General features: G+C 72.2%; 52 protein-coding genes. 23 read left to right on the forward strand and 29 right to left on the reverse strand.

What is annotated here, in order from left to right; genetic code table 11:
* From FXF51_RS54835 to zwf, 5 genes are all read right to left on the reverse strand, one after another.
* A partial coding sequence (locus FXF51_RS54835) for an ATP-binding protein (RefSeq protein ID WP_148442839.1) occupies positions 1-661 on the reverse strand: 661 nt, incomplete at its 3' end.
* A gap of 51 nt (positions 662-712) precedes the next feature.
* Complete coding sequence (eda, locus tag FXF51_RS54840) at positions 713-1,324, reverse strand: bifunctional 4-hydroxy-2-oxoglutarate aldolase/2-dehydro-3-deoxy-phosphogluconate aldolase (protein WP_148442840.1); 612 nt, start codon at positions 1,322-1,324, stop codon at positions 713-715.
* Positions 1,325-1,408: 84 nt separating this feature from the next.
* Positions 1,409-2,374, reverse strand: a complete 966-nt coding sequence (glk, locus tag FXF51_RS54845; protein ID WP_262380517.1) for a glucokinase — start codon at positions 2,372-2,374, stop codon at positions 1,409-1,411.
* 162 nt (positions 2,375-2,536) lie between these two features.
* Positions 2,537-4,468 carry a phosphogluconate dehydratase gene (gene edd, locus FXF51_RS54850; RefSeq protein WP_187415093.1) on the reverse strand — a complete coding sequence of 644 codons (1,932 nt, stop codon included), beginning with the start codon at positions 4,466-4,468 and terminating at the stop codon, positions 2,537-2,539.
* A complete protein-coding gene (gene zwf / locus FXF51_RS54855; RefSeq protein ID WP_262380518.1) occupies positions 4,465-5,937 on the reverse strand; it encodes a glucose-6-phosphate dehydrogenase in 1,473 nt (490 codons plus the stop codon). Before zwf ends, edd begins: the two co-directional genes overlap by 4 nt.
* 143 nt (positions 5,938-6,080) lie before the next feature.
* Between zwf and FXF51_RS54860 the strand changes: the two genes are divergently transcribed.
* Positions 6,081-7,289 carry an ROK family transcriptional regulator gene (locus FXF51_RS54860; RefSeq protein WP_148442842.1) on the forward strand — a complete coding sequence of 403 codons (1,209 nt, stop codon included), beginning with the start codon at positions 6,081-6,083 and terminating at the stop codon, positions 7,287-7,289.
* Positions 7,290-7,328: 39 nt separating this feature from the next.
* Here the strand turns inward: FXF51_RS54860 and FXF51_RS54865 are convergent, their stop codons facing one another.
* Positions 7,329-8,903, reverse strand: a complete 1,575-nt coding sequence (locus FXF51_RS54865) for an ABC-F family ATP-binding cassette domain-containing protein (protein ID WP_148442843.1) — start codon at positions 8,901-8,903, stop codon at positions 7,329-7,331.
* Positions 8,904-9,001: 98 nt separating this feature from the next.
* Here FXF51_RS54865 and FXF51_RS54870 point away from each other — a divergent pair, with 98 nt between their 5' ends.
* Positions 9,002-9,778 carry a TetR/AcrR family transcriptional regulator gene (locus FXF51_RS54870; protein WP_262380519.1) on the forward strand — a complete coding sequence of 259 codons (777 nt, stop codon included), beginning with the start codon at positions 9,002-9,004 and terminating at the stop codon, positions 9,776-9,778.
* Between the two features lie 33 nt (positions 9,779-9,811).
* Here the strand turns inward: FXF51_RS54870 and FXF51_RS54875 are convergent, their stop codons facing one another.
* From FXF51_RS54875 to FXF51_RS54885, 3 genes are all read right to left on the reverse strand, one after another.
* Positions 9,812-10,303, reverse strand: coding sequence for a glycosyltransferase (locus FXF51_RS54875; protein ID WP_262380520.1), 492 nt, complete (start codon positions 10,301-10,303; stop codon positions 9,812-9,814).
* A gap of 139 nt (positions 10,304-10,442) precedes the next feature.
* Positions 10,443-10,997, reverse strand: coding sequence for a hypothetical protein (locus FXF51_RS54880; protein WP_148442844.1), 555 nt, complete (start codon positions 10,995-10,997; stop codon positions 10,443-10,445).
* Positions 10,998-11,091: 94 nt separating this feature from the next.
* Complete coding sequence (locus FXF51_RS54885; protein ID WP_148442845.1) at positions 11,092-11,793, reverse strand: DUF2470 domain-containing protein; 702 nt, start codon at positions 11,791-11,793, stop codon at positions 11,092-11,094.
* A 78-nt stretch (positions 11,794-11,871) separates the two neighbouring features.
* Between FXF51_RS54885 and rpsD the strand changes: the two genes are divergently transcribed.
* A complete protein-coding gene (gene rpsD / locus FXF51_RS54890; RefSeq protein WP_148442881.1) occupies positions 11,872-12,486 on the forward strand; it encodes a 30S ribosomal protein S4 in 615 nt (204 codons plus the stop codon).
* 28 nt (positions 12,487-12,514) lie between these two features.
* On the opposite strand, the gene FXF51_RS54895 is transcribed toward rpsD, so the two are convergent.
* Positions 12,515-13,378 carry an ion transporter gene (locus FXF51_RS54895; RefSeq protein WP_148442846.1) on the reverse strand — a complete coding sequence of 288 codons (864 nt, stop codon included), beginning with the start codon at positions 13,376-13,378 and terminating at the stop codon, positions 12,515-12,517.
* Between the two features lie 110 nt (positions 13,379-13,488).
* Here FXF51_RS54895 and FXF51_RS54900 point away from each other — a divergent pair, with 110 nt between their 5' ends.
* A complete protein-coding gene (locus tag FXF51_RS54900) occupies positions 13,489-13,803 on the forward strand; it encodes a DUF4190 domain-containing protein (RefSeq protein WP_148442847.1) in 315 nt (104 codons plus the stop codon).
* A gap of 19 nt (positions 13,804-13,822) precedes the next feature.
* On the opposite strand, the gene FXF51_RS54905 is transcribed toward FXF51_RS54900, so the two are convergent.
* Positions 13,823-15,181, reverse strand: coding sequence for a S8 family peptidase (locus FXF51_RS54905; protein ID WP_148442848.1), 1,359 nt, complete (start codon positions 15,179-15,181; stop codon positions 13,823-13,825).
* A 276-nt stretch (positions 15,182-15,457) separates the two neighbouring features.
* Here FXF51_RS54905 and FXF51_RS54910 point away from each other — a divergent pair, with 276 nt between their 5' ends.
* The 3 genes from FXF51_RS54910 (at position 15,458) to FXF51_RS54920 (ending at position 20,245) form a co-directional block, all read left to right on the forward strand.
* Complete coding sequence (locus tag FXF51_RS54910; RefSeq protein WP_262380521.1) at positions 15,458-17,407, forward strand: spermidine synthase; 1,950 nt, start codon at positions 15,458-15,460, stop codon at positions 17,405-17,407.
* Positions 17,408-17,646: 239 nt separating this feature from the next.
* Positions 17,647-18,987: a hypothetical protein gene (locus FXF51_RS54915; RefSeq protein WP_148442850.1), complete on the forward strand. Its 1,341-nt coding sequence runs from the start codon at positions 17,647-17,649 to the stop codon at positions 18,985-18,987.
* A 52-nt stretch (positions 18,988-19,039) separates the two neighbouring features.
* Positions 19,040-20,245, forward strand: coding sequence for a cytochrome P450 family protein (locus FXF51_RS54920; protein WP_222871906.1), 1,206 nt, complete (start codon positions 19,040-19,042; stop codon positions 20,243-20,245).
* Positions 20,246-20,418: 173 nt separating this feature from the next.
* Here FXF51_RS54920 and FXF51_RS54925 read toward each other — a convergent pair whose 3' ends face one another.
* Both FXF51_RS54925 and FXF51_RS54930 read right to left on the reverse strand, forming a co-directional pair.
* Positions 20,419-21,819 (reverse strand): LCP family protein, encoded by a 1,401-nt coding sequence (locus tag FXF51_RS54925; protein WP_262380522.1) that lies wholly within the window; start codon positions 21,817-21,819, stop codon positions 20,419-20,421.
* Between the two features lie 719 nt (positions 21,820-22,538).
* Positions 22,539-23,561: a neutral zinc metallopeptidase gene (locus FXF51_RS54930; protein ID WP_262380523.1), complete on the reverse strand. Its 1,023-nt coding sequence runs from the start codon at positions 23,559-23,561 to the stop codon at positions 22,539-22,541.
* A gap of 700 nt (positions 23,562-24,261) precedes the next feature.
* Here FXF51_RS54930 and FXF51_RS54935 point away from each other — a divergent pair.
* Positions 24,262-25,131, forward strand: coding sequence for a LysR family transcriptional regulator (locus tag FXF51_RS54935; RefSeq protein WP_148442852.1), 870 nt, complete (start codon positions 24,262-24,264; stop codon positions 25,129-25,131).
* Positions 25,132-25,251: 120 nt separating this feature from the next.
* On the opposite strand, the gene FXF51_RS54940 is transcribed toward FXF51_RS54935, so the two are convergent.
* The 3 genes from FXF51_RS54940 to FXF51_RS54950 all read right to left on the reverse strand — a co-directional run bounded on the left by FXF51_RS54940 (position 25,252) and on the right by FXF51_RS54950 (position 28,646).
* The gene (locus FXF51_RS54940; RefSeq protein WP_148442853.1) at positions 25,252-26,403 is read right to left on the reverse strand and encodes a ScyD/ScyE family protein; all 1,152 of its coding nucleotides are present in this window, start codon (positions 26,401-26,403) and stop codon (positions 25,252-25,254) included.
* Positions 26,404-26,632: 229 nt separating this feature from the next.
* Positions 26,633-27,979, reverse strand: a complete 1,347-nt coding sequence (locus tag FXF51_RS54945) for a sensor histidine kinase (protein WP_148442854.1) — start codon at positions 27,977-27,979, stop codon at positions 26,633-26,635.
* On the reverse strand, positions 27,972-28,646 hold the full coding sequence (locus FXF51_RS54950) for a response regulator transcription factor (protein WP_148442855.1): 675 nt from the start codon (positions 28,644-28,646) through the stop codon (positions 27,972-27,974). The genes FXF51_RS54945 and FXF51_RS54950 overlap by 8 nt, the downstream gene beginning before the upstream one ends.
* 127 nt (positions 28,647-28,773) lie before the next feature.
* On the opposite strand from FXF51_RS54950, the gene FXF51_RS54955 reads away from it, so the two are divergent.
* Genes FXF51_RS54955 through FXF51_RS54965 form a run of 3 tightly spaced genes read left to right on the forward strand, consistent with a single transcriptional unit; the run spans position 28,774 to position 31,896 of the window.
* On the forward strand, positions 28,774-29,931 hold the full coding sequence (locus tag FXF51_RS54955; RefSeq protein WP_148442856.1) for a LolA family protein: 1,158 nt from the start codon (positions 28,774-28,776) through the stop codon (positions 29,929-29,931).
* Entirely contained in the window at positions 29,928-30,908 is a 981-nt protein-coding gene (locus tag FXF51_RS54960; protein ID WP_148442857.1) for an ATP-binding cassette domain-containing protein, read from the forward strand. Before FXF51_RS54955 ends, FXF51_RS54960 begins: the two co-directional genes overlap by 4 nt.
* A complete protein-coding gene (locus FXF51_RS54965; RefSeq protein WP_148442858.1) occupies positions 30,895-31,896 on the forward strand; it encodes an ABC transporter permease subunit in 1,002 nt (333 codons plus the stop codon). The genes FXF51_RS54960 and FXF51_RS54965 overlap by 14 nt, the downstream gene beginning before the upstream one ends.
* A gap of 61 nt (positions 31,897-31,957) precedes the next feature.
* Here FXF51_RS54965 and FXF51_RS54970 read toward each other — a convergent pair whose 3' ends face one another.
* On the reverse strand, positions 31,958-32,710 hold the full coding sequence (locus tag FXF51_RS54970) for a YcnI family protein (RefSeq protein ID WP_148442859.1): 753 nt from the start codon (positions 32,708-32,710) through the stop codon (positions 31,958-31,960).
* Positions 32,711-32,760: 50 nt separating this feature from the next.
* On the reverse strand, positions 32,761-33,300 hold the full coding sequence (locus tag FXF51_RS54975) for an MFS transporter (RefSeq protein WP_148442860.1): 540 nt from the start codon (positions 33,298-33,300) through the stop codon (positions 32,761-32,763).
* Between the two features lie 120 nt (positions 33,301-33,420).
* On the opposite strand from FXF51_RS54975, the gene FXF51_RS54980 reads away from it, so the two are divergent.
* The 3 genes from FXF51_RS54980 (at position 33,421) to FXF51_RS54990 (ending at position 35,630) form a co-directional block, all read left to right on the forward strand.
* The gene (locus tag FXF51_RS54980; protein WP_262380524.1) at positions 33,421-33,903 is read left to right on the forward strand and encodes a hypothetical protein; all 483 of its coding nucleotides are present in this window, start codon (positions 33,421-33,423) and stop codon (positions 33,901-33,903) included.
* 142 nt (positions 33,904-34,045) lie between these two features.
* Positions 34,046-34,660 (forward strand): RNA polymerase sigma factor, encoded by a 615-nt coding sequence (locus tag FXF51_RS54985; RefSeq protein WP_222871907.1) that lies wholly within the window; start codon positions 34,046-34,048, stop codon positions 34,658-34,660.
* On the forward strand, positions 34,653-35,630 hold the full coding sequence (locus tag FXF51_RS54990; protein WP_148442861.1) for a CU044_5270 family protein: 978 nt from the start codon (positions 34,653-34,655) through the stop codon (positions 35,628-35,630). The genes FXF51_RS54985 and FXF51_RS54990 overlap by 8 nt, the downstream gene beginning before the upstream one ends.
* 45 nt (positions 35,631-35,675) lie before the next feature.
* On the opposite strand, the gene FXF51_RS54995 is transcribed toward FXF51_RS54990, so the two are convergent.
* From FXF51_RS54995 to FXF51_RS55005, 3 genes are read right to left on the reverse strand one after another with little or no spacing between them, the layout of a single operon-like run.
* Positions 35,676-36,422 (reverse strand): ATP-binding cassette domain-containing protein, encoded by a 747-nt coding sequence (locus FXF51_RS54995; protein ID WP_148442862.1) that lies wholly within the window; start codon positions 36,420-36,422, stop codon positions 35,676-35,678.
* A 3-nt stretch (positions 36,423-36,425) separates the two neighbouring features.
* Positions 36,426-37,214: an ABC transporter permease gene (locus tag FXF51_RS55000; protein WP_148442863.1), complete on the reverse strand. Its 789-nt coding sequence runs from the start codon at positions 37,212-37,214 to the stop codon at positions 36,426-36,428.
* Positions 37,207-38,016 (reverse strand): ABC transporter permease, encoded by an 810-nt coding sequence (locus tag FXF51_RS55005; RefSeq protein WP_148442864.1) that lies wholly within the window; start codon positions 38,014-38,016, stop codon positions 37,207-37,209. The genes FXF51_RS55000 and FXF51_RS55005 overlap by 8 nt, the downstream gene beginning before the upstream one ends.
* Before the next feature lie 202 nt (positions 38,017-38,218).
* Between FXF51_RS55005 and FXF51_RS55010 the strand changes: the two genes are divergently transcribed.
* From FXF51_RS55010 to FXF51_RS55020, 3 genes are all read left to right on the forward strand, one after another.
* Positions 38,219-39,196, forward strand: coding sequence for an alpha/beta hydrolase (locus FXF51_RS55010; protein ID WP_187415095.1), 978 nt, complete (start codon positions 38,219-38,221; stop codon positions 39,194-39,196).
* Positions 39,197-39,286: 90 nt separating this feature from the next.
* Positions 39,287-40,123, forward strand: coding sequence for a siderophore-interacting protein (locus tag FXF51_RS55015; protein ID WP_148442865.1), 837 nt, complete (start codon positions 39,287-39,289; stop codon positions 40,121-40,123).
* 152 nt (positions 40,124-40,275) lie between these two features.
* Positions 40,276-41,832 carry a protein kinase domain-containing protein gene (locus FXF51_RS55020; protein WP_262380525.1) on the forward strand — a complete coding sequence of 519 codons (1,557 nt, stop codon included), beginning with the start codon at positions 40,276-40,278 and terminating at the stop codon, positions 41,830-41,832.
* A 71-nt stretch (positions 41,833-41,903) separates the two neighbouring features.
* On the opposite strand, the gene FXF51_RS61520 is transcribed toward FXF51_RS55020, so the two are convergent.
* Positions 41,904-42,068 (reverse strand): hypothetical protein, encoded by a 165-nt coding sequence (locus FXF51_RS61520; RefSeq protein WP_187415097.1) that lies wholly within the window; start codon positions 42,066-42,068, stop codon positions 41,904-41,906.
* Between the two features lie 192 nt (positions 42,069-42,260).
* A complete protein-coding gene (gene aceA, locus FXF51_RS55025) occupies positions 42,261-43,547 on the reverse strand; it encodes an isocitrate lyase (protein ID WP_148442867.1) in 1,287 nt (428 codons plus the stop codon).
* 257 nt (positions 43,548-43,804) lie between these two features.
* Between aceA and FXF51_RS55030 the strand changes: the two genes are divergently transcribed.
* The gene (locus FXF51_RS55030) at positions 43,805-45,277 is read left to right on the forward strand and encodes a helix-turn-helix transcriptional regulator (protein ID WP_262380526.1); all 1,473 of its coding nucleotides are present in this window, start codon (positions 43,805-43,807) and stop codon (positions 45,275-45,277) included.
* A 7-nt stretch (positions 45,278-45,284) separates the two neighbouring features.
* Here the strand turns inward: FXF51_RS55030 and FXF51_RS55035 are convergent, their stop codons facing one another.
* On the reverse strand, positions 45,285-46,169 hold the full coding sequence (locus FXF51_RS55035) for a diacylglycerol/lipid kinase family protein (protein ID WP_148442868.1): 885 nt from the start codon (positions 46,167-46,169) through the stop codon (positions 45,285-45,287).
* A gap of 77 nt (positions 46,170-46,246) precedes the next feature.
* Between FXF51_RS55035 and FXF51_RS55040 the strand changes: the two genes are divergently transcribed.
* Genes FXF51_RS55040 through FXF51_RS55050 form a run of 3 tightly spaced genes read left to right on the forward strand, consistent with a single transcriptional unit; the run spans position 46,247 to position 49,052 of the window.
* Positions 46,247-46,954 (forward strand): DUF2271 domain-containing protein, encoded by a 708-nt coding sequence (locus FXF51_RS55040; RefSeq protein ID WP_148442869.1) that lies wholly within the window; start codon positions 46,247-46,249, stop codon positions 46,952-46,954.
* The gene (locus tag FXF51_RS55045) at positions 46,951-47,829 is read left to right on the forward strand and encodes an FAD:protein FMN transferase (RefSeq protein ID WP_148442870.1); all 879 of its coding nucleotides are present in this window, start codon (positions 46,951-46,953) and stop codon (positions 47,827-47,829) included. The genes FXF51_RS55040 and FXF51_RS55045 overlap by 4 nt, the downstream gene beginning before the upstream one ends.
* A complete protein-coding gene (locus tag FXF51_RS55050; RefSeq protein ID WP_187415098.1) occupies positions 47,826-49,052 on the forward strand; it encodes a ferric reductase-like transmembrane domain-containing protein in 1,227 nt (408 codons plus the stop codon). Before FXF51_RS55045 ends, FXF51_RS55050 begins: the two co-directional genes overlap by 4 nt.
* Here FXF51_RS55050 and FXF51_RS55055 read toward each other — a convergent pair.
* Positions 48,947-49,816: an AfsR/SARP family transcriptional regulator gene (locus FXF51_RS55055; RefSeq protein ID WP_148442872.1), complete on the reverse strand. Its 870-nt coding sequence runs from the start codon at positions 49,814-49,816 to the stop codon at positions 48,947-48,949. The two genes, FXF51_RS55050 and FXF51_RS55055, sit on opposite strands and share 106 nt — an antisense overlap.
* A 218-nt stretch (positions 49,817-50,034) precedes the next feature.
* On the opposite strand from FXF51_RS55055, the gene FXF51_RS55060 reads away from it, so the two are divergent.
* Together FXF51_RS55060 and FXF51_RS55065 are read left to right on the forward strand one after the other, a co-directional pair.
* Positions 50,035-51,630, forward strand: a complete 1,596-nt coding sequence (locus FXF51_RS55060; RefSeq protein ID WP_187415099.1) for an FAD-dependent monooxygenase — start codon at positions 50,035-50,037, stop codon at positions 51,628-51,630.
* On the forward strand, positions 51,617-52,594 hold the full coding sequence (locus tag FXF51_RS55065) for a cyclase family protein (protein WP_148442874.1): 978 nt from the start codon (positions 51,617-51,619) through the stop codon (positions 52,592-52,594). Before FXF51_RS55060 ends, FXF51_RS55065 begins: the two co-directional genes overlap by 14 nt.
* Before the next feature lie 94 nt (positions 52,595-52,688).
* Here FXF51_RS55065 and FXF51_RS55070 read toward each other — a convergent pair whose 3' ends face one another.
* Genes FXF51_RS55070 through FXF51_RS55085 form a run of 4 tightly spaced genes read right to left on the reverse strand, consistent with a single transcriptional unit; the run spans position 52,689 to position 55,424 of the window.
* Positions 52,689-53,060, reverse strand: a complete 372-nt coding sequence (locus FXF51_RS55070; protein WP_148442875.1) for a hypothetical protein — start codon at positions 53,058-53,060, stop codon at positions 52,689-52,691.
* Positions 53,060-54,382 carry a hypothetical protein gene (locus FXF51_RS55075; protein ID WP_148442876.1) on the reverse strand — a complete coding sequence of 441 codons (1,323 nt, stop codon included), beginning with the start codon at positions 54,380-54,382 and terminating at the stop codon, positions 53,060-53,062. The genes FXF51_RS55070 and FXF51_RS55075 overlap by 1 nt, the downstream gene beginning before the upstream one ends.
* Positions 54,382-54,885: an acyl-CoA thioesterase gene (locus FXF51_RS55080; RefSeq protein ID WP_262380527.1), complete on the reverse strand. Its 504-nt coding sequence runs from the start codon at positions 54,883-54,885 to the stop codon at positions 54,382-54,384. The genes FXF51_RS55075 and FXF51_RS55080 overlap by 1 nt, the downstream gene beginning before the upstream one ends.
* Positions 54,858-55,424, reverse strand: coding sequence for an MFS transporter (locus FXF51_RS55085; RefSeq protein WP_148442877.1), 567 nt, complete (start codon positions 55,422-55,424; stop codon positions 54,858-54,860). Before FXF51_RS55085 ends, FXF51_RS55080 begins: the two co-directional genes overlap by 28 nt.
* Positions 55,425-55,589: the final 165 nt, after the last annotated feature.

Raw genomic sequence — 55,589 nt, forward strand, 5'->3', positions numbered from 1 at the left:
CGGTGAAGTCGCCCAGGCGCAGCGACTCGGCGATGATGTTGAACGGGCTGGCCACGTTGATCCCGTCGGAGGTGCCTCCCGAGGCGACCTTGTAGTCACGCACGTCGCGCAGCCCGCACAACACTATCGACGCCGGGAACGGATAAGCCTTGTGTCGCTTGTTGTGCCCGTCGCGGAGCTGGCCAAGGATGCTGGCCAGGCTGTTGCCCTGCAGGGCGTCGATCTCGTCGATGAACAGCACCACCCGGCGCGGGCAGCGTCGGGACCACTCCCGGAGCGCCGCACAGAAACGGCTGCCCGGTGTGACCTGCGGCCAGGAACGCGGCGGCAGCAGCTTCTTCGGCCATCCCGACAGATCGGCGGCCTCGCGGAGGGAATCCAGCAGAAGCGACTCTGCGGCGACGTAGTCGTCGCCGGCCGCCTTGGCGCGTTCGCAGGAGAACATCAGGGCGGCGGTGTCGCCCTCGGCGGTCAGCTCGGCGGCCAGGGTGTCCAGCGTGGTCGTCTTGCCGGTCTGCCGGGGCGCGTGCAGCACGAAGTAGCGGTCCATTTCGACGAGCGCACGCGCCTCGGGGAGCCGCTGCGTCGGTGGCAGCATGTAGTGCCGCCGCGGGTCGCAGGGACCGGTGGTGTTGAAGTATTTCGCGCGGGGTGGCGGCATGACTGCATTCTGTCATCATCCATGCCTGGCCACCCCGTGCTCGCAGAAGCGCTATCTGAGAGCTGCCGCCTCAGCCGCCAGCTTCTCCACGCGCGCCCAGTCCCCGGACGCCAGCGCGTCGGCGGGGGTCAGCCAGCTCCCCCCGACGCACCCCACGTTCGGCAGCGCCAGGTAGTCGCGGGCGGTCTCCGGCTTGATGCCGCCGGTCGGGCAGAAGCGCACGTCGGGCAGCGGCCCCGACAGCGACTTGAGGTACGGGATGCCGCCCGCCGCCTCGGCCGGGAAGAACTTCAGCTCCTTGATCCCCCGCTCCACCAGCGCCATGACCTCCGTCACGGTGGCCGCGCCCGGCAGGTAAGGCACCCCGCTGGAGTCCAGCGCCTCCACCAGCGACAGGGTGGTGCCGGGCGAGACGAGGAACTTCGCGCCCGCCGACACGGACGCCGCGATGTCGTCGGTGGTCCGGATCGTCCCCGCGCCCACCGTCGCCTCGGGCACCTCCTCGGCGATCCTGGCGATGGCCTCGCGGGCGGCGGGCGTGCGCAGGGTCACCTCGATGACCGGCAGTCCGCCGGCCACCAGGGCGCGGGCCATCGGGACGGCGGTCCCGGCGTCCTCGATCACCACGACGGGGATCACTGGAGCGAGATCGAGCAGGCTCATGGGGTTTCTCTCTCCTCGTCGGCCTCTCACGGCCGTCGGCTTGTCTCGTACAACTGAGTCACCTGCCCACCAGACGGGCTTCAGTCAGCCCACCAGTTCCCTGCGGGCGTGCTGGCTCAGCCACGCGGCGGCGCCCGTCATGCCGGGCTGGGCCGCGACGATCAGCACGGTGCCGATCTCCGACAGGTAGGCGGCCATGTCGGGGTTGTCCTCGAAGCGCGTACGGAAGGCGCTGGCCCGCACGCGTTCCACGATGCGGGGCAGCACCCCGCCGGCCAGGTAGACCCCGCCACGGGCGCCGAGGGTGAGCGCGACGTTGCCGGCGAAGGTGCCGAGCATGCCGCAGAACATCTCGACCGTCTCGGCGCACAGCGAGTCGTCCACCCTGGCCACGATGTCGGAGGCGGTCAGGTCGGGTGCGCTGACGCCGTTCACCACGGCCAGCGCCTTGTGCAGGCGGACCAGGCCGGGGCCGGACAGCAGGTGCTCGGCCACCACGTGCGGCAGGCCGTGCGACTGGAGGGCGCGGACGACCTCGACCTCGCGCGGCTCGAACACCGGCACCGTGGCGTGCCCGCCCTCGCCGGGGATCGCGGTCCAGCCGTCGCCGGCGGGCACCAGGCCGCCCACGCCGAGGCCGGTCCCGGGGCCGAGCACGGCCTTGACGCCGTGGCCTGGCGCGGGCCCGCCGAGGGACACCAGCTCGTCGCCGTTCAGGTGCGGCAGCGACACGGCCAGCGCCTCGAAGTCGTTGAGCAGCCGCGCGTACGGCACGTCGAGGTCGCGGATGGAGCCTGACCAGTGGGAGTTCGTGAGCCGGTAGTGGTCGCCGTCGATCGGGCCCGCCAGCGCCAGGCAGGCCGCCCCCGGTCGCACTCCGCCCGCGTGCTCCGCGAGATAGGCGGCTACGGCTTCGGGGAGGGTCGCGTAGTCGGCGCCGGGCAGGACCGCGACGTTCGACGGGCGCGCCCCCAACGAGGTGACCAGGCCGAAACGGGCGTTGGTTCCCCCGATGTCGGCGACGAGCCACGGAAGGTCAAAGGCACTCACGGATACCTCCGGCATTCGGGGCGGCGTCAAGATCGCTCGCCATGCACCGAAGGATCCCACGGTCGTTCACGCTCCCCCGGAGGGGGTGGTGCGGACGTACGGGCTCAGGAGCGTTCAGCGCGCGCCAAACGGACATGGAGCACCGTACCGGCAAATACCCGGTCACCGCACCAGCGCGCCGACCGGCGCGCCCGTCTCAAGGTGGGAGTTGCCCGCCTCGGCGGGAAAGCCCAGGCCGGGGCCGTGGTGCGGCGACTCGGCGCCGCTGACCCCGAAGATGCCCGCGCCCTGCTCGGCGTGACCCGCCATCCGGCGGAAGGCGGCGAACAGCTCGCGTCCCGTGCCCACCCACTGCGCGTCGCTCAGCGGCCGGCCCTCGGGCGTGCGGCGGGTCAGCTCCTCGGCCGGCACCAGCAGCTCCAGGGTGCCCGCCGCCGAGTCCAGCCTGATCACGTCACCCTCGCGGACCAGCGCGATCGGGCCGCCGTCGGCCGCCTCGGGCGACAGGTGGATGGCCGCCGGGACCTTGCCCGACGCGCCCGACATGCGGCCGTCGGTGACGATCGCCACCCGCTGCCCCCTGTCGAGCAGCACCGCCAGCGGCGAGGTCAGCTTGTGCAGCTCCGGCATGCCGTTCGCGCTCGGGCCCTGGTAGCGGATGACCGCCACGAAGTCCTGCCCGTCCAGCTCGCCCGCCTCGAACGCCTTCAGCAGGTCGAGCTGGTCGTGGAAGACCTTGGCCGGCGCCTCGATCACCAGGTGCTCCGGCTTGACCGCCGAGACCTTGCTGACGGCGCGGCCCAGGTTGCCCTCCACCATGTGGATGCCGCCGTCGGCCGAGAACGGGTCCGCGGCCGGGCGCAGCACGTCCAGGTCCTTGCTGCCGCCGGTGACCGGCGCCCAGACCAGCTCGCCGTCCACCAGCTCCGGTGCCTCCCGGTAGCGGTCGAGGCCGGGGCCCGCCACGGTCATGACGTCCGCGTGCAGCAGGCCCTCGTCCAGCAGGTCGCCGATGAGCACCTGCATGCCGCCGGCGTCGCGGAAGTGGTTCACGTCCGCCTGGCCGTTCGGGTAGATCTTGGTCAGCGACGGCACGACCTCGGACAGGCAGGCCAGGTCGTCCCAGGTCAGCACGATGCCCGCGGCGGCGGCCATGGCGACCAGGTGCAGCGTGTGGTTCGTGGAGCCGCCGGTGGCCAGCAGGGCGACGCAGGCGTTCACGAGGGACTTCTCGTCGACCAGCTCACCGATCGGCGTGTACTCGGCGCCGTGCGCGGTGATCTCCACCGCCCTGCGGCCGGCGGCCTGCGTGAGGGCGTGGCGCAGCTCGGTGTGCGGGTTGACGAACGTCGAGCCCGGCAGGTGCAGGCCCATGACCTCCATCAGCGCCTGGTTGGAGTTCGCGGTGCCGTAGAAGGTGCAGGTGCCGGGGGAGTGGTACGACTTGGCCTCGGCGTCGAGCAGCTCGTCCCTGCCGACCTTGCCCTCGGCGAAGAGCTGCCGGGTGCGGGCCTTGACCTTGTTCGGCAGGCCCGAGGCCATCGGGCCGGCGGGCACGAAGATCGCGGGCAGGTGCCCGAAGTGCAGCGCCCCGATGAACAGGCCCGGCACGATCTTGTCGCACACGCCCAGCAGCAGCGTGGAGTCGAACATGTCGTGCGACAGCGCGATCGCGGTGGACATCGCGATCACGTCGCGGCTGTAGAGCGACAGCTCCATGCCGGCCCGGCCCTGCGTGATGCCGTCGCACATGGCCGGCACGCCGCCCGCCACCTGTGCCACGCCGCCCGCCTTGCGGACGGCCTGCTTCAGCTCCGGCGGGTACGTCTCGTACGGCTGGTGCGCGGACAGCATGTCGTTGTAGCTGGTCACGATGGCCACGCCCGGCTTGGCCGAGCCGCGCAGCGCCGGCTTGTCCTCCGCCGGGGCGCCGGCGAAGCCGTGCGCGAGGTTCGCGCAGCCCAGGTGCGCGCGCGCCGGGCCCTTCTCCCTGGCGGCCTCGCCCTCGCGGCGGATCCGCTCCAGGTACGCGGTACGGCTGGCGGCGCTGCGCTCGGCGATCCGGTCGGTGATCTCCTGGATGACGTTGTTCACAGTTCCTCCTCGTGCCAGGCACGACCGCTGCGGCCGAGCAGTTCGTGGGCTCCGGTGGGGCCGGTGGTTCCTGCGGGGTAGGGCTCGGGCAGCGCCGGGTCGGCCTGCCAGGCTTCGAGGATCGGGTCGATCCACCGCCAGGCCGCCTCGACCTCGTCGCGACGCATGAACAGCGTCGGGTTCCCGGCCAGCACGTCCATCAGCAGCCGCTCGTACGCCTCCGGCACCCGCGCCGTGAACGTCTTGCCGAAGCTCAGCGACAGCGGCACCGGCTTGAGCGTCGTCTCGCCCGCGCCCGGCTCCTTGGCCATGATGTGCAGCTCGATGCCCTCCTCCGGCTGCAGCCGCAGCACCAGGCGGTTGGGGGCGCCGCCGGGGAAGATGGAGTGCGGCACGTCCTTGAACTGCACCACGATCTCCGAGCGCCGGTACGGCATGCGCTTGCCGGTGCGCAGGTAGAACGGCACCCCGGCCCACCGCCAGTTCTTGATCTCGGCGCGGATCGCGGTGAACGTCTCCACCCGGCGCGAGGCCTCGTTCGGCGGCGTGGAGGCCGGCTCGTCGAGGTAGCCCACCATGTCGCCGGCCTCGGTGTACTGGCCGCGCACGGTGAAACGTTCCACCTCGCCGCCGACGATCGGCCGCAGCGCCTGCAGCACCTTGACCTTCTCGTCGCGGATGGCCTCGCGGTCGTTGCGGGCCGGCGGCTCCATCGCGGTCAGCGTCAGGAGCTGCAGCAGGTGGTTCTGCACCATGTCACGCAGCGCGCCCGCGTGGTCGTAGTAGCCGCGCCTGCCCGGCGTGCCGACCGTCTCGGCGGCGGTGATCTGGACGTGGTCGATCCACAGGGAGTTCCAGATCGGCTCAAGGAAGGCGTTGGCGAAGCGCAGGACCAGCAGGTTCTGCACCGTCTCCTTGCCCAGGTAGTGGTCGATGCGGAAGATCTGGCGCTCGTCGAAGATGGCGCCGACCTCGTCGTTGATCCGCTGCGCGCTGACGAGGTCGTGGCCCAGCGGCTTCTCCAGCACCACGCGCGAGCGCGGCGTCACCAGGCCGGCCTGCTCCAGCTCCCGGCAGAACGGGCCGAACGTCCTGGGCGGGCTGGCCAGGTAGAACACCCGGTCGCGCGTCTCGTACCCGGTCAGCAGCTCGGCCAGCGCGCCCCAGCCCGCGGCGTCCTCGCGGCCGACGTCCACCGACACGTGGTGCAGCCGGGTCAGGAAGCGCCGCCACTGGCCCTCGTCCTCCACCGGGAGGTGGCTGCGTACCTCGGCGTCCACCTTGCCGCGGAAGTCGTCGTCGGTCAGCCCGCCCCGGGACATGGCGATGACGCGGGTCTCCGGGGAGAGCCTGCCCTCCATGTCGCTGTGGAACAGCGCCGGGATGAGCTTGCGCATGGACAGGTCGCCGGTGCCGCCGAAGACGACGAGATCGGCGGTGTGGGGAAGGGGACCGGTGGCGGTGGACACGGTAAGGGGCTCCGATGATCTACCAAAGCAGGGACAGAACGGACACTAGCCAGAGTTTGGGTCGTGCACAAGCGGAGTTTTGGCATTCGAGATAAAAAAGTCTCGACTTTTCATTACAGAACCGCGTGTGGTTCACTTAGCCGATGCCCCGACGTACCGCTGCCGCCCTTGCCACCAGTGGCGAGGTGCTCCGCCTCATCCGCACCGGTGAGGCCGTGACGCGGGCCGACCTCGGCCGGGTGACCGGCCTGTCGCGCCCCGCGGTGCAGCTACGCGTCGGCGAGCTGCTCGAACGCGGCCTCGTCGTCGAACGCACCGACGCCCCCTCCACCGGCGGGCGGCCCCCCGTCCGGCTCGAGTTCAACGCCGCCGGCGGCGTCGTCCTCGTCGCCGCGCTCGGCGCCTCCCGCACCCGCGTCGCCGTCTGCGACCTCGCCGGGCGCGAACTCGCGGGGCGCGAGTTCGCGATGGACGTCGAACAGGGCCCCGACACCGTGCTGCCCCTCCTCATGGACACCTGGGACGACCTGCTCGGCGACCGGCCGCGCGCCATGATCCAAGGCGTCGGGATGGGCGTGCCCGCCACCGTCGAGTACGCGGAAGGGCGCACGGAGAGCGCCCGCGTCATGGCGTCCTGGACCGGGGTCGTGATCCCGCCCATCATCCGCGAGCGCTTCCCCGTACCCGTCCTCGTCGACAACGACGTCAACGTGCTGGCCATCGGCGAGCACCGCGGCGCCTACCCCGACCTCGACGACCTCATGTTCGTCAAGATCTCCACCCGCATCGGCGCCGGAGTCATCGCCGGTGGCGGCATCCTGCGCGGCGCCCTCGGCGCCGCCGGCGAGATCGGGCACATCCCCGTGCTCGACGGTGGCGGCGTGCTGTGCCGGTGCGGCAACCACGACTGCGTCGACTCCGTCGCCAGCGGCACCGCGCTGCTGCGGGAGCTCCGGGGGCGTGGCAAGGAGGTCAGGACCATCGCTGACGTGACCGCGCTCGTGAGAGCCGGTGACGCCGAGACCATGGCCACCGTGCGTGAGGCGGGGCGGCGGATCGGCGAGGTGCTCGCCGGGGCCGTCAACATCCTCAACCCGTCGGTGGTGGTGCTCGGAGGGGACATGGCTGAGGCCTTCGGGCCGCTCGTGTCCAGCATCCGCGAGGTCGTGTATCGCCGGTCCACGGCCCTGGCGACCCGCCGCCTGCGCATCGAGCCGAGCCGGCTGGGGGCGGGGGCGGGGATCAGCGGGTGCGCGGTGATGGTGCTGGATCATGTGCTGTCGCCTGAGGCCGTGGATGAGAGCATGACGCTCACGGCCTTGCGGCGGGTGCCTGTCACCGAAGCGGGCTAGACGCCTCGCTCGCCTTGCCTCACAGGACCGGTGCCGGGCTCAGATGTCCCACCGTGGCGTGTCGCTCTCCCGCACCACCCCGTCCGCCCCGAAGATCAGGTACCGATCCAGGTCATCGGCGAACCACCGGTCATGGGTCACGGCCAGCACCGTTCCCTCGTACCCTCCGAGCCCCGCCTGCAAGGCCTCCGCACTGGCCAGATCCAGGTTGTCGGTCGGCTCGTCGAGCAGCAGCAACGTCGCCCCTGACAGCTCCAGCAGCAAGATCTGCAGCCGCGCCTGCTGCCCGCCCGACAACGTCTCGAACGGCTGCCCGCCCGCCGGCGCCAGCTCGTACCGGGCCAGCGCCGCCATCGCCTCGTTACGGGTCATCGCGTGCTCGTGCATGACCACCTCAGCCGCCGGGCGTCCATGCAGGTCAGGGCGTAGGTGGGTCTGGGCGAAGTGGCCGGGGGAGACCCGGGCGCCGAGCCGGGCGACGCCGGTGTGCGCGATCGGCTCGCCCGCCAGCAACCGCAGGAAGTGGGACTTGCCCGTGCCGTTCATGCCGAGCACGCCGACGCGCTCGCCGTACCAGATCTCGGTCGAGAACGGCCGCAGCAGCCCGCTCAGCTCCAGCTCCTCGCACACGACCGCCCTCTTGCCGGTACGGCCGCCGCGCAGCAGCATCCGCACGTTCTGCTCCTTGGGGGCACGCTGCGGCGGCCCCGCGCGTTCGAACCGGTCCAGCCGCGTCACCGCCGACTGGTACGCCCCCGCCAGCGCGTCGTTGCCGGCCGAGCGCTGCCGCAGCACGTGCACGAGGCGCCGCAGCCGGGCCCGCTCCTCCTCCCAGCGCTGCCGCAACTCCTCCAGCCGCTCCCTGCGCCGCCGGCGCGCCTCGGCGTACCCGGCGAACCCGCCGCCGTGCACCCACACGCCCCGCCCCTCCACGGTGACGATCCGGCCGGCGGCCTCGGACAGCAGGCGGCGGTCGTGCGAGACGAGCAGCACCGTCTTCGCCGAACTCCTGATCGCCCGCTCCAGCCACTGCTTGCCCCGCACGTCCAGGTAGTTGTCGGGCTCGTCGAGCAGCAGCACCTCGTCGGGCCCGCGCAGCAGCGCCTCCAGCATGAGCCGCTTCTGCTCCCCGCCGGACAGCGTGGCCACGCTCCGATCCTTGATCTCCTCGTACGGGAGGCCGAGCGCCTCGGTGGCGCACACGTCCCACACCACCTCCAGCTCGTAGCCGCCCGCGTCGGCGTAGTCGGCGATGGCCTGGGCGTAGCCGAGCTGGCGCTCCTCGTCGTCGCGCGCCGCGATCGCCGCCTCCGCCCGCTCCAGCGCCACCCACGCCTGCCTGATCGGACGCGGTGCCACGCTCAGCAGCAGATCCCGTACGGTGCCCTCGCCGAGGAACTGCCGCATGACGCCGACCCCTCCGGTGGCCGCGATCCGCCCCTCGTCGGGTGCCGCCTCGCCCGCGATCAGCCGCAGCAGCGTGGTCTTGCCCGCCCCGTTCGGCCCGACCAGGGCCGCCTTGGCGCCGTCGCCGACCTTGAACGACACCTCCAGCAGCAGGGGCCGGCCATCGGGCAGCAGGTACGTCACTCCGCTCACATCGACATGCCCCACCTGAACCCTCCCCTTACCGGAACGACGATCCGGATTATCGACCAACGTTCCACTTACTAGACCATTGATCCGGTTCTCGTACAACGTATTATCCCCGGGTGGACAACGTGTGGTCGCGGAACCAGAAGCCTTCGAGGCAGACGCTGACGCTGGAGCGGATCGTGGCGGAGGCGGTGGCGCTGCTGGACGAGGAGGGCGTGGGGCGGCTGACCATGCGCCGCCTCGCCGAGCGCCTCGACACCGGGTCGACCACCCTCTACTGGCACGTCAAGACCAAGGACGACGTGCTCGACCTGGCCATGGACGAGGTCTTCCGCGAGGTGCGACTGGACGACCTCGCTGGGCTCGCCGGACTGGCCGGGTGGAAGGGCGCAGGCTCAGGGGCTGCTGGGTGGGAGGGTGCGGGCTCAGGGGCTGCTGGGTGGGAGGGTGCGGGCTCAGGGGCTGCTGGGTGGGAGGGTGCGGGCTCAAGGCCTGCTGGGTGGGAGGGCGATTGGCGGGCGCCGGTGCGGGGGTTGATGCGGCGTTGGCGGGCGGCGTTGTTGCGGCATCCCTGGTCGGCGACGCTGCTCGACCGCCCGCTCATGGGCCCCCACGCGCTGCGACGCACCGAGTTCCTGTACGAGACGCTGACGGCCGCCGGGTTCGCCGTGCCGAAGACGGCCGCGTACAGCCTGTCGAACTACGTGATGGGGTCGGTGATCATGCAGGTGACCTGGGAGCGGAGCGGCGGCACCGACACCGGCGTGTACCTGCGCGAGCGCGCCGACCGTTACCCGGCGCTGGCCGAGCACGGGCTGGAGCACGACTGGGACGCCACGTTCGACGAGGGGCTCGACTACCTCCTGGAGGGGATGGCGCGCTCCCGGGCATGACAGGGCAGGCCCCGCCGCCCCCAGCGGGCCGGCTCAGGTGGAGAACGTGCCCTCGCGGCGGATCGTCTGCCACGGCAGCCGTACGCCGAGCGCCGCCGTGGCCAGCGACTGGATGACCACCAGGTGCATGAGCTGCCGGTAGACGAACTGCTGCAACGGCAGCACCCACAGCACGCTCGCCCGTTCGCGGTCGAGCCGCAGCGCGTACCAGCCGGTCAGGGCCTGCACGACCACGAAGCCGGCCCAGACCGCCACCACCGGCAGCGGGTCGCCCATCAGGACGCTGTAGACGGCCATCATGTCCACCACCGGCGCCAAGAGGGGCAGCAGCACCTGGAACAAGACCAGGTAGCCCGGCCCGCACCGCCCGAACGTGCCCCGTTCCGCCACCGCCCGGCGATGCTTCCACATGGCCTGGAGGGTGCCGTAGCACCACCGGTAGCGCTGCCGCCAGAGCTGGCGCAGTGACGACGGCGCCTCGGTCCAGGCCAGCGCCTTCTCCTCGTGGACGACCCGCCGGCCCACCCGTGCGGCACCAGCGCGAACGACATCAGCAGGACGGCGACCACCACCAGGAACCAGTGGCCGCGCGGCTCGGCCTGCTGGGTGCGGTGGGTGACGGGGGAGACGGGTTCGACGGGCCAGACGTGGGTGTCGGCCCGGCTCACCTCTTGGGGCCCTGCGTCTTGTCCTGGCCCGCGCCCTGGGGTTCCTTGGTCTGGCCTGGTGGCGTGTGCGCGGCCTCGCCATCGGTCGGCGGGGTGGTGGACTCGGCCGGGGTCGTGCCAGGCGCCTTAGTGGTGGCGGGAGTGGTGGCGGGAGGCGCTGTGGGGCGGCTCGCGCCCGAGGGGCTGACGCCGCTCGCGGGCGTCCGGCCCGCGGTCGTGGTCCGCGCCGGCGTGGCGGGCGCCGAGCCGCGCGCCCTGGGGGTGGCCGCGCGGGTGGGGGGACGGGTGCTCGGGGGCCGGGTCGCCGTGGGTTCGCCGGAGCTTCGCTCGGAGTCCGGCGCCGTGGCGGGGGCGGAGGGGCTGGAGCCGCCCGATCCGAGCCGGTCGGAGTTGTCGAGGCGGGTGCCGCTGAACGCGCCGCCGATCAGGACCGCCGCGCAGGCCAGCATCAAGGTGCCACCGAGGACACCGACGATCATCAGCACCCGCCTGCGCCGGCCACTCTGGTCGACGAACACCGCCGTCTCGGTCGCCCGATGCGCTCCAGTCACGGGTCAGAAGCGTAGGGACTGCGGCACACTCCTCGGGGCGATGTGGCGATTCATCCGACAAAATCGGGTTGTCGCTGGATGGGATGTCGAGGTGTCAGCACGTGCACAGCAGCCCGCGCAGCGCCGTCTCCAGGCACACGCTCGAACGCGCGGGCGTCGGCCAGGGAAAACGCACCAGCGACTCGTCCACCCGCACCGTGGCCCCGAACCGGTCCAGCTCCCACAGCCACACGTCCGCCGCCGGCTCGCCGAGCTGCTGGGTCACGCCGGCGGCGAGCTGGGCCCGGTGCGAGGAGTTGACGTGGGCGAGCACCCGCTCCGCCGTCTCGGTGAGCGGATCGGGCGCCGCCTCCAGGTAGTCGTCGGCGTCCAGCACGCCCGACTCCTGCCCGGTCAGATAGACCACCTGGCCCACGTCCAGCCGCAGCAGCCGGGGCGCGTCCGGCTGCCCGAAGCGCTCCAGCGCGTCGAACAGGCTCTCGTCCGCGGTGTGCGCGGCCACCGCCACGGCGGCGGTGCGGGCCTCCTCCTCCGGTACGGCCTCCGCCCAGCCCTGGACCTCGATCAGCCCGCGCGGGTGCGTCATCGTGCCCAGTTGCCGCATCGCCGTCAGGTTCACCGCCACGACCGCGTCCGCGCGCAGCCCGTGCAGGGTCTCGCCGGGCCGGACGAGCAGGATGGGGCGGCCGCGCTCGTCCACGCCGCCGCGGGCGGGCGAGGGGGCGCCGTCAACGGAGAGCTTGGCGACGTTGGCCGTCGCGGCGAGGGTCCGGACCCGTTCGGGAATCGGCAGCATGGCGGCCTCCTTGAGAGCGTCAACAGTGATAGGTTAGCCTTGCCTAAGTAAGGATTACCTAATCACATCGAGGTGAACGTGCGCTACACCGGCCCGAAGGTGCGACTGTCGCGTCGCGCGGGCGTCCCGCTGACCAGGAAAGCCGTGCGCTACTTCGAACAGCGCCCCTACCCGCCGGGCGAGCACGGCCGCAAGACGAACCGTCGCAACACCGGCGACTACGGCCTGCGCCTGATGGAGAAGCAGAAGCTGCGCTGGTACTACGACGTGTCGGAGCGGCAGCTGCGCCGCTACTGGGACCTCGCCGTGCGCAAGTCGGGCGCCTCCGGTGCCGAACTGGTCACGATCCTGGAGAGCCGCCTGGCCTCGCTCGTGCTGCGCGCCGGCCTCGCGCCGTCGATCTACGCGGCGCGGCAGTACATCAACCACGGGCACATCGCCGTGGACGGCCGCAAGGTGGACATCCCCAGCTACCTGGTCAAGCCGGGGCAGGTCATCTCGGTGCGGGAGCGGTCGCGCCAGATGCAGCCGTTCGTGGCCGCCTCCGAGGGCGTCTACGCCGACGACCGGCCCGCCGGGTACCTGTCGGTGGAGCTGCAGGAGCTGCGCTTCACACTGGTCGGCCGGCCGCAGCGCGAGCAGATCGCGATCCCGGTGGACGAGCAGCTCGTGGTGGAGTTCTACTCCCGCTGACCCGCCGGCCAAGGCCCGGGGGAAGCGGTCACGCGGACCGTGACCGCTTCCCCCGGGCCTTCTTCATGGGCGGGGACGCGGGCGCCGTCTCGCGCAGCGCCCGCAGCTCGGCGACCTCCTTGCGCAGCTCGGTCAGCTCGTCGAGGATCTGCTGCGTGTGCGCCCTGGTGTCCTCCATGATGTGCGACGTGCTGTCCTCCAGCGCCGCCCGCTCCTCGGCGCTCTCCTCGTCCATCGCGCTCACCACGACCGCCAGGAAGAGGTTGAGCACGACGAACGTGCACACGAGGATGAAGATGGTGAAGAAGATCCACGCCGACGGGTGCCGGCTCATCACCTCCCTGGCGATGTTGCCCCAGTCGTCGCCCGTCATCGTCTGGTAGAGCGTGAACAGCGAGGTCTGCAGGCTGCCGAAGCGGTGCGGCGCGGTCTGCCCGTACAGCTTGGTGGCCATGACGGCGGCCACGTACAGGACCAGCGACAGCAGCACCACGATCGAGCTCATCCCCGGCATCGCGCGCAGCAGCGCCGAGACGACGCGGCGCAGGCTCGGCACCACCGACAGCAGCCGCAGCACGCGCAGGATGCGCAGCGCGCGCAGCACCGACAGGCCGCCGTTGGTGGAGGCGAAGGCGATGGCGACGATGGCGGTGTCGAAGACGTTCCACGGGTCGCGGAAGAAGGCCGCCCGCTCGACGTACAGCTTGGCGATCAGCTCGGCGGTGAAGATGTAGAGCGCCACGTGGTCGACCACCGTCAGGACGGCTCCGTACTCGGCGACGACGGCGGGGAAGGTCTCCAGGCCGAGGGTGGCCGCGTTGATCAGGATGACGCCGATGATGAACCGCTGGAAGTGGCGGTGAGCGAGTAGGACGCGGGTGCGTTCACGCACGGGGGCAGGCTCCTCGGAGGCGGATTGGGGCCGTACCATGATGACGCATGATGATCAAGTAGGAGACTGTGGTATAAAAGCCCACCTGTCGCTGTCAACGGTGAGGGGCCATGTCCTATCCCAACTACGGCCCGGGCAACTACGGGCCGCCGCCGCAGAGCCACCCGAACGGCACCGTCATCCTCGTGCTGGGCATCGTGAGCCTGGTGGCCTGCATGTTGACCGGCCCCTTCGCCTGGTCGATGGGCAACAAGGCGCTGCGCGAGATCGACGAGAGCGGCTACTACTACGAGAACCGCGGGATGGTCCAGGCCGGTCGCATCTGCGGCATCATCGGCACCGTCCTGCTGATCATCACCTTCTGCTTCGTCGCCCTCGGCGTGACGGTCGGCATCATCGGCGCCGTCACGGAGGGCTCGTCCTGAAAAAGGGCCGCCGTGAGCGTCAGCGCGCGTGCTTGGAGCGCTTCTGGAGCGCGGCGATGACGCCGGCCGGGTCCACCGTCCCGTAGCCGTAGTCGTAGTCGAACCCGACCTCGCTGCGGTCCTCCGCCGTCCTGCGCAGCAGGGCCCTGAGCTGGGCGGGTGACAGCTTGCCTGCCGGCCAGCGGGTGCGCACCGCCGCCACGAGCCCGGCCGCGACCGGCGCCGCCGCCGACGTGCCGGAGTCGGGCTCGCTCGCGCCGAACGCCCTGGAGCCCAGGAAGTGCGTGTACGCGCACACGTCCGGCTTGCGCGCGGTCAGCCGCCCGGGCCCCTGCGAGGAGTAGCCCACCCGCTCGCCGTTGACGTCGATGCCGCCGACCGACAGCACCTTCGGATGCGAGTTGGCGCCCACGATGGGCCTGCCGGGGTAGGCGCAGCGGCCGTCCGGGCACTCCCGCCCGCAGTTGCCCGCCGCGAACAGCACGTCGGCGCCCGTACGGTCGAGCGCGGCCACCATCAGGTTGAACGGGTGCGCCGCGTTGTCGGAGTAGTTGCCCGGATGCCCGACGGGAAAGTCCCACTCGGGGGAGAACGAGCCCCACGAGTTGTTCACCACCAGCGAGCGCGACTCGGCGGGCTGGGCGTCGAGCACGTTGCGCAGGTGCGCGAAGGCCGCGACCGCGTCCGACAGCAGCCCGTCCAGCGCCGAGCCGCCCGGCCGGGTGGACAGCAGCACGGGGATGTCGATCAGCGTGGCCTGCGGGGCGGTGATGAGCGTGTCGAACGCGCACATGGTGCCGTGGTCGACCTCGAACTCGCCCGGCCTGCCCGTCACGCCCGACGGGCTCCAGCACCGCTCGGCGTCCACGGTGACGCCCCTGCCGAGCTGCCTGGCGGTGTGCGCGGCGTTGATCCCGGTGTCCAGCACGGCGACCGTCACGCCGTCGCCGTCGAGCCCCTGCGCGTGCAGCCCCGGCACGTTCAGCAGCCGCTCCACGTCGTGCCAGTCGCCCGTCGGCGGGTCGCCCCCGCACACCGGCGTGGACTCGATGACCGGGTCGGCGAAGACGCCCACCACGTCCGGCCTGAGCGCGGGCAGCAGCGCGACCCTGGCCGTCAGCTCGTCGTCCGAGATCGTGCCCCGGACCAGCACCGACGCGTCCTCGGGGGCGAGGGAGAAGTCCAGCGGCTGGCTGAGCGAGAGCGGGTCACCGTCGGCCGCGGGCAGCGGCCTGGGCACGGCCACGGGCGTGAACGCGGGATCGAGCTCGACGCCCGGCAGGCCGTCGGCGACGTCGGCCGTGGTGGCGGTCTGGCCGGGGTCCGTGACCGCCGCGACCAGATCGGGGGAGGGACGGAGCTGGATCAGGATCCGCATGTGTCACCACCGAGACGTTTGTGGAGGGAAACGAACCTCCCAACATTCCTTCATCCGCTCCGGCTCGTCCAGTGGATCTGAGGTGTTTTGACCTGCGGAAACTCCCTAATCGGGGCGAAGCGGACGACATTTGTTCTGGGACGTCAGACTTCCTTGTTTTCGGTCCGTTCACTACGGTGAGGCGTTATGACGCTCCAGGCGCAAAAGCCGGTCGATGGCGGAGAAAAGGCTCACTGGTTGGCGGTACGGCCGAGGCTGATCCTCGCCAGTGCCTTCATGCTCTTCCTTGAGCTGGCACTGATCCGGTGGACCGGGTCCAACATCGTCCATCTCAGTTATTTCACCAATTTCGTGCTGCTCGGCTCCTTCCTCGGCATCGGGCTCGGTTTCCTGCGCGTGGGGCGCTCGCAACGGCAGCCGTACTACTCGCCCATCGTGCTGGCCGTCCTGACCATCGTCGTGCTGACCTTCCCGGTCACCGTCGACCGCAACACCGAGGGCGTCCTGTACTGGACGAGCCTGTCCACCAGCGGGCCGCCCGCCTGGGCGATCCTGCCGGTGATCTTCTGCGCCGCCGCCGTGGTGCTGATGGGCCCCGCCGAGCTGGTCGGGCGGTGCTTCCCCGAGCTGCCGCGCCTGGAGGCCTACCGCTACGACCTGATCGGCAGCCTGACCGGCATCGCCGCGTTCACCGCGCTGTCGTTCCTCAGCGCGCCGCCCGTGTTCTGGGGCCTCATCGCGGCCATCTGCTACGGCCTGCTGCTCATGCCCAGCCCGCGCGTGCTCTACGTGGGGCTCGTGACCGTGCCCTCCCTGGTCGTGGTCGGGCTGCTGCTGGCCGAGACGCTCACCGCCGGGGCGATCTGGTCGCCGTACTACAAGGTCACCACCAAGCAGCTCGTGCAGCTCGGCGTGCCCGTCACCGACATCGCCGTCAACGGCATCCCGCACCAGCAGGCCGTGCCCGCCTACGCCCGCCTGCAGTGGGAGGCCCAGTACGGCCTGCCGTACGAGCGCGCGAGCAGGCAGCCCAGGGACGTGCTCATCGTCGGCGCGGGCAGCGGCACCGACGTGGCGATCGCGCTGTCCAAGGGCGCCACCCGCGTGGACGCCGTCGAGATCGACCCCAAGCTGCGCGAGCTGGGCGGCTCGGCGCACCCCGACAAGCCCTACGCCGACCCGCGCGTCACCACCCACGTCACCGACGGCCGCGCCTTCCTGGAGCGCACCGGCGACAAGTACGACCTGATCCTCTTCGCCCTGCCCGACTCGCTCACCCTCGTCTCCGGCGCCAGCTCGCTGCGCCTGGAGAGCTACCTGTTCACCGAGGAGGCCATGCGGGCGGCGCGCGCCCACCTCAAGCCGGGCGGCACGTTCTCGATGTACAACTACTACCGCGAGAGCTGGCTGGTCGACCGCCTGGCCTCCACCATGCAGCGCGCCTTCGGGCACAAGCCCTGCGTGGACGTCGTCAGCACCGCCGGTCAGCAGGCCGTGATCACCGCCGGCCTGGCCGCCGCCGACCAGCGCTGCGCCGCCGAGTGGCCGGGCGCCGCCCCGGGCACGCCCGAGCCCGCCGGCGACGACCGGCCCTTCCTCTACCTGAAGGAAGGCACCATCCCGCCGATCTACGTCATCACGCTCGGCCTGATCCTCATCGTCAGCCTGCTGGCCGTGCGCGTCGTGGCGGGCCCCTACCGGCGGATGCGCCCGTACGCGGACCTGTTCCTGCTCGGCGTGGGCTTCATGCTGCTGGAGACCAAGAGCGTGACCGGGTTCGCGCTGCTGTTCGGCACCACGTGGGTGGTCAACGCGATCGTCTTCGCGGGCGTGCTCGTCGCGGTGCTCGCCGCCGTCGAGGTGACCCGCCGCTTCCGCACCCCGCCGCTGCCGATCATGTACGGCGTGCTTTTCGCGGGCCTCCTGCTGGCCTGGCTGGTGCCCAATGAATGGCTGCTGTCGCTCCCGCTCCCGTTGCGCGCGGTGGCCGCGGTGACGGTGGCGTTCCTGCCGATCTTCGCCGCGAACGTGGTCTTCGCCAAACGTTTCGCCGACACGGCCGACGCCACCACCTCTTTCGGCGCGAACCTGCTGGGCGCCATGGTGGGCGGCTGCCTGGAGTACGTCGCCCTGGTGATCGGCTACAAGGGCCTGCTCGTGGTGGCGGCCCTGCTGTACGTCGGCGCCCTGGCCCTGCTGCCCAGGAAGAACTCCGCCCTGGTGTGACCCCTCCGGAAATGCCGCCGGGCATTTCCGGAATGGTCTTCGTATTTCCTTGACCGATGGTCAGGTGAACGGTTTCCTTCACGGCTTGATTTGTCGGTGACCGCGAGGTGAGCTAGAGATACCAGCCATGCCTTGATCGCGATGATCGTTTGTCTGTGAAAAGCGATAATTCATCTTCTCGAAAGGGAGGTAAGGGATCGGGGGTGACGTCCGGTAAACCCACGAGCAAAGGTGTAATCATGGCGACACAAGGGGCAGCAAGGATAGATGTCGAGCTCGCCCTGCGGCAGGAGTCCGACCCGGTGCCCGCCGGTCGTGCCGAGCAGATCGCCGCGGTGCTCCCGAAAGGGGTGCTGTTCGCGCCGCCGGCGCAGCCGCCCGCCGGGCAGGCACGGGTGCCGCAGGCGGAGTGGCTCCTCACCTCCGCGTGGCCCTACCAGGGCCGCACCGCCACCGGCAGCGCCGCCGTCCACTACGCGGCAGGCCACGACCGCCTCATCCGGCCGATGATCCTCGCCGACGGCTTCGGCTACGGGCCCAGCGACGTGCCTGGCCTGTGGCACCACCTCAACACGCCCTACCCGCCCCACCAGCAGCGCCTCCTGGACCAGCTCCTCTCCCAGGGCATCGACGTCGTCCTGCTCGGCTTCGGCGCCCGGCACACGCACATCCAGGCCAACGCGGGCGTGGCGGCCACCTGCATCCGCCGCGCCATCAGCGAGCGGTCAGGCAACGCCCCGCTGATCGTCGGCGGCCTCGGCATGGGCGGGCTCGTCACCCGCTACGCGCTGGCCGAGATGGAGAACCGCCGCGAGGACCACCAGACCGCGACCTACCTGTCCTACGACACGCCGCACAACGGCGCGTGGATCCCCCTGATACTCCAGCAGCTCGCCCACTTCGCCCAGGCCTTCTCCCCGGCGGAACCCGGACAGGCGGCCCTGATCGCCAGCCCCGCCGCCCAGCAGCTCCTGTGGGCGTGGGTCGGCAGCGCCCGCTACTCGGGGCCCGTCGCCACCTCCAGCCCGCTGCGCACCGAGTTCCTGGAGGACCTGCGGCGCGTCGGCTGGTTCCCGGTCCGGCCGCGCAAGCTCGGCGTGGCCAACGGGGCCGCCGACGGCACCGGCAGGAACGTGCCACCCGACCACCTCGTCTTCGAGTGGAGCGAGCTGGGCGGCCTCGTCGGCGCCACCGTCCGCACCCAGCCGGAGCGCGGCCTCAACAGGCACGTCGGCGGCATGCGCGCGGTGCCGATGTGGGCGGGCAAGAGCTACACCAGCGACGTCCCGCCGTTCGACGGCGTGCCCGGCGGCACGCTGCCCCTGTACGGCACGCTCGCCGACAAACTGGGCGCGCCCATCGCCGGCCGGTACAGATCGGCCTGCTTCGTCCCCTCGGTGAGCGCCGTCGCCCTCCAGTACGACCCGCTCGACTGGCCGATCGACCTCTACACCGACATCACGTCCCTGTCGCCCGAGCAGAGCCAGCTCGACGACTACCACTGCGACTCGCACAACTCCGAGCACGGCCAGGTGACCGGCGTCCTCGCCGACTGGATCCTGGGACAGCTCGGCAAGTAGCGGCGACGCGGCGGGTCCCGGCCGCCCGCCGCCCGTCCTCCCCGGAGCGTCCATGCTGAACGAGATGCTGCCGGAATACGAAGGGCTGCTGTCCGACCCCTACCCGGCCTACGCCGACCTGCGGGCGTCCGGCGCTCTCCGGCGGGTGACCATGCGCAACGGCCTGTACGGCCGGCTCGTCACCCGCTACGACGACGCCCGCGCCGCGCTCGCCGACCCACGGCTGAGCAAAGACCCGCGCCACGCGCCCGCCGACTGGCGGGCGGCGGGGCGCGGGCGTCCGCTGGAGGACCGGTCGGGGCTGGGCACCCACCTGCTCACCACCGACCCGCCCGAGCACACCCGGCTGCGCCGCGTGGTGTCCGGGTTCTTCACGCCGCGCCGGCTGGCGCTGCTGCGGCCCGGCATCGAGGCGTCCGCCCGCGCGCTCGCCGCCGGGCTGCGGTCCGGCGCCGACCTGGTACGCGACTTCGCCTCGCCGCTGCAGTCCGGGGTGATCTGCGACGTGCTCGGGGTGCCGCCGGCCGATCGCGGGGACTTCCAGCGGTGGACGGCCGCCGTGGTGTCGTCGCAGCCCGACGCCCCCGACGCCAGGCCCGCCGCGCTGCGGGAGCTGGGCGCGTACGTGCGCGGGCTGGTCGAGGGCAAACGGCGGGCCCCCGGGGACGACGTGATCAGCGCCATGACCGCGGCGGCCGAGGACGGCGACCGGCTCGGCGAGGACGAGCTGCTCGCGATGATCTTCCTGCTGCTCGTGGCCGGGTACGAGACCACCGTCGGGCTCGTCGGGCTGGGCACGTACACGCTGCTGCGCCACCCGGAGGCGCTGGCACTGCTGCGCGCCCAGCCCGGGCTCATCGAGCCCGCCGTGGAGGAGCTCCTGCGGCACGACAGCCCCGTGGAGCTGGCCACCTGGCGCTTCACCCTGGAGCCTGTGGAGATCGGCGGGGAGTGGTTGCCCGCCGGGGAGCCCGTCCTGGTGGCGCTCGCCGCCGCCAACCGGGACCCGGACCGCTTTCCCCGGCCCGACGTGCCCGACCTCACCCGGCAGGACAACGGGCACCTCAGCTTCGGGCACGGGCCGCACTACTGCCTGGGGGCGCTGCTGGCCCGCCTCGTCGGGCGGGCGGCGCTGGCGGAGGTCGTCCGGCTGCCTGGGCTGGCGCCGGCCGTGCCCGTTGAGCGGTTGCGGTGGCGCGCCAGCCTCACGGTGCGGGGGCCGCTCGAACTGCCCGTGACGTTCGGCCGGCACCACTAGCACCGCCTGCCTCGGCCGGCGCCGGTAGTTCGGGCTGGCTCTGGCCGGCGGGGCGGGCCAGGGGAGCCGGTCAGGAGGTGCGGCGGCAGGCGTCGCGCCGGGCAGGGCGTGCGGCGGCAGGCGTCGCGCCGGGCAGGGCGTGCGGCGGCAGGCGTCGCGCCGGGCAGGGCGGGTCAGAGGCCGCAGAGCTCGTCGAGGGACTGGGCGCCGGACTTCTGGCTGTTGCGGGTCGGCGTCTGCGTGGGGGTGGCCGTGCGGGGCTTGGCGGGCGTGGAGGCGGTCACGCTGGGCGAGGCGCTCACGTTGGCCGTCTGGGCGCGGCGGGCGGGCCTGAGCGAGTCGTTGACGGCCTTCTTCGTGGCCGTACGGATCTTGGCCCAGTCGGGGCGGCCCGAGTAGAACTCCGGCGGCACGAACTGGAGGCTGGTGATCTTGGCGTCCTTGACCTTGACCGCCAGCTCCACCAGCGGCTGCAGCAGGCTCTCCGGGATGTTCGTCTGCGCCAGCCGCTTGGCCGCGCCCGCGATCCTCTCGAACCTGCTCAGGATCACCGTCGGGGTCGCCTGCTGGGCGAACGCGCCGATGACGCAGCGCTGGCGGGACATCCGGGAGAAGTCGTCGCTGCCGACGCGCGAACGGCCGTACCACAGGGCCTGCTCGCCCGTCAGCTTCCGGTAGCCCGCCTTGATGGTGCCGGCGGTGCCGTAGAGGCCGCCCCACTTGACGTCCTGCTCCACCTTGATCTTGAGGCCGCCGATGGCGTCCACCAGGTCGGCGAAGCCGTACATGTTCATCAGCATGTAGTAGTCGATGTGCAGGCCGAGCGTGTAGCCGATGGCGTCCATCAGCGCGCGCGGGCCCTTGTTCCTGCCGCCCATGAGCTGAGGGTTGTCGTTGGCGTACTGCCAGACCTCGTTCAGCAGGCCGCCGTTCGGCAGCTCGGCCATGAACCCGTTCGGGAACTGCTTGTGCAGCGGTGAGGAGGACGGGAAGCGCACGTGCTGCAGGTTGCGCGGCAGGCTGAACAGGACCGTGGTGCCGGTCTTGAGGTCCACGCTGGCCACGTTCATGCTGTCGGTGCGGACGCCGGTCCTGTTGCCGGCCGCGTCGCCGCCGATCAGGAGGAAGTTGACGCGGTCCTTCCCGTTCCAGGGGTCCTCGGGGTTGTGCGTCACCTGGGGGTCCTCGGGGTCGGGCGCCGAGGGGAAGATCGACTTGATCGCGTCGCGGGCGGTCACGACGTAGTTGGCGGTCAACGCGAACGGCGACATGACCGCCACGCACAGCACGCCGACCACGATGCCGGTGAAGATCTGGCCCTGCTGGTTCAGCTTGTTCGGGCCCAGCGCCACGTACGAGGTCGTCAGGACCGCGAACCACGCCAGCGCCAGCACCGAGGCGATCACCACCACCAGCATCATGTTGCTGCTGTTGGCCAGCCAGGACGCGTTCGCCAGGTTCCCCGCCACGCTCAGGCCCAGGGCCAGGGCGACCAGCAGGAGCACCGCGTACACGCTGATCAGCACCAGGCCGGTACGGCGGTGCCCGGCCCGCAGATGCGCGGCGCCGGGCACGACGGCGGACAGGGCCGTCCAGCCGAGGACGGCGCCGGGGGTCAGCGGCTTGGCGAAACGCGGGGCTTTCGAACCGGGGCGGCCTTTGCCGGGTTTGCCGGGCTTGCCTGGTCCACCGGAACCGCCGGAGTTGCCGGGGCGGCCTGGCCCACCGGAACCGCCGGAGTTGCCGGGTCGGCCGGAGTCGCGGGGGCCGCCGGAGTTGCCGGGGCGTCGGGAGTCGCGGGTGCCGCTGTTGTCGCTGGAGCGGGGGGACTCGCCGGGCGCGCCTGAGGCGTTCGGTGCGTCGCCCGGGGCGTCGGCAGGGCGACCGGCGACGAGCTTCCCGGGGGCAGGGACCTCGGACGCCGATGCTCCGCTCGCGCGGGAGGCCGGAGCGCCGGCCGCGCGGGGCCCGGACGCGCCGGAACCGGGAGCGTCAGGACCCGGAGCCCGGGACGGGGCGCCAGGGCCCGGGGCGCCAGGGCCCGGGGCGCCAGGGCCCGGGGCGGGCTGGGCGCTCGCGCCGGAATTCGTCCGCGATCGTCGCGTGGGGCGCCGTTTCCTGCCTTCCGGCGCGGGATCTACCCCATCGCGATTACTCACACCTGGCTCCTTACACGCCTACCAGGCAAAACCCTCGTTTTGCCCCCCGATCGGCACAAGATTGCCAGGATTCTAGTCCCCATACCTGGACATCAGAGACATGTGCCCAACCTGAGATGAACGCCACTGGTCCATCAGGAGACCGTAGAAGACGGCGCCATCCACGTATTGCACTGGTATGCCTTGTCTCTCTCCCACCCCTGCCGGAACCACCGCCCGCTGTTCACCGGCTTGCCGTGGTCGCGCGGATATCCCGGATGGTCGCCCACCTGACTGAAGAACCAGAACAGCCGGCTGCGGTTGGCCGTGTTCACCGGGTACGACGAGGCGACCGACCGCATCCACATGGCCCCGAAGCAGTTGGCCTGCAGCTCCAGTCGCCGGCTGAGCGCGAGCTTGCCGCTCTGGCTGCTGGAGTCGAGCGTCGCCGACCACCAGGAGTTCATCAGCCCCGTGAGGTTCTGGACGTGGTGACCGTACTCGTGGGCCATCATGCCGATGATGCCGCCGTGCCAGGAGATGATCTGGCCGTAGCCGGCGGCGTTGCCGCGACCCCTGGCCATGGCCGAGGTGGAGGCGTAGATGGTGTTGTTCTGCGGGCAGTAGTACGGCACGGTGCTGCCCGCCGACGGGTAGTCGCCGCAGGCGCCACGGCCGCCCTGGGCCGCGATGGCGTACCTGGGCGGGCTGAACTTGAAGCCCTGCTTCTCCAGCACCGGCTTCCAGGCCCGGTCCATGCACGCGCCGGTCTTGATGATCAGCGACTTGAGCTGGCTGTGGCTGAAGATGCTGGCGTTGCCGGCCCGGCAGTTCAGCCTCGGCAGCGTGCCCGCCCGGTAGACGCTGTTGTTCTTCAGGCTCGTGTTGACCGTCACCTGCGCGGGCGGCGTGACGGTGGTCGACGGCTCGTCGTCGTCCTCGGACGGCGTCGGCTGCGGCTCCTGGCTGCGCGTCGGAGCGGGCTCGTCGTCATCGTCGCTGGGCCGGGCCGACGGGTCGTAGGACGGCTCGTCGGACGGGTCGTAGGTCGGGACCGCGACCGGCGTGGAGGTCTCGGAAGTGGACGAGGCGGAGATCATCACCGCGCCGATGACGATCAGCACGAACAGCGCCGCCAGCGACCCGAACACGGCGCCGAGCACGCCGAGCGCGCCCATCCCCGACTTCCTGGGCTGTGGCGGCCGGTGCCACTGCTGCGGCGGCATGGGCGGGGGTGGCGGCGGCGGGGGAGGGGGCGCGGGCTGCCGATACGGTTGCTGACCGTAGGGCGGCTGACCCTGCGGAGGCTGCCCGTAAGGCTGCTGCCCGTGCTGGGGCTGCCCGTGCTGGGGCTGCCCGTGCTGGGGCTGCCCGTGCTGGGGCTGCCCGTAGGGAGGCTGAGGGTACGGGGGCTGAGGGTACGGGGGCTGAGGGTACGGGGGCTGCGGGTACGGCTGCCCCTGCGGGTGGGTCGGCTGCTGCTGGTACGGGTTCCTCTGCGGCGGCGCGGGCGGCGGGGGCGGCGGCGGGTACGCCCCGCCCTGCGGCTGCGGCTGCCGGTGTCCCGGCGGGGGTTGCGGCTGCCGGTGCCCGGGCGGCGGCCAGGGCAACGAGGGGGGCCGCTGGGGCTGCCCTGGCCCCTGTGGCGGGGGTGGATACTGCCCGTTCCCTGTCACCGTGTCTCCCCGTTCACCCCGTCGTCCGAAATGCAGGCATTTGCCGTACGACTAGTCGGACCCTTGCCAAATTTGGGGCAAAAGCATACTGATTTATCACCCGTCACGGATGTAGCAGTGCTCGGTTACAGTCCGAAATCATTCGAGGTGATCTCCGCTATCTCCGGGTCCGGGCGGGGGGCGTTGTCCTAGCTTCATTTGCATGAATCTCCAGCAGCTCCGCTATGTGGTCGCGACTGCGGAGCACCGCACCATGACCGACGCGGCCAGGTCGCTCTACATCGCGCAACCTGCGCTCTCGCGCGCGATCCGCGACCTCGAGCGCGAGCTCGGCATGACACTGTTCGCGCGTTCCGGACGCGGGGTGGTCGTCACCACGCAGGGACGCCGGGTGGTCAAGCTGGCGAGGGAGGCACTCGACGCCGTACACGAGATCGAGGGCCTGGCCAACCAGACCGCTCCCACCGACGCGGAGCTCCGCATCGCGTCCACCCCCAGCCTCGAGCCAGGCCTCGCAGGGCGGCTGCTGCCCGCCTACGCGGCCGAGCATCCAGGCGTCCGTGTGCACATCGTGCGCTGTGACGGCAGAGACGGCGTCGTCAGCGCCATCAGGGACCAGCGGGCCGACCTCGGCCTCACGGACCTGCCCGTGCCCACCGATCTCATCACCCACCCCCTCGAACGGCAGGAGATCGTGCTGATCTCCCCGCCAGGGCTCGAACTGCCCAACCCGGTGCCGATGGGCAAGCTGCACGGCATGCGCCTGGCGCTTCCCGCCCGCGGCAGCATGCGGCGCAGGGAGCTCGACGCGATGTTCGGCAAGTACGCGGTCACCCCGGTGGTCGTGCTCGAGACCGACGAACGCAACGGCTGGCTCAACGCCGTCCGCGCCGGGCAGGCGTCGCTGCTGTGGTACCGCGGCATGGCCGAACAGGCCGGACGCGCGGGCCTGGTGGTGCGCTCGCTCGAACCCGCGGTGCGTCGCGTCATCGCCGTCGTGCACGCCCGCCGCCGGCTGCCGCTGATCGCCCAGGACTTCCTGGCCACCGCGGAGAAGGGAACCGCCGCCTGAATCCTTTGGGAACGATCCATTTCCTGTCTCGCGCCACCTGACGGAGCACGCGGACAGCAGCAGCCACGTGGGGCCCGGCATCGGCGCCGCGCCCCTGATGGCCGCCGGACAACCGTCCGATCACCACTGACCCGAGATGCGCAGCACCTCCCCGGACCCCGCCAGCGTCCCCTTGTTGGACACGTAGTACGCGCCGTCCGGCCCGGCCGCCACACCCGTGGGCGTGAACAGGCCATCCCCGGCGATGAGCGTCCTGGTGCCGTCGCGCTCGACGCGGTGCAGCGCCCCCGCCGGGTCGCCCGACAGCAGCCCGTTGGCGGCGATCTCCAGCACCAGCAGCCGGCCGCGCCGGTCGAAGGTGATGTCCACGATGTTGGTGAAGCCGGAGGCGTACACCGCAGGCGGCTCACCCGGCGCCAGGCGCCACACGCCGGCTCCTCCCACGGGGAAGGGGAAGCCGGTGAGCTGGCCTGCGTACAGGGCCCCGTCGGGGCCGCGGGCCACGCTCGTGGGCACCGGGTGCATCGGGACCTCGCCGCCGCCGGGGCCGGGCACGAGACGGACGTCGAACACGGCGACCGTCGAGATCCGGCCTCCCGGGCCCACCCGCAGCAGGTCGTTGGCGCCCGCGTCCACGACCAGCGCGCCTGAGCCGTGCGGCAGCACCGCGTACGGCTGACTGTCCGGGCCGGTGCCCGGCTGGCCCTGGTCGGGGTCGTTCGCGGCCTCGTACGCGCCGAGGTCGGCGACGCTCCTCCACCGCTTGCCGGACGCCTTGACCAGCGTGGCGATGGCCGCCCCATCCCGGCCGAGCTGCGCGCGCCTGGCCGGGTCGGTGCCCAGCCCGACCGGGATGAGGAGCCCGCCGTGCGTCGCGGCCACGTCGTGGGCCCCGAGCACCTCGCTGAGGTTCGGCGTGCCGAGCGACGGCAGGCCGGTCACCACCCGGCGCTGGCCGCCCTTCGAGACGGCCGTCACGGCGCCTGTGGGGCCGAGGCAGAACGTCTGGTTCTGGGCGCCGACGATGCACGGGCCGGGGCCGCCTCTGCCCGCCTCGGCCACGTAGAGGACGCCGTCGGGGCCGAAGTTCAGCCCCCGGGGGTTGTCCAGGCCTGAGGCGATCACCGTCATGGACGGGGTCCGGGTCTGAGCGGCCGTGAGGCTTGCCGCCAGGGTGGGCGAAGGCGTGGCGGCCACGGCGGACGCGAGGCTCGCCGCGAGGGCGGCGGCCGGGATGACGCGGCGCGAGGGCCGCCCGCGTGCTGCACGCATGCCCCGTGCGTAACACGGCGGGCGCCCGGTGACCAGGGTCCTGTCCCCAAGGTGACAGGAATGGTCTGGGGACGCGTGACCCGGCCACGCATCGGAGGCGGACGGCTGCGGGCCGGGGTCAGGCGGGCCGTCCGGAAGGTGACGCGAGCGCGCCCGGCCTCAACCGGCCGCCGGAAGATGACGTGAGCGCGCCTCAGCCGGCCACCGGAAGGTGACGCGAGCGCGCGCCTCAGCCGGCCACCGGAAGGCGGACGACGGCCCGCAGGCCCGGCTCGGCGTCCTCCAGCACCACGGTCCCCCCGTGCGCCCGCACGGTCTCCCGGACGATGGCCAGCCCCAGCCCCGCACCCCCCTCGTCCCGGCTCCGCCCGGAGTCCAGCCGGGTGAACCGGTTGAACACCCGCTCCCGATCCTGCGCGGGGATCCCGGGCCCGTCATCGGTGACGGTCAGCACGGCGTCGGCCGTCAGCGCCACCTCGACCTTGGACGCCGTGTGCCGCACCGCGTTGTCCATGAGGTTCGTCAGCACCCGGCTCAGGTCGAGCGCGTCGCCCCGCACCACGACCGGGTCGCACACCGTCAGCCGCGCCTCGGCGTACCGGTCGACGACCTGCCGCACCACCTCGTCCAGTTCGACGGGCTCGCGCCGCGCCGGCACGCCGCCGCGCTCGTCCAGCCGGGCCAGCGCGAGCAGGTCCTCGGCCAGCCTGGACAGCCGCATGGTGTCCTCCAGGACGCCTTCCGCGGTCTCCTGCCAGTCCTGCCCGTCGGGGTGCCCGAGCGCCACTTCGAGCTGCAGCCGGATGCTGGCCAGCGGGCTGCGCAGCTCGTGCGCGGCGTCGGAGACGAGGGCGCGCTGGCGCTGCTCGGCCTCCTCCAGCCGGGCCAGCATGCCGTTGAGGGTGGTGGCCAGGGAGTGCACCTCGTCGCGCGACTGCGGCACGGGCAGGCGGCGGGACCTGGCGGTGTGGGTGATGTCGGCCGCGCCCTTGCGCAGCGCCGCGATCGGGTGCAGGGTACGGCCGATCATCAGCCAGCTCGCCACCGCCAGCAGCACGACCAGCGCAGGCGTGCCGATCAGCAGCACCCGCCCGGCCGTGACGAGGCTCGTCTGGATCTCGCTGATGGGCCGGGCCGCCACGACCGTCTGCCCGTGGTCCGCGCTGAGCACCACGACCCGCAGGAAGCCCGGGATCGCGTACGGCCGCCCGTCCAGAAGCGTCGCCTGCCCGTTCGCCAGGACCCGCGCCCTGGCCTTGGCGTCCAGCATGGGCACCAGCCGGTCGGCGCCGTAGGTGACGTGCGTGATCCGGCCGCGCGCGTCGATGACCTGCACGATGGTGCCGTCGTGGGTGGAGATCGGGCTGGTCAGCGTGCCGGCGTCGGCGGCCACCCGCACCGCCTGGGCCTGCGCCGTGGTGGAGTCGTCCACGGTGTCCATGAGGGCCCGCTCCAGCACGGTCACCAGCACCGCGGCCGACAGCGCCAGCGCCGCCGCGAGCACCGCGGCGGCGGCCGCCGTGAGCCGGAAGCGCAGGCCCTGCCGCCGCCACCAGACCAGCGGCGACTCAGCCACCGTCGCCCGCCAGCCGGTAGCCGGCGCCGCGCACGGTCTGCAGCGCGTTCCTGCCGAACGGGGCGTCGATCTTGCGGCGCAGGTAGCCGACGTACACCTCGACGACGTTCGGGTCCGTGTCGAAGGTGTCCCACACGTGCTCCAGGATCTCCGACTTCGACACCACCTCATCGCGCCGCCGCATCAGGTACTCCAGCAGCGCGAACTCCCTGGGCGTCAGCTCAACCTGGCTCTGCCCGCGCTCCACCCTGCGCCTGGCCGGGTCCAGCGACAGGTCGCCCGCCAGCAGCACCGACGGCCGCCGTCCGGCGTCGCGCCGCATCAGCGCCCGCAGCCTGGCCACCAGCACCACGTACGAGAACGGCTTGGTCAGGTAGTCGTCGGCCCCCAGGTCGAGCCCGTCGGCCATGTCGTACTCGCCGTCCTTGGCCGAGAGCATCAGGATCGGCACCCAGTTCTCCTCTGCCCGCAACTGCTTGCACACGTTGTAGCCGGACAACCTGGGCAGCATGATGTCGAGCACCACGACGTCGTAGTCGCCCTGCCTGGCGGCGTGCAGCCCCTCCTCGCCGTCGTGCGCGAGATCCACGGCGAACCCCTCCGCCTGCAGCCCGCGCTGCAGCGCGGCCGCCATCCGCCGCTCGTCCTCGACGACAAGTACTCTCATACGGCAATTCTCCCGTTCTCGCGCTGAGACAACGCTGAGAAGCCTGAGAGTCATCTCAGGCTGTCTCAGGGTTGCCACAGGAACCATGACGCAGTCTCTGAGCATCGACATACCGTTAAGGAGTGAAATGCGCAGAGGCACGTTCGTGAGGTGGGGAGTCCCGATCGCGGCGGCTGCCGTGATCGGAGCCGCGATCGGCGCCGGCCCCGTCATCGCCGCGGTGAGCGGCGACCCCGTGTTGCCCGAGCGTTCGGCCGAGCAGTTGCTCGCCGACGCCGCGGCGGCCACCGGCAAGGCGGGCGGGGTCCCGCCGATGTCCGGGACAGTGCAGCAGACGGCCTCGCTCGGCCTGCCGGCCCTGCCGCAGACCGGAGGCCCGGCCTCGCCGCTCAGCCTGCTGTCCGGCTCGCACGAGGTGAAGGTCTGGTACGGGGCGGCCGACAAGCTCCGCGTGGCCATGCCGACCCAGCTCAACGAGACCAACCTGATCGTCAACGGCGGCCAGGCCTGGTACTGGGACAGCGCCACCAACACCGCCACCAAGCTGACCATCAAGCCGGGCACCCCGGCGGCGGCGCACACCACGCCGCTGCCGAGGGAGACCGAGCTGACGCCGCAGCAGCTCGCCGAGCGGCTGCTGGCGGACGCCGACAAGCACTCCACCGTCCGGGTGATCAACACGGCGGAGGTGGCGGGCCGCCCGGTCTACCAGCTCGTGCTGGCGCCCAAGGAGGAGAGCTCCCTGGTGCAGGAGATCCGGGTCGCCCTCGACGGCGAGACGTACGTCCCGCTCCAGGTCCAGGTGTACGCCAAGGGCTCGGCCGAGCCGGCGTACCAGGTCGGGTTCACACAGGTGACGTTCACGCCGCCGGCGGCGGAGAACTTCACCTTCACCCCGCCCGCGGGCGCCAAGGTGGAGGAGAAGACGCTCGGCCCCGACGGCGACGTCGAAGCCAGGGTGGAGGAGCGCGCCGAGCACGCCAGGGAGGTCGCGGGCGACCTGAAGGTCGTCGGCGAGGGCTGGTCGGCCGTCGCGGTCATGCCGTTCTCGCTGTCGGACCTGACGGCGGCCCAGCAGTCCGGGGACGGCGAGAGGCGGTCCGGCGGCGACCCGGCCGCGCTGGTCGACAACGTGCTCAAGAGCGCCACCCCGGTGAGCGGCACGTGGGGCTCGGGCAGGCTGATCAGGACCAAGCTCGTCACCGCCCTGCTCACCGACGACGGCCGGCTCCTGGTCGGCGCGGTCACGCCGGAGGCGATCACCAAGGCGGCGGGCACCAAGTGACCACCGTCACGCAGGAAGCGGGGGCGCCCTTCGGGGCGGCCCCGCCCTCCGGGGACGAGGACGCGGCGATCCTCACCCGAGGGCTCACCAAACGGTTCAAGGGCGGCCAGGTCGCCGTGGACACGCTGGACCTGACCGTGCCGCGCGGCTCGGTGTTCGGCTTCCTCGGGCCCAACGGCTCGGGCAAGACGACCACGATCCGCATGCTGCTCGGCCTGGTCGCGCCCACGCAGGGCGAGTACTCGGTGCTCGGGCTGCCGCAGGCGCAGGCCCTGCCCAAGGTGGGGGCGCTGGTCGAGGGGCCGGCGTTCTACCCGTACCTGTCGGGCACGGCCAACCTGGCGCGCTTCGACGCCGCCGACCCGACCGCGCACGGCGGCACCGCCAAGCGGCGCATCGCCGACGCGCTGGAGCGGGTCGGCCTGTCGGCCGCCGCCGGCAAGCGGTACCGCAACTACTCGCTCGGCATGCGCCAGCGCCTGGCCATCGCGGCCGCGCTGCTCGGGCCGCGCGAGCTGCTCGTGCTGGACGAGCCGACCAACGGGCTCGACCCGCAGGGCACCCGTGAGGTCCGTACGCTCGTCAAGGAGATCGCGGCCGAGGGCACCACCGTCTTCGTCTCCTCGCACCTGCTGGCCGAGGTCGAGCAGATGTGCACGCACGCCGCGATCATGCGGACCGGCAAGCTCGTCGCGCAGGGCACCATCGCCTCGCTCAGCGGCGGCCTGGTCACCCGCATCAGGGTGGAGACGCCCGGCCCGGACGACGCCGCGCGGGTGCTGGCCGGGCTCGGCCTGGCCGACGTGCGCGCCGAGGGCCGCGCCGTCACCGCCGAGCTGGGCGGGCACGCCCCCGAGCAGGTCAACGCCGCGCTCGTGGGCGAGGGCGTGGCCGTGCGGGGGCTGGCCGTGGTGCGGCCGAGCCTGGAGGACGTGTTCGTGGGACTGACTGGGGAGGGCTTCGATGTCGACGGGTGAGAACCCGGGGGCGAGCGGCGCGAGCACGAGCACGCTGACGACCCCGCTGACGACCGCGTCCGGGCCGCGGCGCACGCCCGGGCTCGTGCCGGTGACGGAGACCTTGCGCACCACGGAACGTTACGAACCGGAGCCGGGGCCCACCGCCCCGCCCGTGCCGGCGGCGCGGCCGGCGTGGGCGTTCTGGCGGCTGCTCGGCTCCGAGCTGGGCCTGACCTTCCGCCGCCCGCGCAACCTGGCCATGCTCGCCGTGCTGGCCGTCGTGCCGGTCGTCGTCGGCGTCGCGCTGCGCATGTTCGGCTCGGCGGACGACGACATGAGCGGGCTCGTCCAGGACGTGGCGGGCAACAGCGTCATGCTGACGTTCGTCTCGTTCTCGTTCCTGGTGCTGCTGCTGATGCCGGTGGCCGTGGCCGTGGTGGCGGGCGACTCGATCGCGGGGGAGGCCGGGGGCGGCACGCTGCGCTACCTGCTGGCCGCGCCGGCCGGCCGCACCAGGCTGCTGGCGGTCAAGTACCTCAACGCGGCCGTCTACGCCTACGCGGTGACGGCGGTCGTGGCGCTGTCCGCGCTGGTCACGGGCCTGGTGCTGTTCCCCGCTGGCGACGTGACGCTGCTGTCGGGCAACACGGTCCCGCTGGCCGACGGGCTGCTGCGGATCGCCATCTCCGTCGGGTACGTCGGCGCGGGCATGGCGGCGCTGGCCGCGGTCGCGCTGGCGCTGTCGGTGTTCACCGAGGTGCCGATCGGGGCCATCGCGGGCACCATGGTGCTGGTCATCGTCTGCCAGGTGCTGCGGGCCATCCCCGAGCTGAGCTCGATCGCGCCGTACCTGCTGCCGACCAGGTTCACCAACTTCGACGCGGTGCTGCGCAGCCCGATCGACGTGGCGGCGCTCAGGGACGGGCTGCTGACGTTCGGGGCTTACATCGTGCTGTTCGGGTCGATCGCGTGGGCCCGGTTCTCCGGCAAGGACATCACGTCCTGACCCCCGCCGTCCATGCCCGGGGGATGGGGGCACGGCCGGCGGGAGGCGCGGGTAAGAGCCGTCAGGCGGACGGGCGGCGGCGCAGGCCGAGCACGCCGATCACGACGCCGATGACGCCGACCACCAGCCCGGCCGCGCCCAGCAGCCGGGCCGTGCCGTCCGACGAGGAGGACGCGGCCGCCACCGGGCTGACGGACGGCGAGGCGGTGGCCGCCAGGGTGCTCTCGGCGGAGGAGGTGGCCGGCGCGGTGGCGTGGCCGTTGCCGTCCTCGGCGGCGGGCACCAGCTTGAGCAGCGGCGCCGGGTGCTCGGCCTCCGTGCCGTCGGCCTTGGGCGCCTCGGACCAGTCGACGACCTCGCCCCCGGAGTAGGTCTGCTTGGTCGGGAACATCAGCGAGTCCACGTCCTCGGGCAGTTGCCCCATGGACACCTCGAACTCCTGGAACTCGCCCGGGTTGATCTTCCCGCCCTCCCAGACGACCTTGGTGACGGCCTCCTCGAGGTCGCCGTACTCGGTCTTGACCGGCGCGGGCAGCTTGCTCTCGGTGACCTTGACCTTCCACCCGGGCACGGGCTTGACGGACACGAAGGCCAGCGGGTGGTCGGTGGGGAAGGAGACCTCGATCTTGGTGGTCGAGGCGTTGTCACGCTCGTTCGGCACCCGGAACGCGACCTTGGTGAACCCGCCCTGCTCGGCGGTGCCGGGCTGGATGGTGACGTGGGCGAGCGCGGGCAGGGCGAGCCCGGCGGTGAGCCCGGCGGTGAGCGCGGTGGTGGCGGCGAGCACGGTCGCGGCACGGCGGAAGAAGGACATCTCGAAGCTCCACTTGGGTGATGGGGGGATGAAGAAGGGGTGTCAGAAGGTCAGGCGGGAAGTGGAGGACCACGCCTGGCCACGCTGTGCCGGAAACCCGGCTGCGGAGGCACCACCCTGGTGCGGACGACCGGCGCGCCGGGCCGCGACACGGGCGCGGCGGCCGGGGGGAGCAGGACGAGGAGACGGCGGCCGACGCGGCGCAGCAGCGACCAGAGCGCGGCCTCGCCGCGTGACAGCCACAGGCCGGTGATGACCGTGGCGGTGAGGTGCGTGAGCAGCATGCCGGCGTTGACGGCCAGCCCGCCCTGCGCGTGCGCGTGCACCGAGACGTAGGAGGCGCCCTCGCCCGCGAACAGCTCGTGCAGCCCGACCTGTGCCCCGACCAGGGCCAGGTTGATCGTGCCCGCCGATCGTTCCCTGCCGCACAGCGCCAGCCCGAGCGCGGAGACGCCCGCGAGCCCGAGCGCGGCTGCCTGCGGGGCGGGAGCGGCGCCGCCGCCGAGGACGTGGGCGAGCGCGGCCAGCGTCACGCAGACGGCGGCGAAGGCGGCCGTCCGCGCCAGCCGGAGGGGAAGTCGCGCACGCATGGGTGTGCCCCATGCTCTCACGGGGCAGGGGAGGATGAGACCTCGAGTCCCAAGCTGGTCAATGCCTGGTCCGAAAATGGCATTTGTCGCTAGGGTCGTGCCGATCGCGCTGACATAGAGGTGAGAACGTTGCGGCACTTAGGTGGTTTGCTGATCGGCCTGGTGGTGACGGCGGCCGTGCTGTTAGGCGGCGGATGGGCGGTGCAGCAGGCCGTCGGGAACGCTGAGGTGCCCCCACCCGACAGCCTGCGGATGTGGATCGCGCTCGGCGCGATGGCCGCGATAGGGCTCGTCGTGGGCCTGGTTATGGCCGGCCGGATCTCCCCGCTGGCGACCTTCGTCCCGTCCCTTGTGCTGCTGGCCTGGACGGTCGTCTACGCGCTCGACACGAACCGGGCGCTCTCCTTCATCCCGGCCGAGCCCTCGGTCAACCAGATCCTCCGCGACGCCGGATTCGGCGTCAGAATCCTCCTCACGACCGGCGTGCTCGCGCTGCTCGGCGTGGCCCTGTTCATCCCCGTCCTGATGCCCTCGCGGTGGTCGCGCCGCGACGACGAGCTCGACGAGGACTACGAGAGCACCCCCGAGGGCAGCTACTACTGACCCTCACGCGCACTTCCGCCGCGGCCGTCTCCTGCGTGGAGACGGCCGCGGCTTTTGTGACGCGGGTCACACGCTGAAGCGCGAACTCCTCCCGGCCGTCCGGGCGAAAGCCAGGGAACCATTCGTGAGGACGGAGCGACATGTGATCGACGAAGCGACCGGCAGGCTCGCCGACTCCGAGCTGGACCCTGAACTGGACTCAGAGCTGATCCGGCGGTCCGAGCAGGTCCCGGAGCTGTTCGCCGAGCTCTTCGACCGGCACGCGGCGGCCCTGCGCCGCTACGTCGCCAGGCGGCTGGGAGACTCGCTGGCCGACGACGTCGTCTCCGACACGTTCCTGACCGCGTTCCGCCGCCGCCGCCACTACGACGCGGCCCATCCCGACGCCCGCCCCTGGCTGTACGGCATCGCCGCCAGGCTCATCCAGCGGCACCGCAGGGTGGAGGTCAGGCTGTACCGGGCGCTGGCCCGTACCGGCGTGGACGAGATCGCCGAACCGTACGCCGACAGAGTGGACGACCGCGTCGCGGCGGAGCAGGCGGGCCTGGCCGCCGCGCTGGCCGCGTTGCCGGCCGCCGACCGCGAGGTGCTGTTACTCGTGGCCTGGGCCGGCATGTCGTACGACGACGTGGCCCGCGCGCTGGACATCCCCATCGGAACGGTCCGCTCACGCCTGCACCGCGCCAGGGCCAGAACCCGCAGGGCGCTCGGCGGCAGCGACCCCACCACGGCACGAGAGGAGCCCATCGATGGATGACCTGCGATCCCTGCGCGAGCTGCGTGCCGCGGTGCCGGAGCCGGACGAGGAGTGGATGACTCGGGAACGCCGCCGGCTGCTGCGCCGGATGCGGCCGCGCAGGCGCTCCTTCGGCCGCGCCCTCCTGCTCGGCGGCGCGCTGGCGACGGCCGCGGCGCTCGCCCTGGTCGTGGTCCGGCCGCAGGAGCCCGCCCAGCCGGTCCCGTCGAGCCGGCCGCGCACCGTCCAGCTCGACCCGGACACCGTCCTGGCGCGGGCGGCCGACACGGTCGGCAGGCGCCGGGCCGCCGAGGTGCCGCTGCCGACGCAGTGGCAGTACACCAAGAGCCTGGACAAGCAGCCGAACGGCGACACGGTCAGGACCAGGGAGTCCTGGATCCGCTACGACGGCAAGCAGACCGCCGGCTTCGGCGAGGACGGCCGCCTGGCCGTCGGGGACGTCCCGCCGGACCCCGGTGACGACGACCTGTCGCCGCAGCAGTACGACCAGAAGCTGCGCGAGCTGCCCACCGACCCGAAGCGGCTGCTGGCCAAGGTGACCAAGGACCGGCACTGGATCGACTTCCCCAGGGAGGAGGGCGTCCCGCACGTCGTCGCGCCCGACGCGGACCGCGCCTTCGGCGTGATCATGCTCTACCTCAGCCGGTCCGGCGTCATGCCGCCCGAGCTGGAGTCGGCCCTGTTCGAGGCGCTGGCGCTGATCCCCGGCGTCCGGGTCGAACAGGGCGTCACCGACGCGGCCGGCCGCAGCGGCCTGGGCGTCTGGCGCGACACCGGGAGGGGCGACCTCGCCTACCGCAGGTACCGCATCCTGGACCCGCAGACCTACCGATACCTGGGCGAGCGGACGATCTGGATGCGCGACGAGTACCTCTTCGGCAACAAGGAGCCCAGCTTCCGCAAGGGCGCGGTGTGGACCACCGCCCAGCTGACCTCGGTCATCGTGGACCGCCCCGGCGAGCGGGGCTGACCCGGCGGTGGCCCGGTGTGGCCAGGCGGTGGCCCGGGAGCCGGGTCAGCGGGCGGTGCCCGTGTAGAGGCGGGTCACCACCTCCTCGATCGACGACTGGCCGGGAGCCGTGGCCATCAGGTCGTCGAGCGTGCCGTCGAACGCCAGCCGCCCGTGGTCGATCAGCATGACCCGGCGGCACAGGCGTTCGATGTCACCGAGGTCGTGCGTGGTCAGCAGCACGGTCGTGCCGCGCTCGGCGTTCAGCCGCAGCAGGAAGTCGCGGATGCTGGCCTTGCTGACCACGTCCAGCCCGATCGTCGGCTCGTCGAGCACCAGCACCTCGGGCGCGTGCAGCAGCGCCGCCGCCAGGTCGCCGCGCATGCGCTGGCCGAGGCTGAGCTGCCGCACCGGGGTGCGCAGGAACTCGCCCAGGTCCAGCGTCTGCGTCAGTTCGTCGAGCCGGGCGCGGAAGCCGGCGCGGTCGATCCGGTAGAGGTGCCGGATCAGCTCGAAGCTGTCGCGCAGCGGCAGGTCCCACCAGAGCGTCGTGCGCTGCCCGAACACCACGCCGATGCGCCGCGCCAGCGTGGTGCGGCGGCGCGACGGGTCGAGCCCCGCCACCCTGACCTTGCCCGAGGTCGGGGTCAGGATGCCGCACAACATCTTGATGGTGGTGGACTTGCCCGCGCCGTTCGGGCCGAGGTAGCCGACGAACTCGCCCGCCGACACGGTGAACGACAGATCCCGTACGGCGTGCACGACGTTCCTGCGCACCTTGAACGAGCGGCCCGCCCGATCGAGCTCGATCATCACTCAACTCCCCGTTGATCGGTAGTGCCGGATGCCCTGCCGCCAGATCAGCGCGGCGACCAGGGCCAGGACCAGCGCGGCGGCCGGTCCGAGGAAGCGCATGAACGCGGGTGTGCCGAAGGGGTCGTCCCTGCCCAGCACGTACAGGCCGGGCTGCCAGTTGACGAACGCCAGCGGCAGCACGTACGTCACGCCCCTGACCAGGTCGCGGGCGTAGACGCTGAACGGGTACTGGGTGAGCTGGCTGCTGCCGTAGGTCAGGGAGTTGACCACCTCAGGGGCGTCGGTCAGCACGAACTGCAGCGCGCCGGCGATCGTCCACAGCGAGGCGAAGATGACGACGCCCGTCACCACCATGACGGGGATCATCCAGGCCCGCTCCCAGCCGAGGCCGAGAGCGGCGACGGCGTAGCCGAGCACCAGTGCGGCCTGGATGATCCGCCCGATCCGGGTGGCCATGAACCGGTCGGTGGCGAGCTGGATCCACGCGCCGACCGGCCTGATCAGGAACGTGTCCAGGGTGCCGGCCTTGATGTGCCCGCTGACCCGGTCGAGGTTGCTGACGAACGTGTCGCAGATGGTGAAGGCCAGGTTGGCCGCCCCGTACAGGAACAGCACCTCCTCGCGGGAGAACCCGGCCAGGCTGGTGGTGTTGGCGAAGATGATCAGGATGACGCCGACGTCGATCGCGGCGATGACGAAGCCGAGCACGACCATCATCACGAACGAGACGGGGTAGGCCGCCGCGGCGCGGGTCCACGTCCACAGCAGCAGGAAGTACGTCTTAACCACCCTGGATCACCACCTTGTGGCGGATCGCCCTGGTGGCGAGCGCTCCCAGGCCGAGCAGCAGGACGGCCCAGAGCGCCTGGACGGCCAGCGTATCCAGCACCGGGGCGGTGCCGAGGTAGAGGTCGGTGGGCAGTTGCACCATGGCGGCCCAGGGCAGCGCCATGGCCAGGTCGCCGAACCAGCCGGGGAACAGGTGCAGCGGCACCATCATGCCGCTGAAGAACGTGCTCAGGACCAGCGACAGGACGCTGATGCCGCGGTCGTCGAGCAGCCAGCAGACCGACAGCGCGATCAGGTAGCGCCAGCCGAAGCTGACGACGACGGCGATCGCGAAGCCGGCCAGGAACGCCAGCCACTGGCCGGGCGTGTCCGGGACCTTGATGCCGAAGATCGCGGCGCCGAGGAGCATGGGCGGGACGCCGCGCACCAGGATCAGGTAGGCGGCCCTGCCGACGTCCTCGGCGAGCGTCCAGAGCTGCAGCGACGCGGGGCGGACCAGGTCGAGCGCGATGTCGCCGCTGCGGATGCGCTCGGTGACGGTCAGCCCGCCGCCGAAGAGCTGCATCGGGCCGATGAAGGCCTGGGTGACGAAGCAGTAGGTGATGGCGTCGCTGATGTCGTAGCCGGCGAGGCCGGGGCGGGCCTGCCACAGCGCGATCAGCGCGTACGCGCGCAGGATGCCGAAGACGCTGTTGGTGAACGCTCCGGCGAGCGCGCCCCAGACGTAGGTGGCGTGCTTGCGGAAACCGTACCGGACGAGCCGGGCGTAGAGCGGAAAGGTTTTGCACCTCCAGGGGGTGATGGCGCACTCACGGAGCGTGCCTGGACCCGCGCACGGGTCTGGCCGGTGGGAAACACGGAATTATCCGCTGGCGGGCCGGCGGATCGCAACGCGATAAACGCGGCGATGTCACCTCGCGGAAATATCCATGTAAGAGATGAGTTACTTACTGGCCGGTAGGAAATTCGCGAGAGGGGGAACAAAGTCCCTGAAAGGGGGCGGTATGCGAGTCGACAGGGACGTGGTGCCGGAGTATCCGCTGAGCTGGCAGGCCCGGGCGCTCACCGGGCTCCTGCGCGGCACCGTGAAACCGGCCTCCAGCCTGCTGATGCGCCATCCGCTGGCCCTGTCAGGGGCCGCCCGCCTCGGCGATCTGACGCGGATGGTGCACGTGCCGCACCCCGGGCACGTGGCGGTCGTGCCGGCGGCCTTCTCCGCGTGCGGCGGCGAGTGGGTGCGCGGCGGGCAGGGGCTCGACGAGCGCAAGGTGGTGCTCTACTTCCACGGCGGCGGGTACTTCTCGTGCTCGCCGCGCACCCACCGGTCCATCACGTGGCGGCTGTCGGCGGTGGCCAGGCGGCCCGTGCTGGCGCTGGACTACCGGCAGGGCCCGGTGCACAGGCTGGCCGACTCGCTGGCCGACGCGCTGGACGCCTACGACTGCCTGCTGCGGCGCGGGCACGCGCCCGAGGACGTGATCCTGGCGGGCGACTCCGCCGGCGGGCACCTCACGCTGGCGACCCTGCTCGCGCTGCGCGACAGGCGCCTGCCGCTCCCGGCGGCGGGGATCTGCCTGTCGCCGTGGGCCGACCTCACGGACTTCCCGCGCCGGGCCAACCGCTGGCAGGACCCGATGCTCCCGGCGAGCAGGGTGCGCTGGCTGGCCCGCCGCTGGACCTCGGGATTGGACCCCTGGGACCCCCTCGTCTCGCCGGTGCACGGCGACTTCACCGGGCTGCCGCCCCTGATGATCGTCACCGGCTCGACGGAGGTGCTGCGGGACGAGGCCAGGCGGGTGGCGCAGCGGGCGCGGCTGGCGGGCGTGCCGGTCCGGTACGAGGAGTGGCCCAGGATGCCGCACGTCTTCCCGATCCTGGCCGACGTGCTGCCCGAGGCGCGGCTGGCCTTCCGGCACATGGCGCAGTTCCTCAAGGCGGTGGCGCAGTTGCCGGAGCCGATGGAGGATTCGGCGGCCGCCTGATTTTTACCCGGACCTCTTTGTGGTCATTGGTCTATAGCCATAGCGACGGGCAGTATAAGGTTAGGTATACCTAACTCAGGGGGCTGTCGCATGGCTGACAAGCGTACGGATCACCACCGGGGGGTCGTCCAGCGGACGGAGCGCATCTCGCGCAACATGGTCCGCGTGATCGTGGGCGGGGACGGGCTGGCGGAGTTCGCCACCAGAGGACTGACCGATCACTACGTGAAACTGGTCTTCCCCTGCGAGGGCGTCGAGTACCCGGAGCCGTTCAGCGTGAAGGCCTGCCGCGAGACCCTGCCGCGCGAGGTCTGGCCCAAGCTGCGCACCTACACCGTGCGCGCCTGGGACCCGTACTCGCGCGAGCTCACCCTCGACTTCGTCGTGCACGGCGACGAGGGACTGGCGGGCCCGTGGGCCGACCGCGCGCGACCGGGCGACGAGCTGCTCATCCTCGGCCCCGGCGGCGGCTACGCGCCCGACCCGGAGGCGGACTGGCACCTGCTCGTGGGGGACGAGAGCGCGCTGCCCGCCATCGCCGCCTCGCTGGAGGCGCTCCCCGACACGGCGCGCGCCCACGTCGTCATCGAGGTGGACGCGCCGGAGGACGAGCTGAAGCTGGGCACGGCCGCGCACGCCCACATCACCTGGGTCTACCGGGGTGACCGCCCCGTCGGCGAGCGGCTGGTGGCCGCCGTGCGCGCGCTGGACTTCCCCGGCGGTGACGTGCACGCCTTCGTGCACGGCGAGGCCGGATTCGTCAAGGAGCTCCGCCGCCACCTGCGGCTGGAGCGGGGCGTCCCCCTGGAGCGGCTGTCCATCTCCGGCTACTGGCGGCTCGGCGTGGACGACGAGGCGTGGCGTCAGGTCAAGGGCGAGTGGAACCGCCGCGTCGAGGCCGAGGAGCAGGACGCCATCGCCTCCTGACCCAGGAATGGCCTGTTTTCACACCTCTTACTTACCTTCGAGGAATGATCGCCTTCCCTCCGATACCCCTTGTGTAAGACATGGGGAAAGCCCGCCCCGGTACCCGCCACAGTGTGCCTTGCCATGACACTGATCAGGAGAGGCGAAACCGGATGGCGCGTGGTGCGAGCGAGCTGCCTCCTGGCGTGCGACCGCTTACGGTGGGGGACCCGGTCATCATCGGCCGATACCTGCTCCTTGGCCGCCTGGGAACGGGCGGGATGGGAGTGGTGTATCTGGCGGAGCACCCTCAGGGTGGCCTCGTGGCGCTCAAGACGCCGCATGCGGTGCATCTCAACGATGCCACGTTACGGGCGCGCTTCGCTGAGGAAGTGGCTTTCTCGCGAAGATTGGTCCCCTTCTGCACGGCGGCGGTCGTCGAGGACGGCACCGACAGGGACCGCCCCTACCTCGTCACCGAGTACATCCCCGGCCCCGCCCTCTCCCAGGTCGTCAAGGCCGGCGGCCCACTCACGCCCGACCTCGCCTACGGCGTGGCGCTCGGCGTCGCCGCGGCGCTGGTGGCCGTGCACGAGGCCGGGCTGGTGCACCGGGACCTCAAGCCGGGCAACGTGCTGCTGTCCACGAAGGGGCCGCGCGTCATCGACTTCGGCATCGCCCGCGACGTGGACACGCTCGCCGCGCACACCCAGGCGGGGCAGGTCATGGGCAGCCCGGGATGGGTGGCGCCCGAACGGCTGACCGGCGGGGCGGCCATGCCCGCCTCCGACGTCTTCGCCTGGGGCTGCCTGGTCGCCTTCGCCGCCACCGGGCACCACCCTTTCGGCGGCGGCGAGCCGGACGTGCTGACCCGGCGCATCCTGTTCGACCCGCCGCGCGTCGAGGGCGTGCCCCACCTGCTCAGACCCGCCGTCACCGCCGCCCTGGCCAAGGAGCCCGCCGACCGGCCCAAGGCCGCCGACCTGCTGCGGGCGCTGCTGGCCGCCGGTGGCGTGGGCGATCCGTGGGAGCTGCGGCAGGCGGTGGAGGAGGCGCTGGCACGGATCTGGACGCCCGTCCCCTATCCGGCGGGCGGCGGCCTGGTGCGCCTCGTGCGTTCCGGCGATGTGGAGCGTTCCGGGAAGCGGGGCAGGCGGCGCGGCCGTGCCAGGTCGCGGGCGAGATCGCGGGCACAGCTCTCGCACGCCAGCTTCGCGGCCCTGGCCACGGTCTCGATCGCGGCCGTCACGGTCATCGCCGCCGCCGGCGGGGACGGGCTGAGCGTCGGCGGCTCCTCGCTGATGCCGGGCAAGGCGCCCGCCGTGCACGCCTCCGGCAGCGCGGAGTCCACCGTCCGGCCCACGGTGGTGACCGGCGTGAACCCGCCTCCGGTGCGGCTCGCCACCAGAGAGCCGGAGACGACGCCCACGGTGTTCGTCACGCAGACCCGGACGAAGAAGCCCGTCGTGGTGCTGACCCCGTCGGGCGAGCGGCGTGGCACGTTCCGCGGGACCCAGAGCAGCGGGCCAGGTGATCAGGGCGGGGGCGGCGGGGAGGCGTGCGTGACGCCGGCGGGGCGCAGGCGCGGGGGCGACGCGGTGGCCGGGCGGGACTGCCCGCGGCCGACGGGGTCGATCAGCACCATTCCGCAGGACGGGCCGGGGGAGTCGCCGGACCCGTCCGGGTCGCCGTCGGACACGCCGGCGACGACCGGCACGGCCACGCCCTGAGGCATGGCCGCGCCTCGAGGGACTCTGGCGCCGCTTGTGGAGGGGGCGGCGCCAGGCCCCTCAGCGCGCCGTCAGCCGAGGCCTAAGGAGCCACCGGCGCCCACCCGCGGTGGCCCGGCGGCCGGCGGCAGGGTGGCGGCGCGGGCGCGGAGGGGCGCGGCGGCCGGCGGGGCGGCGGTGCGGGTGAGGAGGAGTCGGTAGAGGTGGTGGGCGGGGTGCCGAGAGAGGTGCTGCAAGGTGCCTCCTGACACGGGCGATGGTGCTGGTGCCAGTGTGCTGAGCGGGCATCGCCGCAGGCTGTGCCCCCGGTGACACTTCCAGGCAAAGAAAAGGGCGGGCCGCGCCAATGCTGGGGGGACTGGCGCGGCCCGCGTTCGCCGGGGGAACCTTCCCATGCCCTGGAGGTGGCCGGCGAGATCGGAGAGAACCTAGTGGCCGAACTGCTCCTCTTCGGTGGAGCCGCGCAGCGCGGTGGTCGAGGAGTCGGGCGCGACGGCGGTGCTGACCAGGTCGAAGTACCCGGTGCCGACCTCACGCTGGTGCCGGGTGGCGGTGTAGCCGCGCGACTCGGCCGCGAACTCGGCCTCCTGCAGTTCCACGTACGCGGTCATGCCGTCCGACGCGTACCCCTGGGCCAGGTCGAACATGCCGTAGTTCAGCGAGTGGAACCCGGCCAGGGTGATGAACTGGAACTTGTACCCCATGTGCCCCAGCTCGCGCTGGAACTTGGCGATGGTGGAGTCGTCCAGGTGCTTCTTCCAGTTGAACGACGGCGAGCAGTTGTAGGCGAGCATCTGGTCGGGGTACTCGGCCTTGATCGCCTCGGCGAACGCGCGGGCCACGTCCAGGTCGGGCGTGCCGGTCTCCATCCACAGCAGGTCGGAGTACGGCGCGTACGCCAGCCCGCGCGCCACGCACGCCTCCAGCCCGTTCCTGACCCGGTAGAAGCCCTCGGCGGTGCGGTCGCCGGTGGTGAACGCCTGGTCGCGCGGGTCCACGTCGCTGGTCAGGAGCGTCGCGGCCTGGGCGTCGGTCCGCGCGACGATCAGCGAGGGGACTCCGGCGACGTCCGCGGCGAGGCGGGCGGCGTTCAGGGTCTTGACGTGCTGGCCGGTCGGGATCAGCACCTTGCCGCCGAGGTGGCCGCACTTCTTCTCGGAGGCGAGCTGGTCCTCCCAGTGCACGCCCGCGGCGCCGGCCGCGATCATGCCCTTCATCAGTTCGAACGCGTTGAGCACGCCGCCGAAGCCGGCCTCCGCGTCCGCCACGATGGGCGCCAGCCAGTGCGGCGCGTCACCGTCGCCCTCCGACCAGGTGATCTGGTCGGCGCGCAGCAGCGCGTTGTTGATGCGGCGCACGACGGCCGGCACGGAGTTGGCCGGGTAGAGGCTCTGGTCCGGGTAGGTCTGCCCGCCCAGGTTCGCATCCGCCGCCACCTGCCAGCCGGACAGGTAGATGGCCTTCAGGCCGGCCCTCACCTGCTGCACCGCCTGGTTGCCGGTGAGCGCGCCGAGGGAGTTGACGTAGTCCTCGGTGTGCAGCAGTTGCCACAGCCGCTCGGCGCCGAGCCGGGCCAGCGTGTGCTCCTCCTGGACGCTGCCGCGCAACCTGATCACGTCTTCGGCGCTGTACGTGCGTTCGATGCCCTCCCAGCGAGGGTCGTTGTCCCATTCGTCCTGTAGCTGCTCGGCAGCTCCCTTGAGGCGATCGTTCATCGTTCACTCCTTCGTCGTCCCCTGGGGCTCACGCCGAGTCTCTGCCCTGGCGCGCAGGGGCAAACAGTACGAAGGTCACAGAAGAATCGTAATTCTTCTACTCTCGTGCATTACTAGGGGGTATTCAGCAGTGAAGAAATCGCAAGTTTTACCGTTGGCCTAGACCAATCCTGCCGCGAGAACGGGCGCGCCGGTACGCGGAACCGAGGCCGCGCAGAGGCTAGAAAATGAGCCGAATTTCTGTCTAAGATTCCGGCATGGCCTCCTTGCTGGGCGAAGAACCGCTGTCTTTGACGCAAGAGCTCGATCTGATCGCGTTTGGCCAGCGCCTGCGCCACCTGCGCAAACAGCGCGGCCTGACGCTGTCCGACCTCGGCTCGCGCGTGGGCAGGGCCCCCAGCCAGCTCTCCCTGCTGGAGAACGGCAAGCGCGAGCCCAAGCTCTCCCTGCTCAAGTCGCTGGCGACCGCGCTGGCCGTCCCGGTCGAGGAACTGCTGCGCCGCCAGCCGCCCAACCGCCGCGCGCAACTGGAGATCGCGCTGGAGGAGGCGCAGCGCGACCCCGTCTACGCCGGGCTCGGCCTGCCCCGGCTGAAGGTCTCCGCCCGCGTGCCGAACGACGTGCTGGAGCACCTGCTCGGCCTGTACGGCGAGCTGCGCGCCCGCCAGGCCCGCGGCACCGCCACGCCGGAAGAGGCCAGGGTCGCCAACGCCGAGCTGCGGCGCAGGCAGCGGGAGGTGGGCAACTACTTCCCCGACATCGAGAAGGCCGCCGCCCAGGCTCTGGAGGCGGTCGGCTACCGCACGGGCGCCCTGTCGCAGAGCACGATCCAGAGCCTGGTCACGCACTTCGGCTACACCGTGCACACCGCGCAGGACCTGCCCCGCTCCGTACGCTCCATCACCGACCTGCGCAACCGCCGCATCTACGTCAAGCATGAGCAGCTCGGCATGCACACCCCCCGCACGATCCTGCTCCAGACGCTCGGGCATCTCGCGCTCGGCCACGACAAGCCCCGCGACTTCGCCGACTTCCTGCGCCAGCGCACCGAGGCCAACTACTTCGCCGCCGCCGTCCTCGTCCCCGAGAAGGCCGCCGCGCTCTACCTCCAGGAGGCCAAGTCCGACAGGGCGCTGTCGGTGGAGGACCTGCGCGACGTGTTCGCCGTCTCCTACGAGATGGCCGCGCACCGCTTCACCAATCTGGCCACCCACCACCTCGGGCTGGTCTGCCACTTCGTCCGCAACGACGCGGGCGGCACCATCTACAAGGCCTACGAGAACGACGGCATCGTCTTCCCCGCCGACGAGCAGGGCGCGATCGAGGGGCAGCGGATGTGCCTGCAGTGGTCGGGGCGGCAGGTGTTCGCCTCGCCCGACCGGTTCTCGGTGTACTACCAGTACTCCGACTCGCCGACCGGCACGTACTTCTGCGTCGCGCACGTCGATCCGTCGCGCGAGCGGGACTTCGCGATCACGCTCGGGGTGCCGTACAAGGAGTCACGCTGGTTCAGGGGGCGCGAGACGACCCACCGCACCAAGTCGAGCTGCCCGAACGGCGACTGCTGCCGCCGCCCGCCGACCGAGCTGGCCGAGCGCTGGGAGGGGTACGCCTGGCCGTCGGCCCGCGCCAACTCGCACGTGCTGGCCGCGCTGCCGCCCGGCTCGTTCCCCGGCGTGGACGAGGCCGACGTCTACACCTTCCTGGAACGGCACGCGGCCGCCACGTGAGCGGGCCTCAGCCGTCCGCGGGGAGACAGACGGTCAGCCCGCCCGCGACGACCTCGGCCTTGATCTTGGTGGTGTAGCCGCGCTCTCCGCCGTCCAGCTCGTAACGTAACGGGCGGCCGAAGCGGGCCGTGATCTTCCTGGCCCGGGAGACCCGCACCAGGGGCGAGCCGTCGGAGCGGCTCGTGGCCATCCTGGTCAGCACCCGCGTCCACTGCACCGGGCCCTTGGCGGTGGTGATGCCCACCTCGATCCAGCCGTCGTCGGGGCGGGCGTCGTCGAAGGCCTCGACACCGGCGGCGATCGTGCTCACGTTGCCCAGCAGCAGGCAGCTCGCCTTGCCCTCGAACCAGGTCGCCCCGTCCAGCTTGATCTTCATCGGCACCCGGGGGCCGCCGACGTGCCGCACGGCCGCCCTGAAGTAGCTGAGCTTGCCGAAGCGCCGCTTGGCCTGGCCGTCCACGTCGGCGATCATCTCGGCCTCGAAGCCGGCGCCGGCCATCACCGCGAAGTGCTCGCCGTTGACCACGCCCAGGTCGAGTTTCTCCTGCCGCCCGTGGAAGCCGATGCGCACGGCCTCGTCCAGGTCGGCGGGGATGCCGAGGTTGGCGGCGAACAGGTTCGCGGTGCCGGCGGGGAGGATGGCCATCGGCACGCCCGAGCCCGCCAGGGCGTCGGCGCAGCGTTGCACCATGCCGTCGCCGCCCCAGACGAACACCAGCTCGGCGCCCTCGTCGAGCGCCTTGCGCACCTTCTTGCCGGCCTTCTTGCTCTTCGACACCTCGTGCCAGATCAGCTCGCCGACGTCCTGCTCGCTGATGAGCACGCGGAGCGCGTCCAGTCCCGCGCCCAGAGTCTTCTTGCGGTGGGCCACCACGGCCACGATGGGGGACATGGGAACGCCGCTACCCCGAGCGGGCGCGGATATCCCTGTGGCGAGATCGTCATGGTGCCAAAAAGTGGATAGTGTTGATGCACACTATCCTTACGGAAAGGGTGACCATGTCGGAGCGGACGAGCCGACTGATCGTGCCGATGGTCGTGATCACCGGAGTGGCCACGACCGCGACCGCCGCCTACCTCGCCTATCGCCCCGAGCCGCCGCCCGCCTCACCCGCGGGCCTGACGTGGTCGGTGCCCGTCACCGCCAGCCTGGGAGTGGTGCGCATCGACTACCAGCTCAACCGGTTACCCCGCCTGGCCAGCAACCAGCTCGCCATCTGGATCGAGGACGCGCGGGGACGCTACGTGCGCACCCTGTTCGCCACCAGCTTCACCGCCAACGGCGGCTTCGAGCGCCGGCCCATGTCGCTGCCCCAGTGGCGGCGCGCCTCCGGCTGGGAGTCGGCCACCGACACCGAGGTCAAGGCCGCCAGCCGCCCCGCGCAGGAGAGCGGCAGGCAGAGCGTCTACTGGGACACCACCGACCGCAGCGGCCAGCCGGTCCCGCCCGGTTCGTACACCTATCGGGTGGAGGGCAACGTGGTGTGGGAGAAGCGCGTGCTGTTCACCGGCACCGTCGAGGTGGGGGAGACGCCGCACGCCTCCCAGCCCCGGGTCGAGTTCCTGCCGGCCGACACCGGGCAGGAACCCGCGCTCGTCGCCGACATCCGGGCCAGCTTCAACCCGGGCGAGCGGCTGCCCGCCGGGGCCGTCACGACGTTCACGAGGGGGTCATGAGCGTGCGGGTCCTGCGCGACCAGGTGATGGGCACCGACCTCCTGCTCGTCCTGCCCCCGCAGGAACAGGCCGCGGTGCTGGAGTGGCTGCGCGCCGCGGAGCGCGTCTTCAGCCGGTTCGACCCCGCCAGCGACACCAGCCGCGTCAACGCCGGCGGGCCCGTCGTCGTCTCCGAGCTGTTCCTGACGGCGCTCGACGAGGCCTGCGGCTACTTCGACGCGACCGGCGGGCTGTTCAACCCCTTCCTCGGCGCCGAGCTGGCCCGGCTCGGCTACGACACCGACTTCGCGCTGGTCGGGACACCGGAGGTGGCCGCGTCGCCCGTCCCCGCCCGTGCGCCCGCCGTGCACCTCGACCACGAACGCCGCGCCGTGACGCTCTCGCCGGGCCTCGCCGTCGACCTCGGCGGGTTCGTCAAGGGCTGGAGCGTGCAGCGGGCCGCCGAGGCGAGCCGCGTGCCGTACGGGATGATCGACGCGGGCGGCGACCTGGTCGCCTGGCGGCCCGAGAACGGCACCCCCTGGCGGATCGGCGTCGAGCACCCGCTGCGCGAGCGGCCGGCCGGCGTGCTGGAACTGCCCGCCGCCACCACCGCGGTGGCCACCAGCAGCGTCGTACGGCGAAGCTGGCACGACCGGGCCGGCACCGGGCTGCACCACATCATCGACCCCCGCACCGGCGAGCCGGCCCGTTCCGACTGCGCGCAGGCCACCGTCATGACCGCCGACCTGGCCGCCGCCGAGGTGTACGCCACCTGCCTCCTCCTGCTCGGCACCCGCGAAGGGCCGCGATGGCTCGCCGGGCACGACCCCGGCGCGCACTGGGTCACCGTGGACCGCGACGGCCGGGTGCGTTCCTCGGTGGCGCTGACATGAGCCGCGTACGGCCGGACGCGCCCTCCGGCCTGACCCGCGTCGCGATCGCGATGGCCGTCTCGTTCCTGCCGCTGCTCCCCCTGGCCCTGGGAGCGTCCGACCTCGGCGACGTGGCCAACCTGCTCGGCCTGGCCGGCGCGATCGTCATGTGGTGGCAGGTGCTGCTCGGCGTGCGGCAGATCTCCCACCGGCTGGGCGACGACCGGCTCGCCGCCGTGTCGCTGCACCGGTGGCTCGGCGGGTGCGGCGCGTTCCTCGTGCTGCTCCACCCGCTGCTGGAGACCGTCGTCGACCGGCAGGACTGGGCGTACGTGCTGGTGCCCGACTTCACCTGGGCCGAGTCGGCGTACGCGTCGCTGGGGCGGCTGGCGTTCCTCATGTTCCTGGCGCTCTGGCTGACCAGCACGCTGGCCCGCTACCTGATCGGGCACCGGGTCTGGCGGTACGCGCACTACCTGTCGTACCCGCTGCTGGCCCTGGTGTTCGTGCACTCCTGGGGGCTGGGCGGCTACCTGACCGAGACGCCGTGGCTGCTGGCGTACTGGCTGGGGCTGGCCGTGACCTTCGCCGGGGTGGTGTGCTGGCGGCTGTCGGTGTCGCGGTGGGCGGTGCCGTACCGGCTGGCCGGGGTCGAGCGGCTGTCGCCGACCGTGTCCGCCTACACCTTCAGGGCGCTGGGCCGCGCGCTGGACCCGCAGCCGGGGCAGTTCTGCTACCTGCGGACCAGCCTGCGGAGCCGCGCCCACCCGTTCAGCGTCGTACGCGGCGGCGGCAAGGAGCTGACCTTCGCCGTCAAGGACGCCGGCTCGTTCACCGAGCGGCTGCGCGCTCTCGAGCCGGGTGCGGTCGTCCACCTCGACGGCCCCTACGGAACCTTCACCCGCGCCGCGCAGGCCGGGCCACGCAGGCCGGCGGTGCTGATCGCGGGCGGCATCGGCGTGACCCCCTTCGTGGAGCTGGTGCGCAGGAACGACGATCTGCCCCTGTCACTCGTCCACGTGGTGGCCTCGCCGCAGGAGGCGGTCTTCGGCGCGGAGCTGCGCCGCCGCCTCGGCGAGCGCTACCAGGAAGTGGTACGGCCCGACCGGCCCGCCATCCCGGTCACGCCGCGGGCCCGTTACTTCATCTGCGGCAGCCCCCGGTTCGTCGAGGCGACGGCCGCCGGCCTGCGGGCGAGCGGCGCGCGCAGGGACCAGTTGTACACCGAGCGGTTCGACTGCTGATCGGCCGGCGCGTGCTCGACGTCCGAGAGGATCCCGTGCTGGAGCCGCCTGGCCTCCGCCGACGGCTCCAGCCCCAGCTCCTCGTCCAGGATCCTGCGCAGATCGTGGTAGGCGAGCAGCGCCTCGCCGCGCCGCCCCGACCTGCACAGGCACTCGATGAGCCGCAGGTGGTACCACTCGTTGAGCGGGTTCCTGGCGATCAGCGTGCGCAGCTCCGCCACCAGCTCCCGATGGTGGCCGAGCCGCAGGTCCGCCTCCAGCCGCAGCTCCACGGCGCGGTTGCGGATCTCCTCCAGGTAGGTGAGATGCCTGGCCACCACCGGCCCCGGCGTGACGTTGGCCAGCGCGCGACCCCGCCACAGGCTCAGCCCGTCACGCAGCCGCCGCGCCGCCTTCTCGGCGGCGCCCGAGCTCATGAGCTGCCTGCCCTCCGCGACCGAGTCGGCGAACACCTCCGCGTCGAGCTGACCCGGCTCCACCCGCAGCAGGTAGCCGGTCGGCTCGGTCACCAGCATGTCCGCCACCGCCCTGGTGGCCGGCTGGGCGGCCAGCGCCGTGCGCAGGTTGTAGACGTGGGTGCGGATCGCGCCGACCCCCCCGCCGCGACCCTCCCACAGCTCCTCGGCGATGGTCTCCACATCCACCACCTCGTTGGCTCGCAGCAGGAGCAGGGCCAGGACCTGGCGTGCCTTGCGGCCCTTGGGCAGTGACGCGTCGGCTTCGGTGGCTACTTCCAGTGGACCGAGAACATTGAATCTGATCATCAAGTGCTCTATTCCCCGTCAGTTGCGTACTCTCGAAAGAGAGCCGTTCTGTCGGATGGTACGACGGTCATCCCTGACGATCCCGCCGCACAGCGGTGCAGCCTTTCCCAAAGCGGAAGGCGTATGTCTCCTTCGACACATGGGCTGACTCCTTAGTTCCAGCCGCTGTCACCCTTCGCTGGAATCGCCGCAGGCCACCCCCGGCCTACGGTGGCGCGGTGGACACCGAGAAGATCACCCTGCCCGTCCTGGTCGTCGGAGCCGGACCCACCGGACTGGCTCTCGCGACAGAGCTCCGCAGGCAGGGAATCACCTGCCGGATCATCGACCGTTCCCTCGACAGGCCCGCCCACCAGGCCAGAGCCGTGGCGATGTGGCCGGGCGCGCTCGACGTCCTGGCCCGGCACGGCACCGCCGACGACGTGATCGCCGCCGGGCTGCGGATGAACGCCGCCCGCTACTGGTCCGGCGCCAGGAACGTGGCCACCGCCAAGCTCGGCGACTGGCACAACGGCGGCCCCACCATGCTCGGCATCACCCAGCCCGCCGTCGAAGGCGTCATGGCCGCCAAGCTGCGCGAGCTCGGAGTGGCGGTGGAGTGGCGCACGGAGCTCGTCGGGCTCACCGACCACGGCGACAGCGTCACCGTCCGGCTCGACGGGCCCGGCGGGGTCGAGGAGCTCACCGCCGCCTACGTGGCCGGCTGCGACGGCGCGCACAGCACCGTACGCGAGCTGGCCGGCATCCCCTTCGCGGGCACCACCTACACGCAGAGCTTCATCCTCGGCGACGGCGCCGTCACCGGCCCCGTCCCGCGCGGCGAGGCGCACTACCACCTGCACCCCGACGGCGTGCTCGTCCTCGTCTCGCTGCCCGGCGGCGAACTGCGCGTCTTCGCCGACGCCAGCACCGCCGGCAGGCTCGACTCCGCGCCCACCGTCGAGGAGCTGCAACGCCTCGCCGACGACCGCGCCCCCTACCCGCTGCGGATCAAGGACCTGCGGTGGAGCACCCGCTTCCCCGTGCACATGCGGCAGGCCGCCGCCTACCGGGCGGGCCGCTGCCTGCTGGCCGGCGACGCCGCCCACGTGCACAGCCCGGCGGGCGGCCAGGGACTCAACACCGGCATCCAGGACGCCGCCAACCTCGGCTGGAAGCTCGCCCTCATCCTCAACGGGTACGGCGACGCGGAACGGCTGCTGGACAGCTACCAGGCCGAGCGCTCGCCCATCGCCGCCCAGGTGCTGCGCGGCGCCCACCAGCAGACCCGGCTGTGGACCGTCCGCGCGCCGATCGGCCGCTTCCTGCGCGACACGCTGCTGCGCCTGCTCGGCGCCACCGGGGCGCTGGAGCGCCGCTTCATCCCCAACCTGGCGCAGGACGACCTCGACTACCGCAAGAGCCCGGTCGTCGGCCCGCGCGGCGGGCGGCGCGCCATCGGCGCCCGCGGCCTGCCCGACGTCACCGTGACCCCGCTGCGCGGCGACGGCGACCCCGTCCGGCTCGGCGCCCTGCTCGCCGACCCCCGGCACACCCTGCTCGTCATGCCGGGCGCCGACCCGCTCAAGGTGCTGCCCGACATGGAGCCGCTGGCCGACCGGGTCGTGCCGCGCGTGCTGGTGTCCAAGGGCAGCGCGTACGGGGAGCCGTACCGGGTGCCGGGCGGCTTCGCGGCGCAGGGGCCGCTGCGTGGCGCGAAGCTCATCCTCGTCCGGCCTGACGGCTACGTCGCCGACGCCACCAACGGCGAGGACGCCGCCGCCCTTCTCGCGCCGCTGGCCAGCCGGGGGAGGTCGCCCCGTGTGCGCGCCTGAGACCATCATGGCCGCCCTGGAAGGCGAGCCCTCCGCCTGTTCGGAGGGCCCGTCCGCCTGTCTGGAGGCTGAGCCGGCCTCTTCGGAGGGGCGGTTCGCTCGTCCGGAGGGCGAGTCGGCCTCCTTGGAGGGGCGGTTCGCTCGTTCGGAGGGCGAGCCCGCCGCTCGGGGCAGCAGGCGGCAGGTGCTGCGCGGCGCCCTCGCCGGCCTGCTCGGCGCCGGCGCGCTCGCCGTCCTGCCCCGCCGCGCGGAGGCCGCGAGCGGGGTGCGCGCCTCCCGCGTCCTGGACCTCACGCACCCGCTCAGCCCCGACTTCCCCGTCTTCGAGATGTACGTGCGCAAACCCGCCCGCCGCCAGGTCATGTTCGAGGACGTGATCGGCTTCAACACCGCGGAATGGACGTTCAACGAGCACACCGGGACCCACATGGACGTGCCCGCGCACTCCAGGAAGGGCCTGCCCACCGCCGACCAGGTGCGGCCCGAGGACCTCGTCGCGCCCCTGTGCGTCGTGCGGATCGCCGAACGGGCCGCCCGGGACAACATCACCGAGCTGACCGTGAAGGACCTGCGCGAATGGGAACGCAGGAACGGCCCGCTGCCCGAGCGCGCCTTCGTGGCGCTCGACAGCGGCTGGTACAAGCGGGTCGGCAATCCCTCGGCCTACCTGCAGTTCGACGCTCTCGCGCAGGTGATGCGCTTCCCCGGGGTCAGCCCTGAGGCCGCGGACTTCCTGATCAACCAGCGGTCCATCGTGGGGTTCGGCACCGACACCAGCAGCCTCGACGTGGGGACGCGGCGGGAACCGCTCGTCCACCGCATGCTGCTGACGACGGGCCGGTACGGCCTGGAGAACCTGGCCGCGCTCGACACGGTGCCCGAGCGCGGCGCGCAACTCGTCGTGGGGGCGGCGAAGCTGCGCGGCGGGTTCGGCGCGCCCGTCAGGGCGCTGGCCCTCGTGTGAGGGACTCGTGTGACGGACTCGTGTGACGAAACGCTCGGAGGGCGAGGGGTTCTCGGACCCCTCGCCCTCCGCCGTGTCAGGACGTGCTTCGCCGTCAGGACGTGACCAGGACGGTGAGCGGGATGACCTCCTCGCCCGCCGCCCCTGACAGGCGCACGGACACCTCCCACACCCCGTCCATCGTGAACAGCCCACCGTCCGCCCGGAACCGGCCGGGCCCCGAACGCAGCGCCGCCGTCTCCGGGGTGACGTGCCCCATCTGCGGCATCGTGGCCACCACGACCACCGACTCCGCCTCGCCCCGCTCCACCACGATGTCCGCCGTGTCGTCGCCGACGACCGTCAGCGTGACGGCGTAACGCGTGCCCGCGCCCTCCACCGTCACCGGACCGGGCCGCGACAGGCAGCCGGCGGCGACCGTCATGGCCGCCGCCGCCAGGCAGGCCCCGGCCAGCAGGCGTCTCATCACGTGTCGCTCTCCGTTCCTACCGTGACGGTGAAGGGCACGGTCTCGATGGTGGAGTTCCTGGCGTACTGGATCCAGGCGAAGTACGTGCCGGGGGCGGGGAAGCTGAAGGTGAAGGTCAGCTCCGGGGTGCGGGTGGGGGTGGCGTGCACGTGGCCCAGGAAGCCGCCGTCCCGGTCGCGGACGATCAGGTGGCCGGGCATGCCGAGCCACGGCTGGAGGGAGCCCGCCGTACGGAGCCGCATGGTCGTGGGGCGGCCCGCCACGGGACGCGCGGGCGCGAGCACGGGGGCGGGGCCGGTCCCGGCCTCCTGCGGGCCCGCCGTGGCTGTGCCGGTGACGTCGAACGTGCCGGTGATGAGCTGGCCGCCGGAGTCCGTCCGTTCCAGCTCGGCGTGGGCCAGGTAGCGGCCGGGCCGGTCGGCGCGCAGCCGCACCGCGAGCCGGCCGGGGCCGAGCCTGACGGGGTGGAGGTGACGGAAGTACGCACCGTCGGCGCTGGTCACCACCAGGTGGGCGAGCGCCTCGTGATGGAGTGTGAGATCGTCCACCGGCCGTCCCGTGGACCCGTCCACCAGATCGGCGACCAGCGTGAACTCCGCTCCCGCCGCCGGTCGCGCCGGTTGCGTGCTGAAGGCCGCCATCACGTACGGGCGGCCGGTCCCGCTCGCGTACGGGCGGCCGGCTCCCGACCCGCTGGGATCGGCCACCGGGGCGGCGCCGTCCGGGACGGGCTCGGGAAGCTGCGGCGACACCACCGCGACGGTCAGCGCCACCACCCCGGCCAGCGCCCCCGCACGAACCGCCAAGGCCGGGCCGCGCCTCGACGTCCCGCCCGTCAGCAGCCCGCCGACCACCAGGATCCCGGCCACGTAGAAGCCGCCGTGGATCACCAGCTCCCACGGCGACGTGGCCGGGACCAGAACGCGGACCGGCAGCACGGAACGTTCGGCGGGCGTGCGCACCTCCAGCTCGTGCGGCCCTGCCCGGAACACCTGCATGCTCACCCGGTACGGCCCCGCCCGGCCCGCCGCCAGCCGCACCGCCGCGCGGCTCGCCCGCCCGTTCTCCGAGGAGCGCAGCGTCAGCTCCACCCGCAGGTCGGGGACCGGGTGGAACGCCTCGATCTCCACGACGGCGGGCGCGGGCGTCCTGCTCACGCCCCGCACCGTCATCGTCAGCTCGGCGCCCGCGATCGTCTGGGCGATCCGCAGATCGGCCCCGGGCGCCACCACGTGCGCGCCCGCCGGCGCCGGCCACAGGACGAGCAGGAGCAGCAGCAGGAAGAGCAGGACCCGCACCGGGAGGAGCCGGTTTCGCATCAGGGCAGGTAGCGCTTGAGGAAGGCGCGCTCGGGCATGGTGAAGCGCCGCGGCTTGGCGGTGTGCGGGTCGAAGGCCATGATCGTCGAACGGGCCTCGGCGAACACCCCCTCGTCCGAGCAGATCTCCGCGGCCAGCTCGCAACTCACCCGGCCGACCTTCGTCACCCACGACTCGATCCGCACCGAGCCGTGCCGGAACCTGAGCGGCTTGCGGTAGTCGACCTCGTGCCGCACGATCGCGACCCCCACGGCGGGCAGGCCGCTGCGGTCCTCCGGCGGCGTGCCCGCGTAGTCGAGGAAGAGGGCGATCCTGGCGTCCTCCAGGTACTCCAGGAAGCGCACGTTGTTGACGTGGCCGTGCGCGTCGATGTCGGAGAAGCGCACCTGGCGGTGGTAGACGTGCCGCCTGGGGGTGTGCCGCACCTCGATCGGCCGGGCGGCGGGGGCCGTGAGCTGGGTGACGGCCTCGGTCATCAGACTCTTGATCGCGTGGGTGTCCATGGTGCTCCCGGTCGTTGGAGTGAAGGTCGTCGGGTGGTCATGGAGCGGTAGGGGATCAGGGAGAGAGCCGCCACGGCGGCGGCGGCGAGAGCCGGCAGGAGCGCGGTGGCCACCCCGGCTCTCGCGAAGCCCTCGGCCGCCCACAGGGTGGCGGCCAGGGTGGCGCCCAGGACATAGCCGAGGTTGCGGGCGAACTGGAGATGGGCCGCCGGGCGGCCGGGGGCGGCGCCGGTCATGATCATGGAGTGGGCCGGGGCGGCGGACAGGCCCATCCCGGCGCCGACCACCGCGAGGCGCAGCGCCACCTCGGCGGCCGGCCACGTGGGGGAGATGGGCAGCAGGAGCGCCAGGCCCAGGGCGGTCAGGACAGCGCCGGTCACGGTGACGGGGCGGGGGCCGATGCGGGCGGTCAGGCGGGTGGCCAGGGTGGCGCCCGCGATGAGGCCGGCGGGCAGGGCGATCACCGTCAGGCCCACCAGGGGGAGGGGGGCCTGCATCACCTGGCCCTGGAAGAGGAAGAACGGGCTCAGGACGATCATCAGGGCGTCGATCGTGGACAGGAGGGTGATGGTGAGGAGAGTGAGTGCCGGGGCGGGCGGGGCGGGGGGTGTGGCATCAGTGTGGGGGGGGGGGGGGGCAATGGGGGGGGGGGGGGGGGGGGGGGGGGGGGGGGGGGGGGGGGGGGGGGGGGGGGGGGGGGGGGG

The sequence above is a fragment of the Nonomuraea sp. PA05 genome (assembly GCF_008086045.1).
GTDB lineage: Bacteria > Actinomycetota > Actinomycetes > Streptosporangiales > Streptosporangiaceae > Nonomuraea > Nonomuraea monospora.

What these genes read in the sequence shown, in the direction of transcription:
- FXF51_RS55030 (WP_262380526.1), top strand. Translation starts at nt 43,805, where the DNA reads ATGGCCTCCTTGCTGGGCGAAGAACCGCTGTCTTTGACGCAAGAGCTC.
- FXF51_RS55015 (WP_148442865.1), top strand. Translation starts at nt 39,287, where the DNA reads ATGGCTGACAAGCGTACGGATCACCACCGGGGGGTCGTCCAGCGGACG.
- FXF51_RS54900 (WP_148442847.1), top strand. Translation starts at nt 13,489, where the DNA reads ATGTCCTATCCCAACTACGGCCCGGGCAACTACGGGCCGCCGCCGCAG.
- FXF51_RS55055 (WP_148442872.1), bottom strand. Translation starts at nt 49,816, where the DNA reads ATGATCAGATTCAATGTTCTCGGTCCACTGGAAGTAGCCACCGAAGCC.
- FXF51_RS54950 (WP_148442855.1), bottom strand. Translation starts at nt 28,646, where the DNA reads ATGAGAGTACTTGTCGTCGAGGACGAGCGGCGGATGGCGGCCGCGCTG.
- FXF51_RS54930 (WP_262380523.1), bottom strand. Translation starts at nt 23,561, where the DNA reads ATGGGCGCGCTCGGCGTGCTCGGCGCCGTGTTCGGGTCGCTGGCGGCG.
- FXF51_RS54905 (WP_148442848.1), bottom strand. Translation starts at nt 15,181, where the DNA reads ATGCGGATCCTGATCCAGCTCCGTCCCTCCCCCGATCTGGTCGCGGCG.
- FXF51_RS54860 (WP_148442842.1), top strand. Translation starts at nt 6,081, where the DNA reads ATGCCCCGACGTACCGCTGCCGCCCTTGCCACCAGTGGCGAGGTGCTC.
- FXF51_RS54975 (WP_148442860.1), bottom strand. Translation starts at nt 33,300, where the DNA reads ATGCGTGCGCGACTTCCCCTCCGGCTGGCGCGGACGGCCGCCTTCGCC.
- FXF51_RS54920 (WP_222871906.1), top strand. Translation starts at nt 19,040, where the DNA reads ATGCTGAACGAGATGCTGCCGGAATACGAAGGGCTGCTGTCCGACCCC.
- FXF51_RS54910 (WP_262380521.1), top strand. Translation starts at nt 15,458, where the DNA reads ATGCTCTTCCTTGAGCTGGCACTGATCCGGTGGACCGGGTCCAACATC.
- FXF51_RS55040 (WP_148442869.1), top strand. Translation starts at nt 46,247, where the DNA reads ATGCACACTATCCTTACGGAAAGGGTGACCATGTCGGAGCGGACGAGC.
- FXF51_RS54990 (WP_148442861.1), top strand. Translation starts at nt 34,653, where the DNA reads ATGGATGACCTGCGATCCCTGCGCGAGCTGCGTGCCGCGGTGCCGGAG.
- FXF51_RS54955 (WP_148442856.1), top strand. Translation starts at nt 28,774, where the DNA reads ATGCGCAGAGGCACGTTCGTGAGGTGGGGAGTCCCGATCGCGGCGGCT.
- FXF51_RS54965 (WP_148442858.1), top strand. Translation starts at nt 30,895, where the DNA reads ATGTCGACGGGTGAGAACCCGGGGGCGAGCGGCGCGAGCACGAGCACG.
- aceA (WP_148442867.1), bottom strand. Translation starts at nt 43,547, where the DNA reads ATGAACGATCGCCTCAAGGGAGCTGCCGAGCAGCTACAGGACGAATGG.
- FXF51_RS55035 (WP_148442868.1), bottom strand. Translation starts at nt 46,169, where the DNA reads ATGTCCCCCATCGTGGCCGTGGTGGCCCACCGCAAGAAGACTCTGGGC.
- FXF51_RS55045 (WP_148442870.1), top strand. Translation starts at nt 46,951, where the DNA reads ATGAGCGTGCGGGTCCTGCGCGACCAGGTGATGGGCACCGACCTCCTG.
- FXF51_RS55080 (WP_262380527.1), bottom strand. Translation starts at nt 54,885, where the DNA reads ATGGACACCCACGCGATCAAGAGTCTGATGACCGAGGCCGTCACCCAG.
- FXF51_RS55050 (WP_187415098.1), top strand. Translation starts at nt 47,826, where the DNA reads ATGAGCCGCGTACGGCCGGACGCGCCCTCCGGCCTGACCCGCGTCGCG.
- FXF51_RS54885 (WP_148442845.1), bottom strand. Translation starts at nt 11,793, where the DNA reads ATGCTGCCGATTCCCGAACGGGTCCGGACCCTCGCCGCGACGGCCAAC.
- FXF51_RS55020 (WP_262380525.1), top strand. Translation starts at nt 40,276, where the DNA reads ATGGCGCGTGGTGCGAGCGAGCTGCCTCCTGGCGTGCGACCGCTTACG.
- FXF51_RS55075 (WP_148442876.1), bottom strand. Translation starts at nt 54,382, where the DNA reads ATGCGAAACCGGCTCCTCCCGGTGCGGGTCCTGCTCTTCCTGCTGCTG.
- FXF51_RS54935 (WP_148442852.1), top strand. Translation starts at nt 24,262, where the DNA reads ATGAATCTCCAGCAGCTCCGCTATGTGGTCGCGACTGCGGAGCACCGC.
- FXF51_RS54970 (WP_148442859.1), bottom strand. Translation starts at nt 32,710, where the DNA reads ATGTCCTTCTTCCGCCGTGCCGCGACCGTGCTCGCCGCCACCACCGCG.
- FXF51_RS55010 (WP_187415095.1), top strand. Translation starts at nt 38,219, where the DNA reads ATGCGAGTCGACAGGGACGTGGTGCCGGAGTATCCGCTGAGCTGGCAG.
- FXF51_RS54915 (WP_148442850.1), top strand. Translation starts at nt 17,647, where the DNA reads ATGGCGACACAAGGGGCAGCAAGGATAGATGTCGAGCTCGCCCTGCGG.
- FXF51_RS54940 (WP_148442853.1), bottom strand. Translation starts at nt 26,403, where the DNA reads ATGCGTGCAGCACGCGGGCGGCCCTCGCGCCGCGTCATCCCGGCCGCC.
- FXF51_RS55085 (WP_148442877.1), bottom strand. Translation starts at nt 55,424, where the DNA reads ATGATCGTCCTGAGCCCGTTCTTCCTCTTCCAGGGCCAGGTGATGCAG.
- FXF51_RS54995 (WP_148442862.1), bottom strand. Translation starts at nt 36,422, where the DNA reads ATGATCGAGCTCGATCGGGCGGGCCGCTCGTTCAAGGTGCGCAGGAAC.
- FXF51_RS55070 (WP_148442875.1), bottom strand. Translation starts at nt 53,060, where the DNA reads ATGAGACGCCTGCTGGCCGGGGCCTGCCTGGCGGCGGCGGCCATGACG.
- eda (WP_148442840.1), bottom strand. Translation starts at nt 1,324, where the DNA reads ATGAGCCTGCTCGATCTCGCTCCAGTGATCCCCGTCGTGGTGATCGAG.